The sequence below is a fragment of the Bacillus cereus group sp. N8 genome, from assembly GCF_016483685.1.
Lineage (GTDB): Bacteria > Bacillota > Bacilli > Bacillales > Bacillaceae_G > Bacillus_A > Bacillus_A proteolyticus.
The window spans coordinates 1-55,660 of the sequence record NZ_JAEHBK010000020.1; the positions used below are offsets into that span (position 1 = coordinate 1).

Below are 55,660 nucleotides of genomic sequence, written 5' to 3' on the forward strand. Positions count from 1 at the left end.
TTGCGGAAGTAGTTCAGTGGTAGAATACAACCTTGCCAAGGTTGGGGTCGCGGGTTCGAATCCCGTCTTCCGCTCCAATTTTCAATATGACATGCCGGGGTGGCGGAACAGGCAGACGCACAGGACTTAAAATCCTGCGGTGGGTGACCACCGTGCGGGTTCGACCCCCGCCCTCGGCACCATATGCGCCCGTAGCTCAATTGGATAGAGCGTTTGACTACGGATCAAGAGGTTAGGGGTTCGACTCCTCTCGGGCGCGCTTTTATTAACGGGAAGTGGCTCAGCTTGGTAGAGCACCTGGTTTGGGACCAGGGGGTCGCAGGTTCAAATCCTGTCTTCCCGATTTTCCCAAAAACATGGGGCCTTAGCTCAGCTGGGAGAGCGCCTGCCTTGCACGCAGGAGGTCAGCGGTTCGATCCCGCTAGGCTCCACTTATTTTAATATCATTTATGGCGGTGTAGCTCAGCTGGCTAGAGCGTACGGTTCATACCCGTGAGGTCGGGGGTTCGATCCCCTCCGCCGCTACCATAAAGGACCTTTAGCTCAGCTGGTTAGAGCAGACGGCTCATAACCGTCCGGTCGTAGGTTCGAGTCCTACAAGGTCCACCATTAGAAGTTTATATCTCGGAGGTATACCCAAGTTCGGCTGAAGGGATCGGTCTTGAAAACCGACAGGCGGCGAGAGTCGCGCGGGGGTTCGAATCCCTCTACCTCCTCCATTTTTTTAAACAATATAATATCGTCGCGGGGTGGAGCAGTACGGTAGCTCGTCGGGCTCATAACCCGAAGGTCGCAGGTTCAAATCCTGTCCCCGCAACCAATGGTCCCGTGGTGTAGTGGTTAACATGCCTGCCTGTCACGCAGGAGATCGCCGGTTCGACCCCGGTCGGGACCGCCATTTTAATAAGGCTCGGTAGCTCAGTCGGTAGAGCAGAGGACTGAAAATCCTCGTGTCGGCGGTTCGATTCCGTCCCGAGCCACCATTTTTTTTATGCCGGCTTAGCTCAATTGGTAGAGCAACTGACTTGTAATCAGTAGGTTGGGGGTTCAAGTCCTCTAGCCGGCATCATTTAGGGGCATAGTTTAAAGGTAGAACTGAGGTCTCCAAAACCTCCAGTGTGGGTTCGATTCCTACTGCCCCTGTAAAGTATATGGGCCTATAGCTCAGCTGGTTAGAGCGCACGCCTGATAAGCGTGAGGTCGATGGTTCGAGTCCATTTAGGCCCACCATAATTATTCCGCAGTAGCTCAGTGGTAGAGCTATCGGCTGTTAACCGATCGGTCGTAGGTTCGAGTCCTACCTGCGGAGCCATGGCCCGTTGGTCAAGTGGTTAAGACACCGCCCTTTCACGGCGGTAACACGGGTTCGAATCCCGTACGGGTCATAAAAAAAGAGTCAGCAATGTGCTGACTCTTTTTTATTATGTGTATGCCTCTTTTTTATCACCTTATTTTCCTCAAATAAATAAAGGGATTTAGGAAAAGCTATGGTATGTATTAAAAGGAGGAGATAAAAATGACGCGAGTTAGAGACTTTATGAGTACTCATATTGTACATTGTACGCCGTTAGATAATGTATATGAGGCTGCTGTAAAAATGAAGGAAGAATCGGTTGGATTGATTCCTGTTGTTGAAAATGAACAAGTTGTTGGGCTTGTTACCGATCGAGACTTAGTTGTTCGTGGGATTGCTGAAAAACATCCTGGATCTAATAAAATTACAAATATAATGACAACAAACATTGTTTCAGTTTCTCCAGATGATTCGATTGAAAAAGCTACAGAATTAATGGCACAGTATCAAATTAGACGCTTACCAGTAGTTGAGAGTGGGCAACTTGTGGGTATGCTAGCACTAGGTGATTTAGCTATAAGAGAATCGGCTGATGATCAAGCTGGCTTTGCCTTAAGTGAGATCTCGGAGCACATGGAATAAATTATGTATAAAAATCAGATACATCATTCTAGTATATATGGATTAAACTAATATGTTAGCGTGATGTATCTGAGACATTATATAATAAATATAGCGTTAATATATTCGACAGTTTTATTAAAATTTATTATTCCTAATTTTTAATAAGAGGAAAAATGATATACTAATAGATATAAGTATTATGATAAGTTTTGAATATAACGATATTTATTGTTAATGATGTAATAATGGATTAATATTTCCTACGTAGATAAAAAGGAAAGGGGAATTATATGAGGGCTGTACAGGGCGATCCAAATTGGAATTTGGTTACAGATACATATATAGAACCAAACAATTTTGCTGAGTTATTTTCTTTGCTTGTACCTTGTCATCCAAAAGGTGGAGGGAAAGAGCGAACTATATTAGTATGGAAAGAAAAAGAGTTTTATAAAGAAGAAAATTTAGCGGCATTTATCGTATATGGAATGAATAAAGTAAAGGGCTTACCGCAGTTTCATAAAGATGAAATTCCAACTTTAGTACGTATTCTGCGTTTATGTCAAGAGATTGGTTGGTATGAAGAGGCAAATGCTTTTATGATAAGCCAGGGGCTAGATGAATTTGTCCAAACTTCATTGGAATATGAAACATGGGATCTTTTGACGCAAGCGGTTGCTTTAAACTATTTAATTATTAAATATCGTATTGGTGAATTAACAGATGGCGATGTAGAGATTTGGAATCGAGTTAAATTTAGTGAGAAATGTATAACAGATTGTAAGCATCTATTATCTCATAAAGAAGTATTGGAATTTACATTCTTTTATATGTGTAAGCGAGCTAAAATACTATCAAAAGAACAGTTAAATAGTGATATGATGAATCTAGCAATGTATTGTAATACTTTTGTGTATGATTTGTATACACACGACTTATTACGAAAGTATCGTAAGTGTACAGATTTTCTATCATATTATGGACCGAGTCAAGCAGTTTTAGCTTGTCAAAGAGCTGTGCTTTCTCAAATTTCAGACCGGTTAGATCCATTAAAGACAACGCATGTAGATGATTATTTATATGTGATGAAAGAAATGATGGAGCATATGACGATAGGGGTAATGGATCGATATGGTCATTTTATTGGAAAGTTGCTATCATATGTACCATTTTTTGAAATGATTCAAGTTCCACAGCATGCATATTATTGTGAAGAATTACTTTATATTTGTAAGGGCATTGAATACAAAGAAGAAATACTACGCAATTATATATTTATACAATTACATGATTGTTTACCATCCTTCTTTAAACTATTTCTTAAAAATAAGCGTTATGCAACGATTCATGATATTCTTTTCTATTGGTGCGACGATGAACAAAGAATGAGTTTAGAGAAAAAATATAATCTTAGTTTTATTTATGAAAAATATGCTTGTGGTTAAACCGTATTTTACATATTAAAAATTAATATAAATTAAAAAGGATCTCAAGTTTATGTGAGATCCTTTTTTTGTTAGTAAAACAAGGAGAAAGTAACTAAGATAAGAAATAACATTCCATAAAGGAGAAATTGTGCAGTATAACTTCCTTGTATACCAAAAAAAGTATTCATTTTTTCATATAAATTCAGTATATATTTCGTTGGGTTATCTTTGAAAGATTGGTATACAGTGTCTCCTCTTTCTAAGCTTCTTGTTCATGTTCATGTTTTTGGTTATGAGGAACATTAACGTATCTAGCTATGAATAATAAAACACCCATAGAGAATACAGGAAGTATGGTAGATAAATAAAAACCATTACTAATTATATTTGTTATAAGAGCACTCAAAAGAAAAATTGCATTATAAATATGGGCTATTTTTTGTTTTAACCGCATTTGTAATGCTTCCATAATGATTTCTAAGGCAACAAAAGCAATAATGATAGATAAAAATACAGTGTTCGTATTATAAATGATTAAACAACAGATTAAACCTAAAAAGGCCAGGTATTCAATAAAAAGAGGTATATTACGTGGCATACAATTTACCTAACTAAATATGGCAGTGGGTTCACTGCATTTGTTTTTTCAAGATTCCATTCCCCATTATGTAATTCAAAATGGAGATGTTGCCCGTATGAATGACCTGTATTTCCCATATGACCGACTAATTGTCCAGCTCGCACCTGATCCCCAACTTGTACGGCACGATCCTTCATATGAGCATAAACTGTTGTATATAACTTTCCATTTATTTGATGGGCGACGAACACGACATTGCCATAGCTAGCCGAATAATAAGATTTCACAACTTTACCTGCAGCAGCAGCTTGAATAGAGATGTCGCCTTGTGCTGCAATATCTATACCATAATGCATTTGTTCCCAGCGCATATCAAAAGTTGAGCTAATTCTTCCTTGAGTTGGAAATTTGAAAACAGCTGGAATTGATGAAGGTTGAGCTGTTTTAGTTTGTGATTGATTTTGATGTTGCACTATATAATGTTTTGCTACATATCCGTATCCTGTGCCAAAACGAATTTTATACCAAGTACCTACCGTTTCTACTACTTGTACTTGTGTACCATTTTGTAGCGAGCCAAGTAGAGTGCTACTTGTACTAGCCTTGCTACGTACATTTAATTTTGGTGTTGCAACAGTATAAGAAGGTGAACCTTGTACAGTTACACCTTTTACTAGAGGTGTGGATCCATTAGATACAAAGTATTTTTGTACGTACCCAATTTGACCGTTATGTAATATTTTGTACCAATCCCCTTGTTCACCTTGAATGGTAATGAATTGACCATTTGGTAATATATCTAGAATAGAAGACCCTGTATTAGGTTCAGAACGAACGTTTAATGCGTTTGCATTTACGATATATTGATTCTTTGATTGAACATTTTTTTTGAATAGAATTGCATCTTTTTTTATGTAGCCTGTTTTGTTGTTAACAGATACTTTATACCAATCTTGAGTTGTCTCAAGAATAGTAACCGGGCTATTAAATCGAATGTTTTCAATTATTGCACTGTCTGCATGGTTATTTTGATGTAGTGCAACGTTGTCAATTTTTACATATCCAGTTTTTACTTTAGATGGTTGCGTAGCAGCAGCTGTTTGTATATCGGATTCTCCCATAGAAGGAAGTAAAGAAGCAATTGCGATAGTAGTGGCTGTTAAAGCAGTAGTTTTCATATTCATGTAATAAAGACCTCCTCTAGTTGTATAGTTGTAATTTTATTATAGTATAAAGATATAATATATTGGTCGTATTCACATAAATGTAATATGAAATCAATAAAAATAATGTTAGAAGAGAGGTTCGTATATAAATATTGTATATATCATTTGTGGGATCGCATTTATATTTATTTAACACATTATTGTCTAATTAATAATTAAGAAAATTAAAACAGTTGATGATGTCTTATTACGGTGTTATACTGACAGTGATAATTTTATAGTTTGCTAGGAGAGCTGGTGTTGCCAGCTGAGAGTAGGCCGTAAGCCTTTGATCCTTTTCATTACCTGATCTAGATTATGCTAGCGTAGGGAAGCAATTCGGACACTAACAATGAGTCCCCGTTTCTTTGCGTATAGAAACGGGGCTTTTTTATTTGAAAATTTCATATTGAAACCACTAGGGGTGCTTGATGTGCTGAGAGAGGAATAATCCTTAACCCTTACAGACCTGATCTAGGTAATACTAGCGAAGGGAAGTGGACAACGAATAAATGTATAATTTTATTTGCTGTAACCACTTCTTATATAGAAGTGGTTTTTTATTTAGATACGTATATCGGAAGGGGATAGAGAAATGAAATTTTGCGATAGATTATTAGAAACTGTGCAACCTGTTTGGGAGAAAAGTCATAATCATCCGTTTGTAGTAGGTATGGGGGATGGCACGCTAGAAAAAGATAAATTTCAGTATTATATTATTCAAGATTATTTATATTTGTTAGATTATGCAAAGTTATATGCGATTGGTGTTGTAAAAGCAACGAATCCACAAGTAATGGGAAAGTTTGCTGAACAAATTGATGGAATTTTAAATGGAGAAATGACAATCCATAAACAGTATGCAAAAAGACTTGGTATTTCTGTACGAGAGATGGAATCTGCAAAACCATCTGCTAAAAATTTAGCTTATACAAATTACATGATGTCTGTATCTCAAAATGGCACACTTGCGGAATTAATAGCAGCACTTCTACCATGTATGTGGAGTTATTGGGAGATTGGAAAGCGTTTAAACGATATTCCTGGAGCAAGAGATCATGAGTTCTTTGGTGAATGGATTCAAGGATATAGTTCTGAAGAATACGGTAATCTTTGTATTTGGTTAATAGATTTATTAAATGAAATGGCAATTGGAAAGTCAGAGAAAGAGCTAGACCGATTAGAGGAAATTTTCTTATATTCCAGCCGATTTGAATATTTATTCTGGGATATGTCCTATCGTAAGGAGATGTGGGGTTTTGAGGAGCAAGAACATACTACAGTTTCATAATGTTTCTTTTCATTATGATGAGAAACCAATCATCGATGAATTAAATGCTTCTATACAAGAGAAAGAGTTTGTAAGCATTATCGGACCAAGTGGCTGCGGGAAAAGTACTTTATTTCGCCTTATTACGGGGTTAGAAGAAGCAAGTGCTGGACAAATAGAGCTGACAGAAACAAAGAGTCACCCTGTAGGATATATGCCTCAAAAAGATATGCTTTTGCCGTGGAGAACAATTATTGAAAATGCTGCGTTACCTTTAGAGTGCCAAGGTGTGCAGAAGAAAGAAGCGCAAGTAAAAGCGAAAGAACTGTTACATAAATTTGGGTTACAAGGATACGAGGCGAAATATCCGAAAGATTTATCTGGTGGTATGAGACAACGTGTATCTTTTATCCGAACTTTATTAACGGGCGGGGAGATATTATTGTTAGATGAACCGTTTAGCGCATTGGACGCTTTAACGAAGGCATCTTTGCAAGAATGGTTATTTGAACAATGGAAAGAGTGGGAAAAAACAATTTTATTTATCACTCATGATGTTGAAGAGGCGTTGTTTCTTTCTAATCGAATTTTCGTTGTAGAAAATCAACCGATAGCAACTTTAACTGAGCGAATTGTGCCGCTTGATCGTAACCGAACACGAAAGGATTTATATAGGCCTGAAGTATTGGCGCTTAAAGATGAGATCCTTAGTATGTTACAAAGGCAGGTACTTGTATGATGAACCGTTTGAAAGAATTAGTTCCTGCTCTTACACTTTCTAGTATTTTACTCATTATGTGGGAAGTGGGGGCAAGAATTGTAGATGAGATGTACATTTTACCGTCACCGTCTGCAATTGTAATGAAGATTTGGAAACTAAAAGACATATTATTTACGGTTCATTTACCGGCAACGTTATACGTCGTTGTAATAGGTGTTGCTATTTCTATCGTATTAGGTGTGGGGCTAGCAATGTTAATGAATGCGAGTACGTGGATGGAAAGAGCATTTTACCCATTATTAGTAGCTTCACAAACCATCCCGATTACAGCACTTGCGCCCCTATTTGTTTTATGGTTTGGATATACCATTTGGAGTAAGGTTGTTGTTACAGTTTTAATTACGTTTTTCCCTATTGCGGTCAATACGTATGATGGATTACGTAGTACGAAGAAAGAGTGGGAGGAGCTCTTAGTTACGTATGGTGCAACGAAAAAAGATATTTTTCTAAAGCTAAAGTTGCCATCTGCTCTTCCTTACTTTTTCTCAGCGTTAAAAATTGCAGTTCCGCTTAGTGTGATTGGGGCGGCAATTGGAGAATGGCTCGGTGCACAAGCTGGGCTTGGATATTTCAGTAAAAGAATGATGACGCAGTTAGATGGTGCGGGTGTATTTGCACCAATTGTATTGCTATCATTATTAGCTATTTTTTTCGTCATACTTATTTCTATGTTAGAAAAGAAATTCATTAGTTGGAGGAAGCATTCATGAAATTTTTAAAACGCATCTTTGTGTTTACATTATTAGTTGCAATGATTGCAGGGTGCTCGAGTAATTCAGCATCAGATAAGAGTAAAAAAGAGAAAGAAATAACAGTCATGCTTGATTGGTATCCGAATGCGGTGCATAGCTTTATTTATGCCGCAATTGAAAAAGGCTACTTTAAAGAAGAAGGAGTAAAGGTAAATATTAAATTCCCTTCTAATCCGACTGATCCATTAACGTTAGCTGCAGCAGGGAAAGTGACAGTTGGCTTGTATTATCAGCCAGATGTTGTTATGGCCAGAGCAAATGAACAAATTCCAGTGAAATCAATTGGAGCTGTCGTACGTTCACCGTTAAATCATGTCGTATCGCTGAAATCAGCAGGCATTCAATCACCGAAAGATTTAGAAGGCAAAACAGTAGGTTACTCTGGAACGCCTTTAAGTGAAGCGTATTTAAAAACGATGATAAAAGAAGATGGTGGAAATCCTGATACGGTGAAAGTAGTTGATGTCGGGTTTGATTTAGTGCCAGCATTAATTACGAAAAAAGTGGATGCTGTAACAGGGGCATACATTAACCATGAAGTACCTGTTATGCGCCATGAAGGCCATGAACCAGCGTACTTTAATCCAGCTGATTATGGAGTACCGAACTATCATGAACTTGTGTTTGTAACAGGTGATAAAACGTTGAAAAAAGATAAAGAAGCGCTGCAAGCCTTTTTACGCGGGGCGAAAAAAGGGTATGACTTTATGAAGAAAAACCCTGATGAAGCATTAAATATTTTATTAGATCATCAAGAAAAAGAAAACTTCCCACTTGTGCCAGAAGTTGAAAAAGAAAGTATGAAAATTTTATTAGAGAAGATGGAAACGAAAGATGAGCCATTCTTATCAGATTCAAAAGAGTCTTGGGAGAAACAAAATAAATGGTTGAAAGACAAAGGAATGACGAAAGAAATCGTTCCAGCCGATGAACTATTCGAAAACATTTTAAAGTAGGCGAATGAATATGAAAAATGAGCTCCATGTAATCTCAAATGGCCATATGCCATTCGAAGAGTTAGTGAATGTAGCGATGCAAATTGAGAGTGAGATTGATTATTTGCATATTCGTGAGCGTGAGAAAAGTACGAAAGAATTATATGAAGGTGTGGAAAGCCTTTTAAAAAAAGGCTTTCCAGCATCTAAACTTGTTATAAATGACCGAATTGATATTGCTATTTTATTAAATATCCCGCGTGTGCAGCTAGGATATCGAAGTACAGATGTAAGGTCAGTGAAAGAAAAGTTTTCGTATTTGCATGTTGGCTATTCCGTACATTCTTTAGAAGAAGCGATAGAGGCTTTTAAGAATGGGGCTGACTCGCTCATTTATGGTCATGTATTCCCAACAGAGTGCAAAAAAGGTGTGCCAGCGAGAGGGTTAGAAGAAATTTCGGGCATTGCAAAGAGCTTATCGATACCGATTATAGCTATTGGAGGGATTACTCCTGAAAATACAAAGGATGTTCTTGCAAGTGAAGTAAGTGGAATTGCTGTTATGTCTGGAATTGTAAGTAATAGTAACCCGTATAGCAGAGCGAAATCTTATAAGGAATCAATAAGAAAGTGGGCGGGAAAACATGTGTGAGAAGTATGATGTAGCGATTATTGGCGGTGGTGTAATTGGTAGTTCAGTTGCACATTTTCTAGCAGAAAGAGGACATAAAGTAGCAATTATAGAGAAGCAGAGAATTGCATCGGAAGCTTCGAAAGCTGCTGCTGGTTTACTTGGTGTTCAGGCAGAATGGGATGCGTATGATCCGCTATTTGAACTTGCTAGAGAAAGCCGTGCTATATTTCCACAACTTGCAGCAGTTTTACGTGAAAAGACGGGTATTGATATTGGCTATGAGGAAAAAGGGATATATCGCATCGCTCAAAATGAGGATGAGAAAGAGAGAATTCTTCACATTATGGATTGGCAGCAGAAAACAGGTGAAGATTCCTATTTTCTAACGGGAGACCATTTGCGGGAAAAAGAGCCGTTCCTATCCGAGTCAATTATAGGAGCGGTATATTATCCGAAAGATGGGCATGTTATTGCACCAGAGCTTACGAAAGCATTCGCGCATTCTGCATCAATTTCTGGTGCGGATATATATGAACAAACAGAAGTGTTTGATATCCGTATTGAAAATAATAAAGTGACTGGAATTGTGACAAGCGAAGGTGTAATCATATGCGAAAAAGTCGTTATCGCTGGAGGGTCATGGAGTACGAAATTACTACATTATTTCCATAGTGATTGGGGCACGTATCCTGTGAAGGGTGAAGTTGTTGCAGTAAGAAGCAAGAAACTGCTCTTGAAAGCTCCTATTTTCCAAGAACGGTTTTATATTACGCCGAAGCGCGGTGGGCGTTACGTAATTGGAGCAACGATGAAGCCTCATACGTTCAATAAAACTGTGCAACCCGAAAGTATTACTTCTATATTAGAGCGTGCTTATACAATATTACCGGCTTTAAAAGAAGCAGAGTGGGAAAGTACATGGGCAGGATTAAGGCCACAATCGAATCATGAAGCTCCTTATATGGGAGAGCATGAAGAAATAAAAGGTTTATATGCTTGTACGGGCCATTATAGAAACGGCATTTTATTAAGTCCTGTGTCTGGTCAATATATGGCTGATTTAATAGAAGGAAAGCAGGGGAATCACTTGCTAGATTCATTGCTTTCTAAAACGGTTTAGAAAGGGGATGGAAGTTTGAATTTGAAAATTAACGGTAACCAAATCGAAGTGCCAGCGAGTGTGAAGACAGTAGCTGAACTACTTATACATTTAGGGTTAGATAATAGAATTGTTGTTGTAGAGCGTAATAAAGATATTTTACAAAAAGATGATCATAAAGATACATCTGTTTTTGATGGAGACCAAATTGAGATTGTAACTTTCGTAGGAGGCGGTTGATTATGTTAAACATTGGACCATTTTCATTTCATTCTAGACTTTTATTAGGAACAGGGAAATTTCCTGATTTTGATGTACAGCAAAAGGTAATTGACGTTTCTGAAGCTGAAATTTTAACGTTTGCAGTACGTCGTATGGATATATTTGATGCAAAGCAACCTAATTTATTAGAGAAGCTTGATGTGAAAAAATATACGTTATTACCAAATACAGCTGGAGCAAAAAATGCTGAAGAAGCTGTTCGTATTGCAAAATTAGCAAAAGCTTCAGGGCTTTGTGACATGATCAAAGTTGAAGTTATTGGTGATGATAGAACGTTATTACCTGATCCAGTAGAAACGTTAAAGGCATCTGAAATGTTATTAGAAGAAGGGTTTATCGTACTTCCGTACACATCTGATGACGTTGTATTAGCACGTAAATTACAAGAACTAGGTGTGCATGCGATTATGCCAGGAGCATCACCGATTGGATCAGGGCTTGGTATTGTAAATCCATTGAATTTAAGCTTCATTATTGAACAAGCGACAGTACCAGTTATCGTTGATGCCGGTATTGGTAGCCCAGCTGATGCGGCATTTGCAATGGAATTAGGAGCAGATGGTGTGTTATTAAATACGGCTGTATCAGGAGCAAAAGATCCTATTAAAATGGCATACGCAATGAAATTAGGTATTGAGGCAGGACGATTAGGGTTTGAAGCAGGTCGTATTGCACGTAAACGTTGTGCAACAGCAAGTAGTCCTTTAGAAGGAATGAGCGTAGTTGAATAATCGATATTCTCGCCAAGAGCTATTTTCTCCAATTGGGGAAGAAGGGCAACAAAAGATACGAGAAAAGCATGTACTTATTATCGGTGCAGGCGCATTAGGTAGTGCAAACGCAGAGATGTTTGTAAGAGCAGGCGTTGGTCAAGTAACAATTGTTGACCGTGATTATGTCGATTGGAGTAATTTACAAAGACAACAATTGTATGCAGAGAGTGATGTAGAGAATAATCTTCCGAAGGCTGTAGCGGCAAAAAAACGTCTAGAAGAGGTTAATAGTGAAGTAAGAGTAGAAGCTCTCGTTCAAGATGTAACAGCTGAAGAGTTAGAAGAACTCGTTACAAATGTTGATGTAATTATCGATGCGACTGACAATTTCGAAACGCGTTTCATTGTGAATGATATATCACAAAAATATTCTATTCCATGGGTTTACGGGGCATGTGTAGGGAGTTATGGCCTTTCTTACACAATTCTTCCAGATAAAACGCCATGTTTATCTTGTTTATTACAATCGATTCCGCTTGGCGGAGCGACATGTGATACAGCGGGTATTATATCACCTGCTGTATCTCTTGTCGTTTCTCATCAAGTAACGGAAGCTCTTAAACTGTTAGTGGAAGACTATGAATCGCTTCGCGATGGACTTGTGTCGTTTGATGTATGGAAGAATGAATATTCATGTATGAATGTACAAAAACTTCGTAAACACAATTGTCCTTCGTGTGGTGATAATGCGCTATACCCGTATTTAAATAAAGAAAACACTTCAAAAACAGCAGTTTTATGCGGGAGAAATACAGTTCAAATTAGACCACCTCATAAAGAGGAAATGAATTTTGAACAATATAAACAGCTGCTAGAAGGCCGCGTGAATGAGTTAAATGTAAATCCATATTTACTATCTTTCTCTGTTGAAGAAAAGAGGTTAGTTGCCTTCAAAGATGGCCGTGTACTTGTACATGGAACGAAAGATATAAGCGAAGCAAAGACGATTTATCATCGCTATTTTGGATAGAAAAGGATGAGTGAGATGGAAGTGAATAAAGCTTTAACAATTGCAGGATCTGACAGCGGAGGCGGTGCTGGAATTCAGGCGGATTTAAAAACATTCCAAGAGCTTGGTGTGTACGGAATGACAGCTATTACAGCAATTACTGCTCAAAACACGCTTGGCGTTCAAGGGGTATATCCTGTTCCATTAGAAGGTATTACGGAACAGCTGAATTCAATTGGTACGGATTTAACACCAGATGCTGTGAAACTAGGAATGTTATTTAGTAGTGAAATTATTCAAACTGTGGCAGAGCAGATTAAGAAATTTGGCTGGAATAATATTGTGCTAGATCCTGTTATGATTGCAAAAGGCGGAGCATCATTATTACAGCAAGAAGCAGTACAAGCATTAAAAGAATATTTATTACCAGTAGCAACCGTTGTAACACCGAATGTTCCTGAAGCAGAAGTGTTAACTGGGATGGAGATTCATAACGTTGAAGATAGTAAGAAGGCTGCGAAAGTATTGCATGAATTAGGTGCTAAATATGTGCTTATGAAGGGCGGACATGCAGAATATCAAGGGAATGAAGTAATTGATTTACTCTTTGATGGAGAAGAGTTTATTGAATTTAGAAGTGAACGAATTCCTTCGAAACAAACGCACGGAAGCGGGTGTACATTTGCTTCCGCAGTTACAGCTGGACTTGCGAAAGGGTACTCGATTGAAGAGGCGGTTCAAGAGGCAAAACAATTTATTAGTATAGCGATTGAAGAGCCATTGAATATTGGAAGTGGTCATGGACCGACGAATCATTTTGCGTATAAATGGAGTAGAACAAGAGCATAAAGAAGTGAGTTTCGAAAACAATAAAATCCTCTATCCCTTATATTTTATAAGAGGATGGAGGGCTTGGTTTTTTTGAGATGAAAATATAAATAGCAGTAAAATGCACCATTCGAATTTACATTGTAATAAGCAACTAATGGAAGAATACATCATATAAAACACCACTGTGTTCGATAATTTTTTAATCAATATCTAAATATTTATATATTACATTTTACATTGTATAAGTGTAAATTTATAATTTAGATAATTAAGAACAAGTAATTGTCTTAATGAAATAAAAATATATTAAATGGAGGTTTATTATGAAGGTGAAAAAAATGAAGAAATTTATTGTTGGTGCGGCAGCATTAGGGATTATAGGTACTGGCGCTGTTTCAGCACAAGCAATGGGAATACAGCATATTTCTATGGGGTCGGGTGCCACTGTTTATATTCAAGGATATAACGAAGTTGGTAAGAAAGGTACTGGTGCTTATGGTACAAACAAAAATAAGGTAGTTACGGGTGTTAAAGTAACTTTAAAAGAAGGGAAATTTAATGAGTCGGCTAACAATTATTCTAAACGAGGAGGATGGACAAAGGAATTATCAAAAGTCAATAATCCATTCGAAACGGCTTATACAAACTATAGTTGGAGATACTAGTTTAGCCTTCTGCAAAATTATTCCCAACAGTATGTACACTACTGTTGGGAATCGTTTCATTTATAAAGAATAATTTTATTATTAAATAGGATAAAGAAGTGAAGGGTAATGGGGATAATGTCTAAAATAATGAAAAAATCGTGGCTACCTCTTTTTTTTACATTAATTGTATTTGGGACTATTGCTGGCGGAATTTCAATGATTTTATCTGTAGAAGAACAGATGACCAATAACATTAATAAAAATACGTATCGGATTTCTATTAACCAAAATGAAATGGAAACCAGTTTTACAAACCAAGACTTACTATCATGGTTAAATAAACAAACCGATAATTTCATACTTTATAAGAACATACCGCAAGAAGCTAGTCGATTAAGCTTTTCAAATGAAAATACTTCTATATATAGCTTGGAGAAGGGAAAAGCTTATATTAATGTTTGGAACAAAGATGATCAAGTGGTTAAAAATGGTAAAAAGTACTTTTACTTTGATGGTAGGGAGTATGAAGTAATTGGCTATATTGATACTTTTACTAATGTAGTAGCAAATCTTGAGTCGTCGTTAGAAGCAACTCAAAAAGAATTAATAAAGGGAGAGTATTTCTTGGACGCAGGAGGAAATAGTGAGTCCCTTATACAGGATTTATTAACTACTATACAAGAAACAGATAATACAATTACAATCTCTTATGAAAAGGTTAAGCAAACATGGATAAATAATCTATTAAACCAAAAATATGCGCTTTTTATATTTCTTGGAACTAGTGCGATGCTATTTGTATCAGGATTTACTATCGTGCTTTCATGGGTAGAAAAATATAAGCGTGAGATGTTTGTTAGGCGATTATCAGGTGCGGGAGAAACAGGTTTATTATTAAGAGTTTATACTAATATGCTAGTTATTCGAGTAATAGGGATCTTGATTGGAAGCTCGATAACATTTCTTATTACGGATGTTTTAAACCTATTACCGTATAATACTGTATTTCGTTTGGAATCAATTGTTGTAGGTATCATACTATTCTTTCTGATGGATATATTTTACACATTCCCGATGTTATTTATCAATCAAAGGAAGCAATTAATCAAGATAATGAGGTAGGAAGATGTCAACTCAATTAAAATATGCTCTTGAAGATATTTGGAGGAAAAAGCTTTATTTTATTTTGTTTTTTACTCAGATTATGATTATCACATTGTTAATTACGGAATGTTTTTCTTTAATGTATAAGAAGCAAGATGCGTTTAACTATTTATCTAAGGCATTTAATATTTCTAATGTTTATTATGTATCACTTGCAGAAAAAGAAAAGTATATAGGTGGCGAATATGAAGAAAGTATTATGAAAGATTTATATACATATGTCAATGAAAGTCAGAAGTATACAATTTTTTCTGATATTGAAGATTATATAGAAATAAAGAGTATTCCAAAAAATTCTCTTTCCGTTGAAATAGAGCAAGGACAAACTAAGGTTCAAGCCTATAAAAGTTTAGCTATTTCACATAGTTTTATAGATGTTTTTGATTTAGCTTTATCAAAGGGCGAGTTTTTTGCTTCCAATTGGGGGTATACGAGTAACGAGAGTATACCAGTTGTACTGGGGCATTCTTATCAAAAGTTTATGAATATCAATGATGAGTTTGTTAATATAGATAATTTGAAATATAAGGTTGTTGGTTTTTTACAAGAAGGACAAAGTTTCGTTGATATATCATCAGGCAAAGGTGTTATAGAGTTAGATGAAACGGTATTAATACCAATGGACGCTACAAAATTTGATGATATGTATGTGAATGGAAATTATGATTATGAAACCTATCTTAATAATGCAACAATAATAGCAAAGAATAAAGAGGATATAACAGAGCTTAGAAATATTACAGAAAAATCACGACTATATAATTATAACTTCAATAATATAGTTGGCGTCTCAAAGTATATGGAGATGTCTACCAAAAAATCTGTAGGTGTATTTCTGTTTATATCAATATGGGTAATTATTTTTGCTTTTTCATTAGTTATTATTAATACATTAGAATTTGTTAGAAAAAATTTAAGAGAATTTAGTATTCATATTTTTTGTGGTGGAGATAGGTCGGATATTGCATTAAGGATTTTTTTACAAATATTTATTGTTTGGGTCCTTTCTTCTATTACTTCTGTTCTAGTGTCCAATCAACCTTTCAGAATATTGGGGGTTTCGGGAGCGATCTTATTTCTTTGTTTAATAACATGTATTCCTAGCTTTATTAAACTTTTTAGTTTACAGATAAGTGACATATTAAGGAGAAAAGAATAAATGATTGAGCTGAATAATATTTCAAAAGTTTATAATAAGTCGAAGGCCAATGAAGTGAAAGTTCTTCAAAATATTGACTTGAAAATAGAAAAAAGTAGTATGTTAGCGATTATGGGTCCGTCAGGTTCAGGGAAATCTACATTATTGAATATATTTGGTTGCCTAGATATCCCGAGTATGGGTACTTATAAGTTGTATAATCAAGAATTGCAATCTTTAAATCGAAGGAAATTAGCTACTATACGAAATGAGTACTTTGGTTTTGTTGTACAAGATTTTGCACTTATTGAGGACTACACTGTTATGAAAAATGTTGAAATTCCAATTCTATATAGTAAGGACAAAACTAATAAAAAAGAAAGAGTGCTATCAATACTTGAAAGGCTTGGTATGAAGGAAAAGGCATCTGAATATGCATATAATTTATCAGGTGGACAACGGCAACGTGTGGCAATTGCACGAGCATTGATTAACAATCCAGATATTATTTTAGCTGATGAACCAACTGGAGCGTTGGATCAAAGAACAGGTCAGCAAGTTTTAGATATTTTTAAAAGTATACATCAAGAACAGAAAAAAACTATTTTAATTGTAACCCATGATGATAGGGTTGCGAAACAGTGTGATGGAATAATAAATATAGTAGATGGAAAGGTTTACTAAAAAATATTAACTGGCAAGTTTTTATAAATTTTTTTAAGGTGGAAGGGGATGATGGATAATGAAGGAAAATGGGTTATATGAACCTAAAAAAAGAATACAAGGAAGTTGGATTCTACCCTTAATAATAGTTATATTGATTCTCTTGCTACGCCACTTTATATTTACTCCTGTAGTAGTTGAGGGAAGCTCAATGATGTCAACTCTTCAGGACGGAGATAGAATGGTAGCGAGTAAAATTGGATACAAACTAAATGGTCTAGAACGATTTGATATTTCCGTATTCAAGCATAAAGATGGAGCGAATTATATAAAACGTATTATTGGCCTTCCAGGGGATTATGTTGAATATAAAAATGACCAGTTATATATAAATGGTAAAAAATATAGTGAGGCTTATTTGGAGAGTCAAAAGAAAGATTTGGCAAGGGGGGAGTTACTTACTGAAGACTTTAATATAAAAACATTGCCATCAACCCTTAGTCCTATAGTTCCAGAGGGGCATTATTTTGTATTAGGAGACAATCGCCGTGGTAGTAAAGATAGTCGCGATATTGGTTTTATACCGGCAAATAATATTATTGGAAAAGCAAACGTTGTTTATTGGCCTTTGAATGAGATGAAAATTGTTAAATAAAAAACACGGGTTAATAAACTGGACGGTAAGCTACGCTATAGGCTAACCGCTATCGTAGGATTAAAAAATAAATAAAATTAGTTTGTTTACCTATTGTGTTTCTCTTGCTACACTTGCAAAAAAATTAAAGGAAGAATATTTTTGAGTTTTTTTGCAAGTGTAGTTTAGATTGTGAGTATATAATATTCTTGAAGCTATATGCATGCTTTTTGATGTGCAATTTCTTAAACTTGGTTATAAGTTATTAAAATTTTATTAAACTTCCTCAATTTATCTATCACGCTGTGAACAAAATTTTTTTGAAATTATATATTATATCGTTATAATAAAATTCGATGTATTTAGAGGCGGATATTACCTTACATGCAGAATTGTTGTAAGTTTATATTCGCGGGATAAATTTTGAAAGAAAGAGAGAGTAAATGTTAAGTACACCTAATATGGGTGCTTATATACATTTGCTTTTTTGTATATAAAATATCATTTCTGTGAAAAAAAGAAATGATAAGAAAACAGATGAACGGGTATTAAAAATACATATTATAAGCGTTTAAATAATGAGATATTTTCTTATTCTAGGTAATTTACTTCTTTACAAGTGAAATATAGAGGCGTATATTTACTCTCATAAATCATTCATTAAATTTCCAAAAAATCCTAAAATCGCTGAATTCCAGAAATGGAGCGGGGGAACCAATTTGTGCGTCGTCACTAGGGGTGAATCTTTCAGTTTTGAAAGTAGGGCTACTCTCAAAGCCCGAATCCGACAGCTAACTTCGTAAGCGTCTTGAGAGAGGACGGTGCCATGATGGATACTTCCCTTCATCGGTCCGATTAGTATAGGGGAATATCAATCTATATTTGAGTTCTTTTATGCTAAGGAGGATGAGGTACATGGAACTAACACTTATTTGTGTTGGAGAAGAAAATAAGATAAAGAGTTTAAGAGAGCTAGTAGCATTTCAGCATGAGTTAATTATTTTTACAGCAAATGAGGAGATAGCAGCTGAAGTCAGGGGCTATGGATTTGAATCAGCTTATAGCTGTAATAAGGAGCAGGATTTTACTAGTATTTGCGAGTGTATTAAGAAGGTGATTCTGCTAGGGGATGAGCTTCAAATAGTTAGCTTTTTCGCAGAACGTATTCGCTTTTCTTTCCAAGCGCCTATTACTGTTGTTACAAGAAATAAACGATATCCAGCGAGGCTCTATGAAACGATTGGGGCTAAATTCGTGGTGTTTACAAATTGTGATAACATTTCTTTTTTATTTTTTGAATAGGGCGGAGGAGAGTGAATATGAAGGTGTTGCTACTAGGAGATATAGCGAATCGTTGGGCGGTATCGATAGAGAGAGTTGAAAAATTGATCCAGATTGATCCTCTTTTTCCAGGGCCATATATTATATTGCCATCGAAAGACGCTTTATATTTAAAAACAGATGTTATCGAATATGAGCAGCTACATGCAGAATTGTCACAAGTTTATATTCGCGGGAGAAATTTACGTGCTTTTTTACGAGGGGAATAAATAGTGAATGAAAAAAGAGTGAATGCTGAGTGCAACAAGCTATGCACTTCATGTAATTCGCTCTTTTTATTTCGTATTTAAAAGATCATTTCTGTGAAAAAGAAAGAAAAGACGAGAAAACAGATGAAAGAATATTAATAATACCTAATGTAAGCGTTTAAATAGATGGATATTTTCTTATTTTCAGTAATTTAACCCTTTACAAGTTAAATTTAGAGGAGTATATTTACTCTCATAAATCATTCATGAAATTTCCAAAAAAAACCTAAAATCGCTGAGTTCCAGAAATGGAGCGGGGGAACCAATTTTGTGCATCGTCACTTGGGGTGAATCTTTCAATTTTGAAAGTAGGGCTACTCTTTAGGCCCGAATCCGACAGCTAACCTCGTAAGCGTTTAGAGAGGAGGTTTACTTTGTGTTGTTCATTTCGAACACTAAGTAGAGCTTAGTGTTCTTTTTTCGATAAAGATATGGTAAATTTTAACAAAAAAGTGAGGGGTAATTATGTTAGATGTTGTAATGATCGGAATTTTTGTTGTATTAGTAGCATCGATGGCAAGTCTTGCAAGTTGGTCAGATAAAGTTGTGAAAGAAGGGAAGCAATCATGATGATTGCCTTATCGGTTATTGTTGCAGCGATTACGGTGTACTTAGTGTACGCATTATTAAATCCAGAAAAGTTTTAATTAGGGGGAATCATTCATTATGATTTGGGTTGCAGTTGTTATTACAATGCTCTTGTTTATTTTAGTAGCAAAGCCAACGGGGATTTATTTAGAAAAAGCTTTTCAAGGTAGCAAAACGCTAGATAAAGTATTCGGGCCTTTTGAAAAACTTATTTTTAAAATTACGGGTGTAAAAGAATACAATCAAACGTGGAAACAGTATGCATTATCATTAGTGTTACTTAATGGATTTATGATTGTGGTCGTATATTTCATTTTCAGATTACAAGGTGTGCTGCCGCTAAATCCAGCGCATATTGAGGGAATGGAGCCTACGCTTGCTTTTAATACAGCAATTAGTTTTATGGCTGATACAAATTTACAGCATTATAGCGGTGAAAATGGTTTGTCTTATTTATCACAATTAATTGGGATTACATTTTTAATGTTTGCGGCACCAGCAACGACATTAGCGCTCGTTATGGCTTTCATAAGAGGACTTGCTGGAAAAGAACTCGGTAACTTTTTCGTAGATTTTACGAGAGCATTAACGAGAGTGTTTCTTCCTATCGCATTTATAGCAGCGTTAGTCTTCGTCGCACTTGGCGTACCGCAAACGTTAGACGGGGCAGTTACAGCACAAACGATTGATGGGGCAAAACAAAGTATTTTACGTGGTCCAGTTGCATCATTCGTTTCCATTAAGGAACTTGGAAATAACGGCGGAGGATTTTTCGGGGCAAACTCTACACATCCTTTCGAAAATCCAGGACAAATGAGTAATATTTTGCAAATGATGCTTATGATGTTATTGCCAACAGCACTTCCATTTACGTATGGAAGAATGGTAGGAAATAAAAAACAAGGCCGCATCCTTTTCGTGTCACTATTTATGGTGTTTTTACTAGGATTTATAACGATTACGACATCTGAATTACATGGAAATCCAGCGTTAAATGGAATGGGTATCGAACATGTACAAGGAAGTACAGAAGGAAAAGAAGTCCGATTTGGAACAGTATTTTCTTCCCTTTATGCGACAGTAACGACAGCTGCTGAAACTGGGGCTGTTAATACAATGCATGATACGTTAACACCAATTGGTGGTCTAGTTCCACTCGTAAATATGATGTTAAATACAGTATACGGCGGCGTTGGAGCAGGTTTTGTAAACATTATTATGTATGCCATTATTGCAGTCTTTATATCTGGGTTAATGGTTGGACGGACACCAGAGTTTTTAGGTAAGAAAATTGAAGGTAAGGAAATGAAATTGATTGCGGTAACGATTTTATTTCATCCATTGCTTATTTTAGGATTTTCAGCATTAGCTCTTTCAACAAGCTTAGGAACGGATGCAATCTCTCATTCCGGTTTCCACGGTTTAACGCAAGTTGTATATGAATACACATCGTCAGCTGCGAATAACGGATCTGGATTTGAAGGCTTAGCAGATAATACACCGTTTTGGAATATTACGACTGGTTTAGTTATGTTTTTAGGACGCTATTTTAGTTTAATTACGATGCTAGCTGTGGCAGCTTCATTGAAAGAGAAGACGGTAGTACCAGAAACAGTCGGAACGTTCCGTACGGATAATGGTTTATTTGGAGGAATCTTTATTGGAACGATTGTAATTGTTGGTGCATTAACATTTTTCCCGATGTTAGTACTTGGCCCAATTGCAGAATTTCTTACATTGAAGTAATGGAGGGTAAATGATGAGACCGGTAGTAGTAAAAGAAAAACAAGTGAACGAGTCACAAATACATGTTGTAGAAGATGAGGTTAGAAAAGCGAAAACGATGGATCGTGATATTGTGAAACATGCGATGAAACAATCCTTTGCGAAATTGAATCCGAAAGTAATGATAAAGAATCCCATTATGTTCGTTGTGGAAATTGGATTTATCATTACGTTCATTTTATCTTTTCTCCCAAGTCGTTCTAGTAGTGTACCAGGATGGTTTAATATAACAGTTTCTCTCATTCTATTATTTACAGTTTTATTTGCTAACTTTGCAGAAGCGCTAGCTGAAGGTCGTGGTAAAGCGCAAGCCGATTCTTTAAAACAATCGAAGAAAGATGTGTTTGCAAATGTTGTAAAAGAAAATGGAGATATTGTTCAAGTTTCAGCAACTGATCTGAGAAAAGGTGACGTTGTTATTGTAAAACAAGGAGAAATGATTCCAAATGATGGTGAAGTAATTAAAGGTTTAGCGTCTGTCGATGAATCTGCAATTACAGGGGAATCAGCTCCTGTAATAAAAGAGGCGGGTGGCGATTTTTGTTCAGTAACAGGCGGTACGATGGTCGTAAGTGATGAGATTACAATTGTAATTACGAGTAACCCTGGCGAATCATTTATTGATAAAATGATTTCTTTAGTAGAAGGAGCTGCTCGTCAAAAGACGCCGAATGAGATTGCTTTAAATACAGTATTAACGAGTTTAACGCTTATTTTCTTAATCGTTGTTGTAACGTTGCCGATTTTTACAAATTATTTAGGGTTTCAAATTGATACAGCTGTACTTGTAGCATTGTTAGTTTGTTTAATTCCAACGACAATTGGTGGATTATTATCAGCGATTGGTATTGCTGGGATGGACCGCGTGACAAAGTTCAATGTGTTAGCGATGTCGGGTAAAGCAGTAGAAGCTGCGGGCGATATTAATACAATTATTTTAGATAAAACAGGTACGATTACTTTTGGGAACCGGATGGCACATACACTGCTTCCTGTAGGAAATGAAACGATTGAGCAAGTAGGGAAATGGGCTGCAATTAGCTCAGTTTTAGACGAAACACCAGAAGGTCGATCTGTTATAGAATATGTACAAACGAAATCTATATCATATAATAGAGAACTTGCCGAACAAGGTGAATTTGTTCCGTTTAAAGCAGAAACGAGAATGAGTGGTGTGGATTTAAAAGACGGAACGAAAGTGAGAAAAGGTGCTGTAGGTAGCGTGATTGAATGGGTTAGGTCGCAAGGCGGAACGATTCCGAAAGATGTGAATCAAAAAGCAGATTTTATTTCAAAAGAGGGTGGGACACCACTTGTAGTTGCAGTAGATAATCGTATTTATGGTTTAATCTATTTAAAGGATACAGTAAAGCCTGGTATGCGTGAACGTTTTGAACAGTTGCGCCAAATGGGGATTAAAACGGTTATGTGTACTGGTGATAATCCATTAACAGCAGCAACAATTGCAAAAGAAGCAGGGGTAGATGAATTCGTTGCCGAGTGTAAACCAGAAGATAAAATTGCAGTTATTAAGGCAGAGCAAGATAAAGGGAAACTTGTAGCGATGACGGGTGATGGTACAAATGATGCTCCGGCATTAGCGCAGGCTGACGTTGGATTAGCGATGAATAGTGGTACGACAGCTGCGAAAGAAGCAGCGAATATGATTGATTTAGATTCGAACCCGACAAAAATTATTGAGGTTGTAGGAATTGGTAAGCAATTGTTAATGACTCGTGGTGCGTTAACGACGTTTAGTATTGCGAATGACATCGCGAAATATTTCGCGATCATTCCAGCGATGTTTACACTTGCGATTCCGCAAATGGAAGCATTAAACATTATGAAATTAACATCACCGCTTTCAGCAATCTTATCAGCATTAATATTTAATGCAGTTATTATTCCGTTACTCATTCCGCTAGCTATGAAAGGTATCGCATATAAACCGATGAGTTCGAATGCACTACTTAGCCGAAACTTACTCATTTATGGGCTTGGCGGAGTTATCGTTCCGTTCATTGGAATTAAAGTAATTGATATGATTGTCGGCTTGTTCATATAAGGAAGAGGGGAAAAAAAGATGGCGAAAAAACAAAGTATACTTTCACCAATTATTCGTATTACTTTTACATTTCTAGTCTTGTGCGGCCTCGTATACCCACTGATTGTAACTGGTATAGCGCAAGCGGTAATGAAGGATAATGCAGATGGAAGTCTTATATATAATGATAAAGATGAAGTAGTTGGTTCAAAATTAATCGGTCAAAATTTCACAGACCCACGTTATTTTCATGGACGTGTCTCTAGTATAGAATATAAAGCAGAAGCATCTGGTTCAAATAACTATGCACCGTCTAATCCAGATTTAGAGAAACGAGTAGAGAAAAGTATTGCAGACTGGAAGGAAAAAAATCCAACTGTTCCAGTTACAGAAGTACCGATAGATTTAGTGACGAATTCAGGTTCAGGGCTTGATCCTGACATTAGTCCGAAGGCGGCTTCCGTACAGGTAGATCGCATCTCGAAATTAACGAATATTCCGAAAGAAAAGCTAGATCAATTGATTAAGGATCAAACGGAAGGCGCTGCACTCGGCTTGTTTGGAGAAGATCGCGTGAACGTCTTAAAGTTAAATTTAGAATTACAGAAATTAATGAAATAGTAACAGTGCTACCTCAATCTAACGGATTGAGGTAGCGTTGTTTCGAAAGAAAGGTTGTGAGTGTTTTGTATGCGGATGACTATAAACCGACGTTTCAAAGGCGAACGCCAGAAGAGTATTTAGAATATATTCGTCAGCAAAATCGCGGGAAGTTAAAGCTATACGTAGGGGCGGCTCCAGGAGTAGGGAAAAGCTATAAAATGCTATTTGATGCAAGAGAGATGAAAAAAGACGGTATTGATATTGTAATTGGTTTAATTGAAACACATGGGAGAATTGAGACGGAAGAAGCAATTGCTGATTTAGAAAAAGTTCCGTTAAAAGAAATAGACTATAAAGGAAAAGTATTTTATGAGCTTAATGTGGAAGGAATTATAAAACGTGCACCGCAAGTAGTTGTAGTGGATGAACTTGCGCATAGTAATATTCCTGGGTCGAAAAATAAGAAACGTTACATGGATGTGCAGGAATTGTTAGATGCCGGTATATCTGTATTATCAGCATTTAATATTCAACATTTAGAAAGTGTTCATGACATTGTAGCTCAAATTACGAATGTAAAAGTACGAGAACGAATTCCGGATTTTATTTTGCAAAAAGCAAATGAAATTCAGCTTGTTGATGCAACGCCAGAAGTATTAAGGAAGAGATTAATAGATGGAAAGATATATAAAGAAGAAAAAATAGAGCAAAGCTTACAAAATTTCTTTACGCTTAATAATTTAGGGGCACTACGGGAATTATCGCTTCGCGAAGTTGCAGATGATATGGATGAGAAAATTAGTCAAACAGTTATAGAACCCATTGGCGTGAAAGAAAAAATTCTCGTTTGTGTACAATACAGTTCAACAGCAGAGAAATTAATACGGAGAGGTTGGCGCATGGCTGATCGGTTAAACGCTGAATTGTATGTCTTAAACGTAGAAAGAGAAAATATAGATTCTATTTCAGCAGGGAAAAAGCAAACAATTGAAGAGTGGAAATCGCTAACGAATCAATTTGATGCGAGCTTTGTATTAGAAGAAGCGAAAGGAAGAAAACCCGCTGATGTTATTATTGAAGTCGCGAACAGACTACAAGTGACACAAGTTTTACTCGGGCAATCGGCGAGAACACGGTGGGAAGAAATACGAAAAGGTTCTATTGTAAATGAAATTATGAGAGAAACGAAGTATATTGATATTCATATTGTTGCTGATCAAAGAGCTTAAAATAGAGACCTCCTTTCGGGAAGTCTCTAAGGTGTTGTGTATGAGTATACTACTTCTACTCATTAGGTAGCATAGTAAAAAAATTCAAATCCGTCAGGGTTTATTTGATAGCCTACTTTTATAACATCTATAAACGATAATAAAACACTACATGAAAAGACCATATTTTGTATAAAAATATGTCTTAAGTTGATGGGCATGGGATGGAACCTTATCCTTGTTTAGACCGGATATCCGCCTGTTGGCGGTGGCCAAGCACTAAATAATCTGCGAATCAGCACAATTTCTCCTAAATGGTAGGAGTTGTGAGATGCAATATTGCGTAGAACACCGCCAGGGGTTTCACCAGGCCATTCCTCCAATGTCTGGTCTAATTGAACAGTTTGGGCAATCGTACATGCCTGCTCAATCCCTTGAAGAAAATACTGAATACTCTGTTGTCACTCTTCCTCACTGGCAGGCCATTCTTCTTCAGGCCAGCTCTCTTTTACATGGGCAGGCAATGCAGGCTTCTTCCCCTGAGCGGATAATAAGAGAAAATCTTGCCAGTAGGTCATGTGTTTCACTAATTGATAAATAGAATAAGGTAGTTCCTCTCTGCGCTTTCCCGCAAGCGCCACGTCTATATCCGACAAAGCATTCTTGATGGGAAGATGTCCTCGTTCTCCTCTTAACGATTTTACTAATGCCTGGCTAAACGCTTTATTTGATTGCTCCATAATAACTGACTCCCATCCTGTTTTATTTGCTAATTTGCTGATTTTATGGTCGGTCTTTTTTATATGCACTAAATATATTAGAGAAGCTTTACGACTATTAAGAGAAAGTAAAATAAGGCAAAAATAACAAGAATCACTGACTTCTTAATGTACAGGAAATCGTTGATTTTTATTTGAATTGTACCTTAATGTACAATTGTAGTAACAGATAAATCAAAGGTTTGAATGACAACATCCAGGTCTGCGTTAAGGTCAGTCACTTTTGATTTTAGCTTGTCCAATCCCTCCTGAATTTTATCCAATTGATATTATTGTGAATGAACTATGAGTTGATTATAATGATTAGAGTGAACTCTAAGTCAAGAAAAAAATAATAAAAGGATAGTTATTCTATTATGAGGGAGTTCGCGAAGCAAAAATAGCGCTACTATACTAAGGTCATTCATGTGTGATAATACATTAATTAAATATATGTATATACATAGTTTCTCAGAGTGATGTGATGTCAGGTATGAGCTGTGTAACAACTAGAGGTGATTGAAGAATATTTACCTTTACATATAAGACAGAAGAATATGTTGTTCACAAAACTTCACTTGGGATCGGAAAGTTATTACGAAAGGGCTATGTAATCGCAGATTGGAATATTCGTCTTGAGGAAGATATGTATTACATCGAGATGAATGTATATTATGATGATTATATAGAGGGTCAATACTTACTGTTAGGCGTATTTCATGCGGTTTTGTATGGGTGATAAAGTGAAACTTTAATTAGTGGGGGTTTTGTTCATCCCCCACTGATTAGCAGACCTAACTTCTTCGCTTCAGCTGAATTTTGAGGTGGAAGTCTTACTGCCCGCAAATAGTGGGATAAATAAGAAGTACCGGTATTCTTCATGGGAAGGATGCCGGTATTTTTTATGTGGTTCTGGTGTTACTCCTAGGAAAAGAAAAAATCCCTCCATTTCAAGCCTTTTGAATATAGTTTCTGAAAGAACTCATATATAATAGAAAAAGATACTTAACATAGTGAATAATTAAAGAGTCAATATATAGAGAAAGAGGAGAGAGTAACATGCTTGAAAATACGGGTTTAGTATTGGAAGGCGGCGGTATGCGCGGTGTATATACTGGCGGGATATTAGAATACTTTATGGAACAAGATTTATATTTTCCATATGTAATCGGTGTATCAGCTGGTGCTTGCCATGCAGCGTCGTATCTTTCCAGACAAAGGAATAGAAATAAGACAGTAAATATTGATTATGCATCACATCCGCAATATTTATCGTATAAAAACTTATGGAAAAAGCGTCAATTATTTGATATGGATTTCATCTTTCATGAAATTCCAGAAAAACATGTCCCATTTGATTTTGACACATACTTTAATAGTCCAGAGCGTTTCCTTGTAGGAACAACAGATTGTGAAACAGGACAACCCGTTTATTTTGAAAAAGAGGGAACGAATGATGATGCGTTAAATTTATTGCAAGCGTCTAGTTCATTGCCTTTCATTGCACCAGCAGTAAATTACCGTGGTAAGCAACTGTTAGATGGCGGGATTTCAGATCCGATTCCAGTTCGTAAAGCACAGGGAGATGGGTTTGAAAAATCAGTCGTTATTTTGACGAGAAATCATGGTTATGCGAAGAAAAAATCAAAATTTGGTTGGGTTGCAGCGAAAGCTTATAAAAAATATCCGAACCTTGTTAATGCGATGCTGAATCGTTATGAAGTGTATAATGAAACACTTCACTACATTGAAAAAGAAGAGCAAGCGGGTAATTTATTCGTCATTAGACCAGAAGTGCCTCTTCAAGTAGATCGTATGGAAAAAGATAAGGCAAAATTGCAAAGTTTATATGAGCAAGGCTATGAAGATGCAAAGAGAAAATTTGCAGATTTACAGGCGTTCTTGCAAAAATAATAATTAGGCTGTGGAGAAGAAGTTCTCCGCAGCCTTTTTTATTTACGCTTCTTTTTAATAAACGAAAAGGCTAAAGCTGTAATCAAAATACTGCCTTTAATAATATCCTGTGCATAATAAGGAACGTTCATCATTGTGAGGCCATTTAATATAATTCCGATTAATACCGAGCCGAGGAATGTTCCGACTATATTTGGTTTCTTGGCACCGAACATTGCATAACCGATATAGGCAGCTGCAACTGCATCCATTAATAATGGGGCACCAGCTGCAACTTGCCCTGTTCCAACGCGGCTACATAGAATAATCCCGCCGACAGAGGCGAGTAAACCGCTAATCATATAAGCGTATACACGGTAACGATCAGTAGGGATACCGGCTAGTCTAGCAGCTTCTCGATTCCCACCCGTCATATAAAAGAAACGACCGTACGTTGTTTTTTCTAAAAATAGATGTGCAATTAAAACGACGATAAGCATGATAATGACAGGGACTGGAATTCCTAAAATGGAACCTTGACCGATAAATAAAAAAGATGGAATAAAATGTCCTGTGGCACCCGACATTCCTTCATATATTGAAGATCCTTTTGAAAATGTTAAGTGTAGTCCATTCACGATATACATGATACTTAGTGTAGCTAGTAAATCTGGTAGTTTAATTCGGATAACGAGTAGTGCATTTAATAATCCAACTAATAACCCGCACAGAATAGGAACAAGGAGTGTGACTAATAGTTCTTGTCGATATAAAACGAGACAAGAAGCGGCGGCAATTGTTGCTAAACTAGCGGTAGAGCCGACTGATAAATCAAACCCATCTACAATTAATGTAAAGGTAACGCCGATTGCTAGTAATGTCACAATGGAAATAGATCGTAAAATATCACTAATATTGTTGTATGTTAAAAAAGAATCATTGACGATAGAGAAAAAAATTGTAACACCTATAATAATAGCAACTGTACTAAATTGATAAAAAAGATGAGTAGGTAAATATAGTTTCTTAGTTTTAGTTTTATGAACGAGATTCAATGGAAAAGCTCCCTTCAGATAAATGTAAAAGCTGTTCAGGAGATAGGTCATTCGGCAAGTACTCACCTACAAATTCTCCGTTTGCCAGTATAAGAATGCGATCAGCGATATGTAGTGCTTCATCTTGTTCTCCTGTGAAATAAATTACGGAACTCCCGTTTTCTGTAATGTTGCGAATGAATTGAAAAATATCTTGTTTCGCAGCTATGTCTACACCTTTAGTTGGCTCGTCCAAAAGAAATAGATTAGGTTTGAATCCATTCCATTTTGCAATTGAGACTTTTTGTTGATTTCCACCGCTAAGTGAATGAATAAAGGCTTTTGGGTCATTGGGTGAAATGCTGAAAGAAGAAATTGCCGTAGTAGCATTATTTAATTCGGTTTGTTTTCGTCTCCAACCTGATTGGTGTAAATTAGTGTGACTTATAATATCTTCCGAAAGAAATACACCTTGTTTTCTTCTTTCTTCTGGTACAAGTGCGATTTTCGCTTTAATCGCATCTCGCGGTGTTTTAATTGTTATGTTGTGATCATCTATTTCTGCGTGATAAGTATGACGAGCACCAAATAAAGTTTCAGCAAGTGTTGTTTTTCCACTTCCAATTAATCCGTATATCACAACAGTTTCTCCTTTTCGTATTGTAAGAGAAAGGGGAGAATGATCTTCGTGTAATTGAAGCTCTTGTACTTTAAATATTTCCTCGCTCCCGATTTTTGGTGCTGTATTAATAGGGAGTGTAAGTTGTTTTCCAGTCATTGCTTCAACAATTTGTTGATCTGTAATCGTTGTAATGGCTTGAGAAAGGGCAACTTTACCGTTATGTAGTACAGTTACATCATCCGCGAAATTTCGAATCTCTGATAAACGATGAGAAACTAGGAGGATGCCAATTCCTTTTGATGTTAAGTCTTTTAATAGTTTCCCAAAGGATTCAACTTCTTTTGGTCCAAGAGAAGAAGTAGGCTCATCTAATAAAAGATAATTTGTATTGTTAGATAGGGCTCTTGCGATAAGAAGTAATTGTTTTTCATGTAATGAGCAGTTTGAAACATCTTCTGAAACATTTAAATCTACTTGTACAATTTGCAAATGTTGTTTAGCGAGTGCAACTAATTTTGACCTTGAAAATAGTACTTTATTTTGCATTGCTAAATGATCAATTAGTACATTTTCTAATACAGATAATCCGGGAATAAGTCCGTGATCTACTTCTTGTGTTACGAAAGAAATACCGTGCTTTTTTGCATCGCGTGGTGAAGTGAAGGAAACAGACTGATTATCAATTTTTATATCGCCAGCAACTGGTTGAATTTCACCAGTTGCTATTTTTAGTAAAGTACTTTTTCCCGCACCATTCATTCCTAGTAAAGCGTGCACTTTTCCTTTTTGAATATGAATAGAAACATCTTCTAAAACAGGTGTAGCTACATGATAAGAATGTGTAATGTTTTGAAGAGAGAATGTCATCATTTTTTCTCCTTCTCTAATTTTTTCATCCAAGGAGAATATGCATCTTTTGAGTCTCCCCAACCGTTTATATGTTTTGATAATTGATCCATTGTTATATTTTCTTTTGGTAAACTACTTTTCTTTACTAAATAAGGTTCTAGTGAATAAATATCTGGCGTTTGTTCACCGGCAATTTTTTTGTATAAGAATCGCACTTGAACTTTACCTACTTCAGCTGGATCAGTTGCAGCTGTAGCAGCCCAAGGTGAGTTTTCTTTTTGCATGAGTTGTAAATCTTCATTACTTAAGTCAATGCCATATACTTTTATATCTGTACGACCAGCTTGTTCAAGTGCTTTAACAGCTCCTTTAGCGAACTCATCCCATGAAGCGAAAATAGCTTGTAAATCTCCTTTTTTCGGATATTTTTTTAGTAAGGCTTCTACTTGTGTTTGTGTATCAAGCGGTGTGTTATTACTTGCAGTACCGAATCGCGCAATTTCTTTTATATTTGGATAACGTTTATAAAAGGCATCAATGATAACATTGCGACGTTCCATTGGAGCAAATCCGCCAACCCATACGACTGCGATATTTCCTTGTCCATTCAAATCTTCCGCTAACGTTTTTAATGATTTCCATGCAAGACTATAGTCATCTTGATCAATAATTGTCACACCTGGCAAGCGTAGATCGTTATCAAACGCAACTACGGGAATATTCGCCTGTAATGCTTTTTCTACTCCAGGTTTTAGTGCTTCAGAGCGGCCGTGATCAATTAAAATACCATCCACTTTTGAATTAATAGCAGTATCTAAATTTGCCGCCATTTTTGCTAAATCGTTATCAGAGTTGTAGACTTGTACACTGCCGCCAAATAGCTCGACTTGTTTTTTGACGCCCTCAATATATTGAGAGGAAAAAGTTCCGATGGACATTTGCATAATTAATGCGATTTTTAATGGCTTCTTCATTTGGCTTGGAACTTCTGTTTGTAAGTGGTTTTCTACCGTTGTAGTCGCCTTTTTCACAGTTTCTTGCTTTTGTGAAGAGATAGCATCTTGTTCATTTGTACACGCTGTTAATGTAAATAAGAGAAAAATAAGTACGATGGAACATAATTTTTTCATGAAAAAATCCCTCCTAAACTAAGAAGAGAGAGGAGGGAGTGAAAATAAAAAACGTCTTTTCATATAGAAAAGACGTCTTATCATATTACTCTTATCTTTCAACACAATGTGTTGTAAGAATTAGCACCGTGCCCATAAATGGGTCGGTTGCCGGGCTTCGTAGGGCTCATCCCTCCACCTGCTCTTGATAAGACATCGAATATTTAACTATTTTGAATTATTTCACAAATAAATGGTGTTGTCAAACAGTATTTATAAAAAAAATCCCTCAGGAAGAGGGATTTTAATGTGGTAAGAAAACTAATTGATAAGCGAACAAGATTCCGAATAAATACACAAGTGGGTGAACAGCACGGAATTGTCCTTTTGCCATTTTCATAAGTGGGTATGAAATAAATCCAAGTGCAATACCTGTTGAAATACTTGATGTAAGTGGCATGCTTAAGATTACTAAAAATGCTGGGAATGCTTCATCGAACGTATCCCAATCGATGTGGCGAACTGAACCCATCATAAGACTACCAACGATAATTAATGATGGTGCTGTAATAGCTGAAACGCCAGAAACAGCGCTCACTAACGGCCCGAAGAATGCTGCTAATGCAAACAGAACAGCTACTGTAACAGTTGTTAAACCAGTACGGCCACCAGCTGCAACACCAGCAGATGATTCAATGTAAGCTGTTGATGGTGTTGTTCCGAACATAGCTCCAATTGTTGCTGAGAATGAGTCAGATAGAAGAGCTCGTCCTGCTTTTGGAAGCTTTCCGTCTTTCATAAATCCGCCTTGTTGTGCTACACCAAGTAATGTTCCTGTTGTATCAAATAGTGTAACGAGGAAGAATGAGAACACAACGCCGTATAATCCGTAGTTAATTACATCAGATACAGCAGTAATTGGATTTGAAACGATAATTCCTTCTGGTAATCCAGGCATTGATGTAACGCCATTTGAGAACGTTAATTGCCCTGTGAAATAAGCGATAATACCAGTTAGTAACATTCCGATAAACAGTGCCCCGTTTATATTTAAAGACATAAGGATAATTGTAATTCCAAGGCCAGCTAATGCTAGTAGAACTGGGGCAGAGTGAAGATCGCCAAGCCCAACTAAGTTGGCATCATTTTTTGTAACAATTCCTGTTAAGCGCAAACCGATAAAAGCAATAAAAAGACCAATACCAGCAGTAAGTGCATGTTTTAAGTTTTCAGGAATTACTTCCATTAATTTCGTACGGAAAGATGTGAATGATAACAAAATTAAAATCATACCTGCTACGAATACAGCAGAGAATGCAATTGCGAAAGTCATGCCTTCATGAGCTTTTACAACAGAGTAAGAGAAGTAAGCATTTAATCCCATACCTGGTGCAATTGCGATTGGTAAGTTTGTAAAGATTGCCATAAATAATGTTCCGACAACAGCGGCGATAATAGTAGCTGTAAATGCTTGTTCAAATGGAACGCCTGCATCCCCAAGGATGACAGGGTTTACGACAATGATATATGCCATTGTTAAAAAGGTAATAATACCTGCCATAATTTCAGTTTTAATAGAAGTTTTATGTTTTGAAAGGTTAAACATATAAACATCCTTTCTTTTTACGAATAATTTTCACAACAGTTATATATAATATTCGTTTTTTATCTATTTTGCAATAGTTTTGCATAAAAACTTTAGAACAATTCATATTTTATGTCTTAAATTCGAATATTAACCTTATCAATGAGTGTGAATTGCGGTTTTTTAATGTGTAAGTAGTTTTTATCATTGTGCACATTATAAGGGAAAAGGAGTTGAAGAAAGTTATGCCGCAGCAAAAAAACTTTTTAACAATGCCAGCGCAACATCAAAATAAACAGCCTGGTATTGAATCGTTAATGAATCCTCTTCCAAAGTTTGAAGATCCAAATTATAAAGGAAGTGAAAAGTTAAAAGGAAAGAATGTGTTAATTACGGGGGGAGATAGCGGGATTGGACGAGCTGTGTCCATCGCCTTTGCAAAAGAGGGAGCAAATATTGCGATTGCTTATTTAGATGAGGATGAGGATGCAAATGAGACGAAAAAACTTGTTGGAAAAGAAGGTGTGAAATGTGTATTACTGCCGGGGGATTTGAGTAGTGAACAACATTGTAAAGATATTGTGGAAGAGACCGTCCGGCAGCTGGGCAGTTTAAATGTTCTTGTGAATAACGTCGCACAGCAATATCCGCAACAAGGACTAGAGTATATTACAGCAGAACAGCTAGAAACGACATTCCGTATTAATATTTTCTCTTATTTTCATGTTGCAAAAGCAGCGCTATCCCATTTAAAGCAGGGGGATGTAATTATAAATACAGCATCTATCGTTGCGTATGAAGGAAATGAAACATTGATTGATTATTCTGCAACGAAAGGAGCAATTGTCGCGTTTACAAGGTCGCTATCTCAGTCCCTTGTACAAAAAGGAATTCGTGTAAATGGTGTTGCACCAGGTCCAATTTGGACACCGCTTATTCCATCAAGTTTTGATGAGAAAAAAGTATCACAGTTCGGGAGCAATGTTCCTATGCAAAGGCCTGGTCAGCCGTATGAATTAGCGCCTGCGTATGTATATTTGGCGTCTAATGATTCGGCATATGTAACAGGGCAGATGATACATGTAAATGGGGGCGTTATTGTAAATGGATAGTTTTCATTTATAAGAGCAAAGTAAAGCTAATTGCATTTATCCCGCTATTCGTGGGCAGTAAGACTCCACCTCAAAATTTGGCTGGAGCAAAGAAGTTAGATGGGAGACCTGCTGCCCGTAAACGCCCGATTGGTGCGGGCTGATACTCAGTTGGGGGATGAACAGAACCCCCAACTGAGTAAAGTTTCACTTTATTATGATGTTAGTGCTAGGGAGGATTTAGATGAAGAAAGTATGGTTAATCATAATCCTATTTTTCTGCCTACCAGCTAGCGTTTTTGCTAATACAGATCATTTAATATTAGTTAACCTTAAAACGAATCAGCTGTCTTTTTTTGAAGAGGGAAACTATACGAGAACATTTCCGATAACGACAGGAAGAGATAGCACCCCGACGCCTGAAGGTAATTTTTGTATTATAACTAAGTATAAAAATAAAGAATACCATCGAAAAAAAATACCAGGGGGTGCGCCGAATAATCCTCTCGGTACGAGGTGGCTCGGTCTAGATAAAAAGGAATATGCGATTCATGGAACAAATCGGGAATGGACGATTGGGAGCAGGGAGTCGAATGGTTGTATTCGCATGCATGACCGGGACATACAATGGTTATATGAACGGGTACAATTACAGACGAAAGTAATTATTTCTCGTTTTTATACGAGTCCTGAATATGAGGCGTATAAGCTTGGTTATCGTGTTGTGAGTTGGAATGGTCGTAAAGTAGAAGAAGAACAAATTGGAACACTTACGCTAGTAGACCGTGTAAATATATATTGGCAAGAACCAAATGGGCAATTGACGAAAGTAAAAACGGTATTGCCAAATGAAAAATATGTAGTGTACTCCAAACGAAAAGATGGAATATATTACATAGGAAGTAATTTGTATATTGTTGATGAAACGGGAGAAAAAATTCGTTATGAGCAATTACCTTATTCGATCTTAAGTAATATATATAAAAGAAAATATGATGTTCCGTAATAGCTACCGTGTATAGGCGGTAGCTTATTTGTGATGAAGTGAAACTTAATGGGGGAATTGCTATTCTTTGCTGATTATAAACTTATACTAATTGGGATCCATGTAAATAGCGGGATAAAAAAATTGAAACAGCAACTATTATGTTTTGCTGAATATAATACAGTACAGATTGGGGGGCGGTCACATTATGAAAAGTGAATTTGCATTTAAAATTTTCTTAATCACGACTTGTTTATTTATCGTGTATTTATATGCGTTACTCGTCTTCTCCTTTTATGTTCCATATATTGATTTAATATTGTTCGTTGGATTTATTTGGGCATTTGTTAAAGCAAGGGAAGGGGAGAAGAGTGTATATCGACGCATTACTTTATGCGGGACGGTCCTTCTCGTTATTTTGTACTTTTTTATGATGCATGATTTTTGGAGGGGAATGTAAAAAAGCATACGACTAATCGTATGCTTTTACGTTTAATATTTCGGTTTAAATGTATGACAACAAGTTTCTACACTTGTTGTTACAGAACTTTCAAGCGTCTCGTTTGTTAAAGCTGCGCTTGTATACGAATCATTTGTATTCTGACCAGCCTCTTGTGCATCCGGTTGAACAACGATTGCACTTGCTTGACAAAAGTTACCTTGTCCCCAAAATGAGCAATTGGAAACAGAGCATTTTACTTCTGGCATAAAACCCCCTCCTTATACATTAGTGTGGGATTTTACGTCCATTTCATGTATAGAAGGAGTTTCCTTTTCTCGTTATTTTTTCGTTTGCTCAAGCCATTCTTTTAATTTGTCTTTCGGTTGTTCCCCGCTAATACGGCTTACTTCTTTGCCATCTTTAAAGTGAATGATTGTTGGAGTTCCTTTAATTTTATATTCATCCCAAGGAGCATCTAGTTTCTCAATGTTCATAACTTTCATATCAACGTTCAAGTCTTTAGCCATTGGTACTACGATAGGAGATAGCTTTTGACAATGAACGCAAGATGTTTGATAAAAGTATACTGTTTCTTCTTTTTTCTCTTTTAAATTCTTTTGGAGATCTGAAAGAGAGATTTTATTTGTATAGTAGTCAGGGCCATTTGCCTTACTATCAGTAGCATTATCAATTTTCTGGCTAGTAGCGTTTTTTTCTTCCATTTGTGTTACAGCGAAAATTGCTGCGAACAAGGCGATAATAATACCACCAAATATAAGCATTTTTTTCATTCTTTCATCTCCTTATTTGTTTTTGATTACGATGAAGCTACAAACAGCGATTGTGATAAAGCCGATAAGTGCTAAAAACGGGATTGTCACAAAGCCAAACCAGTTTATGTATTCTCCCGTACAAGGTACGCGTCCGCAAGCTGCTCCAGCAGCTGAAAATGCTGCGACTTTTTGAATTGCATAGTGATATAAAGAAATACAAGCACCAATACTTGCAATTGGTAAGGAATAACTTGCAATGCGATAATCTTTTTTTACTACAGCAATGCCGAGCCATAAAACGAATGGATACATAAAGATACGTTGATACCAACAAAGTACACAAGGCTCAAATTTCATGATTTCGGAAAAGTATAGGCTACCAAGTGTAGCAATAAAAGAAGCTCCCCATGCAGCAAATAAAGCATACTCTTGCTTTTTTTCTCGTCCCATATTTTATACCTCTCTTATAATAGTTACATACTAAATTATAGTATGAAGTGGTAGGGAAAAGAAAGAAAAAATATGTTTATCAATAAAAGTTTTATAAGAGAAAACTTTTATTGATATAAACATTTTAAAAAGCGCTACTCTCTTGAAGAGAATAGCGCTATATTTTACATTTGAATTTGCTCTACTTCTTCTACATGTGACTTTTGGGATGCATGGTCAATATATTGAAATAGGAGCTGCAATTGTTTATCAACTTCTGGTAGTTCTTTACTGTATTGATAAGCGTGTAAGAAATGCTCAATACGCTTAGAAAATAATTGATCGCTCGTTTGAACCATGAGAACGAGTAATTTATCCCAATTACAGCAATACGTGTAATAGAGAGCTTTATCATAGTCGTTATATGTTTGCACTGTGTACCCTCCTTACTGAGGAGTTATATATAGTGTGTGATAAGCGAGGAGAAATACACTTGAAAGAATTTGTTAAGAAAAAAAGTGAATGAAAAGAGAAAAACGAGGGATTTCCTCGTTTTTATGCTTTTGGCATTGGCGTAGGTGTTGGCTTGCCATAGCCTTCTTTGTATTTATTGTCGATATAGTTACGAATTTCGAGCGTTGATTTTCCTTTTTGTTTCATGGAAGCCGATTCAACCGCGATTTCTAGGCAGTTGACACAAGTCGTTGCGTGAGAATCCCAAACAACTTCGCCATTCTTCTTAATTTCACGAATAAAGCAGTTTTTATTATTTTTATGTCCTACGCTCTCACCGCAACCGCAGTAACATGGAATCCAATCTAATAGCTCTGCATTTTGTCCAGCGACAGTGTAGATAACTTTCATTTGCGGATCAAGCTTGTCTAGGAAGGTAGGGAGTGTGTCGACTCCTTTTGTTTTTTCTTGAATGTCAGCTTGCTGCGTGTGCGTGGCATGATCATGTTCTTCTTTTGATTCAGATGATTTTTTTTCATTTGTACTAGTAGATCCGCATCCAGCAAGAATTAAACTCAGTACTGCAAGTAAAGAAAATACATATTTCTTCATACGCTTGTCCCCTTTACACATGTATTAATCAAATTGTATCAAATATCATGGTGCGTTGGGTGAAGATTCTTTCGACTTATTTTTGAAGCGCCATCGTAGTGAATGGAATAGAAATAAGATTGGGATATAAGCGTATACAATATATAATCCAACTTGAGAGAGTACTGTATTTAATGTATTGATGCTTTCACGGTTTGTGAAAAATAAGGATGAAATAAATATAGCTGCGATAAAAAGTGGCAATGTAATTTTAAACGGTATGTGAAAGGAAGTTTTACTAATGCGACAAGAAGACCAAATGGTTAAACAAAGATTAGGTAAAATAATAAGAAACCAGAGAAAAATAATAATGTACTCAAATCTTTGGATAAAAGGAACTTTAATGATTTTTAGCATCGTTAATGTTGGCCAAATTGTATGATGGAGTTGTCCTTGGCTATAGTACATAAGGGACACGATTGCTAGTATTACGTATAAAATAGTTGTAAAAGCAATACCACCGTGTGCCCATTTATGTAGCGACTTTCCTTTTTTAATGAGTGGATAAAAGATAAGAATTGCTTCAAATCCAAGAAATTCTAATGCAGATGATTTTGCTGAATATAGAATGTCTACAGGTGAATGGGTAAGAATCGGTAAAATGTTACGGACATGTGCATATTTCATAGGGAACACTAAGAAAAGTAGTACGAAAATCGGTATTACGACGCCCCAAAAACAAATGCCTGTTACAGAGCGGAATCCACCTTTTATTACGTAATACGTCACGAGTAAAAATAAGAACGTTAATTTCCATGGCTTAATTGTAGGAAAGACCCATACTTGAATGACTTCAATATATGTACGAAGCACAGTAAGACAAAATAAGAGAAGATATGCAGCAAAGCACATAGACAAAAAAGTTCCAAGCCATTTTCCGAAACATGTTGTATGAATGGCCATTAAATCATTATCTTTATCTAACATTTTTAACATACAAAATAGCACGATATGAGTTACAATGCCCGCAACAATAAGAGAAATCCAAGAATCATAACCGGCATATTGCGCAATAATGCGTTGATATCCTAATACACCTACTCCAATTTGAAGAGAGTGTAATAAAAGAAATGTGAAATAAGGGGAAACAGTCATTGTTTTATTTTGTTCAGCCATTGTAACACCTCACTATTCTCCGATACCAGATTGCACGACATTGATTTGGACATGAACAGCAACGTCTACATTAGGGTACATGTCTTGAATTTGTTTTATCGTCCATTTTCGTGAATGACTACGAATTTCTTCTCGTATACCTATTGGATCCACTTCTTTTTCTTGGAATTGTTTTATTAATTCGTTTAAATGTTTTTCAATTGTTTTTTCTACATGTTTTTTTACGTAAGTTACATTTTCGCTCTTTGATAAATCAAGCCAGTCAGGGGCATTTTTTATAAGTCCATTTAAATTCAGTCGAATGTGGACTTTTGGAATGTCACCGGCGCCGGAAAGGGAACAAACACTATTTCCAGATAAGTTTTGGGTTGCAATTAGCCCTTTATGGTTACCTTGACGTATTGGAACTTCGTAACGCCCATTTTTAGTTGGATTAATGAGTAATTTGAATAAAAAAGATCCTTTTTTATCTGTATACATAACCACTTTATCCTTTTTTAAAAAAGCGAGTCCTTTAATGGAGGCAGACTTGTCTTCATCCACTTTAATATAAGGAAGAAATGGATCGCATCCTGATGAATAATAGTTATATAAAAAAATATTTAAAGCAGTTCGTGGAATTGTTTCATTTTCTATATTTTGCTCCAATAAATCAGATAAATATAGTGATCCATTTGCTTTAATATGTTTGAGCAGATGTTCGGTTGAACCATCTACAAGTGCTAGTTGTACATCTCGACCAATATTGGGATCACGTTGTAGGTTGTTAATAATGTCACCAATACCTAGTTCACCAAATGATTTTCCGAATAGGGCAACACGCATTTGTCCCACGGCGATAGTGTGTGGTGATTTGGCATTTTGAAGTGAAGCAATTGTTTCGATAGTGCCGGCAGTAGTTGACTGAGTTTCTGGTTTTGATTGAACCCCTTTTGAGTAATCGGGATATAAAATCGTCCCGCGAAATTTTTTATCTTTCGTTATATCGAATCCACCTACATGAATAATTCGCTGTGTGTCTACTATATTCGGTTGTGTACATCCGGATTGGAAAATTAAAACGATAATAGCAAAGCATAATAAAATATTTTTCATTTTTCCTCATCCTCACCATCACGTTTTTCTTTCGCTTGGTTCGGGTCATAGCGCCATTTCTTTTTAGGCCTTAGAAAAGAGGCACGTCCTGCGGTCTGGCTAAATGGAAGGCGAAATAGACCTTCTGCCGTTCCTAAACCGCGAAATGGGTATAAAGGTAATAAATAAGGTGATCCAAGTGATTTTAAGCGAATTAAATGAGCTAATATGAATACGAATCCGACAATGAGACCTAGGCCGCCAAATGCTCCAGCCAAAATGATGAGAGGGAATCGTAATATCCGGATGGTAGAAGACATTTTTACTGTTGGTGTTGTAAAAGAAGCAAGCGCAGACAACGCAACCGCAATTAATAAAATAGTGCTCGTTAAAGCAGCCTCAACAGAGGCTTGTCCAATTACAATCCCGCCAACAATACCAATCGTTTGGCCGACTTTGGTCGGTAAGCGTGCTCCAGCTTCGCGCAGTAATTCAATTGTAATTTCTAAAAAAAGTGCTTCTAACATAGGTGGGAACGGTACGTTAGCTCTAGAATAAATAATAGGACCAAGTAGATCAGCTGGAATCATTTGATAGTGATACGTTAATACAGCTGTATAAATAGCTGAAGAGAATAGAGAGAATGCTGCTCCGAAAAAACGAACCATTCTAAGAAATGAGCCTGCTATCCATGGTAAATAATAATCTTCTGGAGAGACGAAGAAATCAAGCAACGTCGCCGGTCCGGCTAATGCATATGGTGAACCGTCTGTTAAAATGACAACCCCTCCATTAAGTAACGCATAAACGGAGCGATCTAAACGCTCTGTAGGTAGTAAAACAGGGAAGGGTGAGTTGCTGTTATCGCTAATAAACTGCTCAATCATAGTTGCATCAAAAGGAACATCATAGTCAATGTCTTGTAGGCGCTGCATTGCAGTATTGATGTGCTGTTCATTTGTAATGCCTTCGATGTAAGCAACTACGACTTTTGTTTTTGATATAGAGCCAACGACAACTTCTTTGAAAACTAATTGCTCCGTTACAATATTTCGGCGAAGTAAGTGTATATTTGTATCGATATTCTCAACGAACCCGACTTTTGGACCGATAACACTATATTCATTCTCTGTATCGTTATATAACCGTGTACCTAAAACCGAACTTTCAGCACGAATAAGTGCATATTCTGCTGAATGAGCATCAATTTTTAGTTGTAGTAGTACATACCCGCTTAATAGTTTTTCGCGGATATCATCAATAGAAGGGCTAGTGATAATTTCCTCAAGTGTGACGATATTTGCTATATCACTTATATTTTCAATGTGATCTAATTCTTTTTTTATAGGTGTTAAAATGAATCGATTAATGAGGAGTGATTCGGCTGTAGATTTATAATAAAACAAACACAATGTTCCATCGTCTACTACGTTATAAGACACGAAATCACTGGATTCTTTCATAGTGTGGATAAACTCTGGAATAGAACAGAGTGCTTTTTTCTTCTTTTTAGATGATAAACGGAACATTTTCTCCCCCCTTACATACATCATTTACTTGTGTTAGTTTTTGGGAAAGACGGGAATTTATACTTGAAAATTGAAAGTTCATAAAGTGAAACTTTAATCAGTGGGGGGGTGTTCATCCCCACTGATTATTAGCCCTCACCAATCGGGCGTTTACGGGCAGCAGGGCTCCCACCTAACTTCTTTGCTCCATCCGAATTTTGAGGTGGGAGTTTTACTGCCTACAAATAGCGGGATAAAGAAAAGGAAGAGTATTGAATATCTCTTCCTTTTTGGCATGTTAATTTGTTTTCTTTTCTTTAATAGATTTCACTAATTTAATCATTTCTGCTCGTATATCTTCTTTTTTTACATTTAATTTTTCTGCAATTTGTTTAATATCCATGCCATCTTTTTTCATTTTTAGTACATCATCGAGAGGGGTATTACTTTTTTGAGCGATAATTGTTAACACCGCGAGATGACGCAAGCCGATGTTATACTCTTTCATTTTTTGTTTTAGCTGATCAGGTGTAGATTTGTGCATGTTTGCTAGCTCTTGTAGCAATGCTTTTTTCGTTTCTTTATTCATATGATGTTTTTTTAACTTACTTGGATCTACACCGAAATGCTCGGCTGTTTTCTCCCAAGATTTATTTTGCTTATAGTAAGCTAAAACGTCCTTAATTTCTTTTTTGCTTATTCTTGCAATATGAGCAGCTTTCCAAATTTCATGTTTGTTATAGCCGAGTTTTTCGAGCGACTGCATTTCTTCTTCTGAAATAGGCTTATGATGGTGCATTGTTACTTCTTTTGGCGTGGCAGCGAAAGCGGGGAAGACTGTTGCCCCGCATAATAATGCTGCCATAGTCATACTTACTGCGATTTTTTTGTACATGTAAACTCCTCCTAGATGGATAATGTGGAAAACTTTACACATATCATTTCCATAAAATGTGAAAAACTTGTGAACAAGCTAAGTTTTTTTATTCATAGTAGAAAAGAAGTTTTTAGATGTTTTCCAACATAAAACATTGATTAATAGTGAAAAACTAGGTTATAATCGAAATTGAAAATCAATATCAATAAAGAACTTATACATATAGATGAAAAATAAGGGAGAGAAAAATATGACTACATATACTTCCATCGCAAATGTGATTAAAGAAAGACGCTCTGTTCGTACATTTACAGATAAAGCAGTAGAAAAAGAGCTATTAATTGAACTATTAAACGACGCAACATGGGCACCGAATCATAAAAACCGTGAACCATGGAATTGTAAACTATACATGGGAGAAGGGCGTAAGCAATTAGTAGACGCAGTATTAAACTCTTTCTCAGAAGAAGAAAGAGCGAAACGTGGCAAAATTTTATCAGATCGTTTCTTAAGCACACCTGCGCAAATCGTTGTATATATGAATGAAGATCCGCGTCAAATTCAACGTGATGAAGATTACGCTGCAACATGCGCATTTATGCAAAACTTCCAACTGCTTGCTTGGGAACGCGGTTTAGGCTGTGTTTGGAAATCAGGTGGATTAAACTACAATCCATTATTTATAGAAGGAATCGGTTTAACAAGAGGCCAACGTATCGTTGGAATTCTTCATATTGGTTATTTCGATAAAGCACCAGACGGAAAAGCGCGTACACCGATTACGGAGAAGATGGAGATTATTGAAGGTTAATAGATGAGACATTCTCGTTTTTGCGAGGATGTCTTTTTATTATGCAATCAATCCTCATGAAAGCTTGTTCCTCATCATACACTTTCTTAAGGGAAAGTGTAAGGAGGGAAAATAATGAGAGCAAGTGATGATAAAGCACTGCAATATGCGATTGCGGAAATTACGGAAATTGCGACTGGATTTGGGCTTGATTTTTATCCAATGCGTTACGAAATATGTCCAGCGGAAATTATTTATACATTTGGTGCATATGGGATGCCGACGAGGTTTTCACATTGGAGTTTTGGAAAGCAATTTTTCAGAATGAAATTACAATATGATTTGGGACTAAGTAAAATTTACGAACTCGTTATTAACTCTGATCCATGTTACGCCTTTTTATTAGATACGAACTCTTTAATTCAAAATAAACTAATCGTGGCGCACGTTTTAGCACACTGTGATTTCTTCAAAAATAATGTTCGTTTTTCAAATACGAAGCGAGATATGGTAGAGAGCATGGCGGCAACAGCGGATCGTGTGAAAGCATATGAGCATAAGTATGGAAAGGCAGAAGTAGAGACATTTTTAGATGCCGTACTTGCTATTCAAGAACATATTGATCCATCACTTATGCGTCCAAAATTGGCATGGAGTATTGATGATTTAGAGGAAGAAGTAGACAAGAAAAAGGCATCACAATACGATGATTTATGGAATTTAGATGATCGAAATAAAACGAGGGAACGATCCAATATACGCAAAAAGAAGAAGATTCCACCACAGCCAGAGAAAGATTTGCTCCTCTTTATTGAAGAATATAGCCGTGAGCTAGAAGATTGGCAGCGCGACATATTAACGATGATGCGTGAAGAAATGCTATACTTCTGGCCACAGCTTGAAACTAAAATCATGAATGAAGGCTGGGCTTCCTACTGGCATCAACGTATACTTCGTGAAATGGACTTAACATCTTCTGAAGCAATCGAATTCGCAAAGCTTAATGCAGGTGTCGTACAGCCATCAAAAACAAGCATTAACCCATACTACCTTGGTATTAAAATGTTCGAGGATATTGAAGAACGCTACAACAATCCGACAGAAGAAATGAAAAGGCGTGGTGTGAAGCCTGGTTCTGGTCGTGACAAAATCTTTGAAGTACGCGAAATTGAATGGGACGTATCGTTCCTAAGAAATTACTTAAATAAAGAACTCGTCATGAGAGAAGATATGTACTTATTCCAGCGCCAAGGAAAAGAATATAAAGTAATAGATAAAGAGTGGGAACATGTGCGTGATCAACTTGTAAATATGCGTACAAATGGAGGTTTCCCGTACTTAGTAGTAGAAGATGGAGATTACTTAAAGAACGGAGAATTGTACATTAAACATAGTTATGAAGGAATTGAGCTAGATTTAAAATACTTAGAAAAGGTATTACCGTACCTTCATCAGTTATGGGGAAGAACGGTGCATATGGAGTCCATTGTGGAGAGTAAGGGCGTTGTGTTTTCTTATGATGGGAAGATGGTGCATCGGAAGTATGTGTGAGAAAAAGAACGGACATAAATTGCTATGTCCGTTCTTTTTTATTAAATATGCTATTCTTGAAGAAAGGGAGTTACATAGAGAAATGGAGCGATTCAAATGAGCAAAGTAGGGGTATGTAAAGTAGATATTACACCGCCTTTAGGTATTGATTTTATTGGATATCATAGAGATACAGGAATTAATAATATTGAAGAGCGTATTTACGGGACTGTTTTTGTATTTGAAAAAGATGAAATGAAAACGGTGTTTATAAGTATTGATAATATCGGGATGTTAGTAGAAGATACGACGGTGATTCGTGAACGGGTTGCCAGTGAGCTCCATCTGCCATTTGAGCGAATAACGGTTGTTTATACTCATACGCATTCCGGTCCAGAAACGGTCGGTGATGATCCGCTAGTACAGTCGTATAAAACGATTTTAGTAAATAATGTAGTGCACGGTGCTGTTACTGCAAATAAAAATTTGAAGCTATGTGAAGTTGGCTGGGGTGTTACGACAGGTGATATGGGAGTAAACCGAAGAGAGAGAACATCTGATGGAAAAGCGAAGATGGGAACGAATATAGAGGGTGTTGTAGATAAACGAATTGGTATGTTAGCAATAAGAGATGCTGAAATGAAGGAGCTATCTGGGATTGTAGTATTTTGTACTGCGCATCCGAATGTTTTAAAAGGTGATAGTGATGTATTATCAGCGGATTATCCTGGAATGACGAGAGAGATTCTTGAGAAGATAGTAAACTGTCCTGTTATTATTGTTCAAGGTGCAGCTGGAAACGTGAACGCGAAGTATCGTGGTTCAAAGGAAGCGTTAAAACAAATGGCTTACACGCTTAGTGGACATGTATTAACGATGTTGCCAACAGTTACTTATAGCCCGATTGTAAATTTAAGAACAATTTCGAGTACGATGCAAATGAAGTTGAAGGATATTCCTGAAATTGATGAGATACGAAGCATGGCTCAATTAGCTGAGAGACAGTGGGGTGTGAATACGGATGAATGGCTTACGATTGTTTTAGAGAAATATAAGCAAGGTATTCGGCAGTTAAGTGTTGATTTAGAAGTTCAACTGTTTCAAATTAATGATGGGATGTTCTCTGGCATACCGATGGAACCTTTTTCGGAAACTGTGTTAGAAGTGAAAGAGAGTCTTCAAAATGAACTAGCTTTCTTTGGTGGATATATGAACGGATATATTGGGTATTTACCGACAAAGGAAGAGTTTGCATATGGTGGATATGAAGTGGAATTAAGTCCTGTAGTGTATGGACCAGGTACAAACTTGTTGATGCCGCCAGAGGAGAATACGGCAAAGCTGATCGTGCAGAGAGTTACGGAATTATATAATGTATAATATATGGATATCCCATATATTTAAAATAAAATTTAAAGGAATCAATGATTTTAATAAAGCTGTAAAAAACGAATCCATTTTGAAAAAGAATAATCAAAGTGGATTCGTTTTTTATATGGAGTTTTTGTTTACCAAACAGGTCGTATGCTCGATGATAATTTTCCTGTATTTTCTTTAGTAACGAATGTTGTTAAATCTTCTTTAAGCATTTGCATTCGATCTACACCTATATTTTCAATCCATCGCTGTTCTATTTCAGCTACTATTTCTTCTTTCGCTTTCATTACTGATAAACCACGTTCGGTTAGTACAATGATTTTACCTCTTTTATCAGTAGGGTGCTTTTCGCGCGTGACATAACCACTGTTCTCAAGAGAATCTACCATTTTACTTATGGCTTGTTTTGAAACCCCTAAATATTCAGCTAGTTCTATACCGGTTGCTCCATTAGGAAGGATGCGTTTGAACATAAAACCATGCGCTGGCCTAATATCTTCAAATCCCAATTCACTTAATTTGTCATGTAGTTCAGTAATTAATGTGCTGAAAGATAGTGATAAAAGTGATGTAAGATCTAGTTCGTTAAGTGTTTGATGAGTCATGTATATAACCTCCTTACTTATAGTCAATTAAATTGACTATAAGTAGAATCTATTGTACTATACAGGATATAGTCAATCGAATTGACTATATGATAGTAATAGAACAAATAATGATTTATCTAAATAAAATCAATGAATTATGGAGGTTTCACATGGTTAATATCGTTAAAATTAGAGGGAGTGTATTTGCACCGTATGCTTTGCTGAAACCTATTAAGGATCCTGCAACGGGAAGAGTTTTTGAATATGCCGGAGATGCACGTGAATTTACACCATACGCTGTGAACACAAAGCGTTCAAGATTAGAACAAGAAGTGAATATTGATTTTTATAAAAGAGAAATTTTTGCATATGCAGATGCTTGTATCGTCACTGTGAAAATTACAAATCCAGATGGCTCAATTGAGTATCAAAAGGGAAAAACAAGTACAGAAAACATTGTGTGTACTAATATTGTATGGAGTGAGGATGAAGTTTCATTTGAAATGAGAGCAAGTGCAAGTAATCCGTTAAATGCGGCAGCACCGGCAGCTGATTATTTTTTGACTATACGAGTTAATGAAAGTGGTACTGTGCATGTTGAAGGTTTACATGACGGTTTCCCTTGCTATGAATTTTATAAACAAATAGACTTTGGTTCATTTGAATTAATATATACACATGATTTCAGAGAAACGGATGATACCCCAGCGGCATTAGCTGGAGAAATGGAATATAGTTTTAAAACGACAATCTAGATATAAATATAGCGCTATTTTTCAGAAGGAAGTAGCAAACGTAAAAGAGAAAGCTATTGATTATGGGAGCGACATTGTGGTCTGTTTTATTCAATATTATGCAGTATCTAAAATAAAATTATAGAGGTGTTTCTTATGACTAATATCGTTAAAATTAGAGCCAGTGTATTTATTCCAATGTCTTGGACTGAAGCTAAGAAGGATATGGAAACAGGAAAAGTAATCCAATTCGAAGGTGATTCACGTGAATTTACACCGTATGCGGTAAACGCTATGCGCTCTAGAGTTGAGCAAGAGGTAGTAGTGGATTTTCATAAAGAAGAAGTGTTTTCATATGCGCAAACGGGTATTACGACAGAGAAGGTTACAAATCCAGATGGTTCTGTGCATAAAAAAACAGGAAAAGCGAGTACAGAAAATATTGTGTGTACTCATATTGTATGGAATTCTGACGGTGTGCAATTCAAAATGAGTGCAAGCGCTAGTAACCCATTAAATGTATATGCACCTCCTGTGGATTATTTATTAAATGTATGTGTTAAAAAGGATGGTAGTATCGATATTCAAGGAGAACATGATGGATTCCCTTGTTTCGAATTTTATAAGCAAGTAGATTTTGGTTTATTTGAACAAATTTATAAACATGATTTTAGAGAAACTGGTGATACAGCTGCAGCGTTAGGTGGCGACATGGATTATAGTTTTACAAAGAGATTATAGGAAGTATGACAATGGAACGATAGGTTACTTCATTCGTAAATGAAATTCAGCCGTCAAAAATAAGTATGAACTCATACTATGCTACCTTTAGGCATTGATTTAATCATACAGAAAGGAACTTGGAGATATCTAGGTTCTTTTTTATTTGTTTCGAATTTGTGAAAGAAAGATATATTTATTGAAATTAAATTTTTTATATTCTATCATATACCCATACAGGTATAGATTTTTGTGTGATAGATGAGTAAATTAAATAATAAACAACATGGAGGTTTGAAATATGTCTAGAAAAATTGTTGTAGTAGGTGGAGTTGCGGGCGGGGCATCAGTAGCTGCAAGGCTTCGTCGTTTAAGTGAAGAGGATGAAATTATTATGGTTGAACGCGGTGAATATATTTCATTTGCAAATTGTGGATTACCATACTATATTGGCGGTGTAATTACAGAAAGACAAAAACTATTAGTGCAGACAGTTGAAAAGATGTCAAAGCGCTTTAATTTAGATATACGTGTATTGAGTGAAGTAGTAAAAATTAATAAAGAAGAGAAAACAATTACTATAAAGAATGTAACTACAAATGAAACATATAACGAGGAATATGATGTTTTAATCCTTTCACCAGGGGCGAAACCAATTGTTCCACCTATTCCGGGTATTGAAGAAACGAAGGCGTTGTTTACGTTACGAAATGTACCTGATACAGATCGTATTAAAGCGTACATTGATGAGAAGAAACCGCATCATGCGACGGTTATTGGTGGCGGATTTATTGGAGTGGAAATGGTTGAAAACTTAAGAGAACGAGGAATTGATGTTACTCTCGTAGAGATGGCCAATCAAGTGATGCCACCGATTGATTATGAAATGGCTGCATATGTACACGAGCATATGAAGAATCACAATGTTGAGCTTGTTTTTGAAGATGGTGTAGATGCATTGGAAGCGGACGGGACTGTTGTACGTTTAAAAAGTGGTTCAAACATACAGACAGATATGATTATTTTAGCAATTGGTGTACAACCAGAAAGTAGTTTAGCGAAGGATGCAGGATTAGCACTAGGAGTTAGAGGAACGATAAAAGTAAATGAGAAATTTCAAACATCGGACCAACATATATATGCAATTGGTGATGCGATTGAAGTAAAAGATTTTGTTACAGAAACAGAAACAATGATTCCTTTAGCGTGGCCGGCTAATCGTCAAGGTCGCATGTTAGCAGATATTATTCATGGTCATACGGATTCTTTATATAAAGGTACGATGGGAACTTCTATAGCTAAAGTTTTTGATCTAACAGTTGCTTCGACTGGAGTAAATGAGAAAATATTAAAACGATTAAATATACCCTATGAGGTAGTACATGTACAAGCGAATTCGCATGCTGGATACTATCCGAATGCTACGCCAGTGCTAATAAAATTAATTTTTAATAAAGAGAGTGGAAAAATTTATGGAGCACAGGCTTTAGGACGTGACGGGGTAGATAAGCGTATCGATGTTATTGCAACGGCAATGAAGGCGAATTTAACTGTAATTGATTTACCGGATTTAGAATTATCATATGCCCCGCCCTATTCTTCCGCAAAAGATCCAGTAAACATGGTAGGGTATGCGGCAAGCAATATAGTAGATGGTTTTGTGGACACGGTACAATGGCATGAAATAGATCGTATTGTTGAAAATGGTGGATATCTTATGGATGTTCGAGAGCCTAATGAATTAAAGCAAGGAATGATTAAAGGTTCTATTAATATTCCATTAGATGAATTACGTGATCGCTTGGATGAAGTACCATTAGATAAAGAAATATATATTACTTGTCAACTTGGTATGAGGGGATATGTTGCAGCACGTATGTTAATGGAAAAAGGATATAAGGTAAAGAATGTAGATGGTGGCTTTAAACTATACGGAACAGTATTACCAGACCGGATTGTATATTGATATTTGTTCATCTTTCACTTCAAAATTTGGTGGAGGATGAACCCCATGGATTAAGGTTTCACTTTTCGTTTTGCGAACATGTAAGATGAAAAATAAAAATAGGGGTTTACAAGATACCCTATAGGGTATAATATATTGTCATAAGATATAAATAGTGACATAATGGTAATGAGGTGATTATAGAATGGAATATAATCAAGATATGAAAAATAGATTAAAACGTATTGAAGGTCAAGTTCGTGGTGTGCTTCGCATGATGGAAGAGGGAAAAGATTGCCGAGATGTTATTACACAGTTAACTGCATCCCGTTCTGCACTTGATCGTACAATTGGACTCGTTGTTGGAACAAATTTAGAGCAATGTTTACGTGAGCAGTTTGAAAGTGGCAATGGTTCAAATGAAGAGTTAATTAAAGAAGCTGTTCAATTGCTTGTAAAAAGCCGATAATCTGTCAAACGTATGTGTTGACAGATTTTCAAAAACGTTTTAATATACCCATACTGGTATATGTATATAAAATGTGGAGGAATCGATAATGAGTATAAAAGTAGATATGAGTTTAGATTGTAAAGGTTTGGCTTGTCCGATGCCGATTGTGAAGACGAAGAAGGCAATGGAAGGATTGATATCGGGGCAAGTGATTGAAATTGAGGCAACAGATAAAGGATCTACGATAGATATACAAAGTTGGGCGAGTAAAGTAGGGCATCAATATATCGGGACGAAACACGAAGGTGACATATTGATGCATTATGTGAGGAAAGCACACGAGCATGAAGTGAATGAAGTTGTGAGATATCCTCATACAATTACGAATACGGAATTACAGTCTATATTGTCTCGTGAGGAAGAGTGTATCGTATTAGATGTTCGCGAAGCAGCGGAGTTTGCTTTTGGTCATATTCCATTAGCCATTTCGGTGCCGTTAGGCGAATTAGACAGTGCAGCGTTAGATCAGACGAAGCAAATATATGTTATTTGCCGAACAGGTAACCGCAGTGATGTAGCTTGCCAAATGTTGAAAGAAAAAGGCTATTCAAACATGAAAAATGTCATTCCAGGTATGCTAGAGTGGCAAGGGAATATAGAGAATTAAAATTTTTTAAATATTAATATACCTATGGGGGTAATTGGATGGACGTTAAGATGTTACAAGCAAAAGATGTTGCAGAGAAAGTTTTATTCGGAGAGTTGTTTATTTTAGATGTTCGTAATGAGACGGATTATGAAGAATGGAAAATTGAAGGGAAACAAATTTCTTCTATAAATAAACCGTATTTTGATTTATTAGATGGTGTAGAACATATTGCAAGTGAATTGCCGAGGGAGAAAGAAATTTTAGTCGTATGTGCGAAAGAAGGCTCTTCTCAGTTTGTTGCAGAGCAATTGTTGGATGCTGGTTTCAATAATGTTTATTATTTAGCTGGCGGTATGAAAGCTTGGAGTGAATATGTGAAGCCATTAAAAGTAGGAGATGTACAGGGCGGGGGAAGTATATATCAATTTAATCGCCTTGGAAAAGGGTGTTTATCTTATATGGTCATTTCAAACGGTGAAGCGGCAGTTATTGATGCGGTGAGAACAATTGAAGCATACGAAGATTTTGCAAAAGAGCACGGGGTTACTATTACTAACGTAATGGATACACATCTACATGCAGATCATATTTCTGGTGGGCGTAAGTTAGCTGGAAAAGTAGGCGGTACGTATTGGTTACCTCCAAAAGATGCGGAGGAAGTCGTTTTCTCTTACGAACCGCTTGTAGAAAGTACTGTTATTACGGTGGGGGGTACCCTAATTCATATTGATGCGCTATACTCACCAGGGCATACGATTGGAAGTATATCATTTATTATTGATGAGACGTATTTATTATCAGGCGATATTTTATTTGTAGATTCAATCGGGCGTCCAGATCTTGCTGGGAAGGCGGAAGACTGGGTAGGGGATTTACGAAATACTTTATATAAACGTTATAAGGAATTATCTCAAGATTTAATTGTTTTACCGGCTCATTATTCAAAAATAAGTGAAATGGACGACAGAGGCATTGTGAGTGCGTATTTACAAGATTTATTTAAGGAGAATGTAGGGTTAAATATTGTTGATGAGGTAGAGTTTCGTAAAACTGTGACAGAGAACTTACCGCCTCAGCCGAATGCTTATGAAGAAATTCGTCAAACGAATATGGGTAAGATTTATCCGAGTGTGGAAGAAGAGCGTGAAATGGAGATTGGCCCAAATCGTTGTGCAGTTCATGATTCATTATAAAATAACAAACTGGAGGAATAGATGATGAATGTAAAACAAGTATTAGATGCGAAAGGTTTAGCATGTCCAATGCCGATTGTAAGAACGAAAAGAGCGATGGATACTTTACAATCTGGAGAAGTGTTAGAAGTACATGTAACGGATAAAGGGTCAATTAAGGATATTCCAGCGTGGGCAAACAAAACTGGTCATGACATCGTAAAGCATGCAGAAGAAAGCGATGTACTGAAGTTTTGGATTAAGAAGGCGTAGAAAGAAATAATTTTATAAATGTAGAGGGGGAGTTATATGAACACAATATTAAGTACGCTTTTCATTGTACTTGCTGCATCGTTTATTATTTCACGTTTTTTACCGGTGAAAGGTGTTCAAAATATAAATGGAAAAGAATTAAAGAGTATAGTGGGGAAAAAGGGGAAACAATTCATCGATGTTCGTACAGTAGGTGAATATAGAGGAAATCATATGAAAGGATTTCAGAATATCCCGCTAAATGAGTTAGTTAGTAAGGCAAATCAATTAGATAAACATAAGGAAGTAATCGTTATTTGTCAGAGCGGGATGAGAAGTAAGCAAGCAGCAAAAGTATTAAAGAAATTAGGATTTCAGCGCATTATAAATGTTTCAGGTGGTATGAACGCTTTGTAAGGAAAGGAATATCAAGATGAAAGAAATAACAGCAAGAGAAGTAGAGGAAAGATTGTTACGAAATGAAGAGATGGATATAATCGATGTTCGTGAAGTGGAAGAAGTGATGGAAGGGGAAATTCCAGGAGTGCTTCATATTAGGTTAGGCTTACTAGAGTTTCGAATGCATGAGTTGGATAAAAATAAAGAATATATTATTGTTTGTCGCTCCGGTGGTAGAAGTGCAAGAGCAGTTCAGTTTTTAGAGAGTTACGGTTTTCGAGCGATAAATATGGTAGGTGGTATGTTAGCTTGGAAGGGGAAAGTAGTATTAGGTGTAGATAGATAATTTGAGTCTTTTTACAACTTTCAAAATACCCCCACAGGTAATTAGGAGGAGGACAACATGGAACAACAGAAGAAAACGACGATTGTTTTATTTAGTGGAGATTATGATAAAGCGATGGCAGCTTATATTATTGCAAATGGTGCAGCGGCGTACGATCAAGAGGTGACTATTTTTCATACTTTTTGGGGATTAAATGCCTTAAGGAAAGATGAACATGTGGAAGTAAAGAAAACTCTCATAGAAAAAGTTTTTGGAAAAATGATGCCACGCGGTGCTGATAAAATGGGATTATCTAAAATGAATTTTGCTGGTATGGGACCAAAGATGATAAAAGGTATTATGAAAAAACATAACGCCATGCCTTTGCCGGATTTAATTGATTTGGCGAAAGAACAGGGTATTAAACTTGTAGCTTGTCAAATGACAGTAGATTTATTAGGGTTAAAAGAGGAAGAGATTATGGAAGGGGTAGAATTTGCTGGGGTAGGAGCATATTTAGCAGATGCTTCGGATGGGAATGTAAATTTATTTATTTAAATTACCTTCTTTTTAGAAGGCGAGGGGTACAATATGAGTTTAACAGTACTACTATTTATTATTGGGTTTATAGGGTCATTTATATCAGGGATGGTTGGAATTGGCGGTGCAATCATTAATTATCCGATGATCTTATACATTCCAGTATTGCTAGGATTTACTGGCTATACGTCACATGAAGTGAGTGGTATTACAGCGATTCAGGTGTTCTTTGCAACTTTTGCAGGCGCGTGGGCGTACAGGAAAAGTAATGATATGGATAAAACTTTAGTTGTGTATATGGGAGCTAGTATATTAATAGGAAGCTTTGTAGGTAGCTTTAGCGCGAATTTATTAAATGAGCATGCTGTAAACATTGTTTACACATTACTAGCTACTATTGCGGCTATTATGATGTTTGTGCCGAAGAAAAATAATAGCAGAGCAGTTAATTATAATAAATGGTTAGCAAGTATGTTAGCGTTTATTGTAGGAAGTGTTTCCGGCATTATTGGGGCTGGTGGTGCATTTCTTTTAGTCCCGATTATGCTAGTTGTTTTAAAACTACCAATACGTACGACAATAGCAACATCTATCGCTATTACATTTATTTCCTCGGTAGGGATTACGACGGGGAAAGTGATTACTGGACAAATAGTTGTTATTCCAGCCCTTATCGTTGCGATAGCAAGTTTATTTGCCGCTCCTCTTGGGGTGAGAGTAGGGAAGAGAGTGAATCAAAAAGTTTTACAATATGTATTGTCTATTTTAATTGTAGGCACCGCCATAAAGATGTGGATCGATATGATATGAATAAAAAAGGATGGTGCTGCTTGCAGCCCATCCTTTTACTTATGCCCAAATAACTTTCATTAAGTTTTTATATTCGTCATTTGCTAACTTATATAGCATTCTCGTATGTTCAAAGACAAGTGCTGGATTAAAGTTTGGTTCTGAGAATGCAAGAGATGTTGAAATATCAATTGCATTTTGCTTATTTAGCGTGAATTTTGCAAATCGGTAAGATGTATTTAATTCATTGATGACGTGTAAAATGTCATTTGTTGAATCAGGTACGTGAGCAACATTGAAGCAGTATATATCCACAGTAGGATTTTCGTTGTCGAAAGCAGCGATAAGTTGAATTTTTGCGCCAGCTTCAGTTTCTAGTCCTACTGAGAAATGTACAGAACCATCATTTTCATCTATATTTTCTTCCATATATATATCGTTTGATTTTAAGTACTCTTTAAAATCTGAAATGTTATGTTTTACTGCAGCTTTCATGTGTGTGAGCCCCCTGATATTTGGAATAGATTACTATTATTTATTATAATTTAAAAATATTAAAAAAGATAGTTGGAAAGTTCTGATTTTTCATTTTAAAAGCATTAAAAAGAAGCAGTTCTCTACCTTCATAGAGCACTGCTTCACTTTATTCATTGTT

61 protein-coding genes, 16 tRNA genes, 2 pseudogenes and 5 riboswitches (1 of these 84 cut by a window edge) are annotated in these 55,660 nt (G+C 36.3%); of the genes and pseudogenes, 60 read left to right on the forward strand and 19 right to left on the reverse strand.

The genetic code is table 11. The features are described 5' to 3' along the window. The first annotated feature begins 2 nt into the window (after nt 1–2). From JDS80_RS22285 to JDS80_RS22370, 18 genes are all read left to right on the forward strand, one after another. A tRNA-Gly gene (locus JDS80_RS22285) sits at nt 3–77 on the forward strand. A 16-nt stretch (nt 78–93) separates the two neighbouring features. Beyond that, a tRNA-Leu gene (locus JDS80_RS22290) sits at nt 94–182 on the forward strand. A gap of 3 nt (nt 183–185) precedes the next feature. Then, a tRNA-Arg gene (locus JDS80_RS22295) sits at nt 186–259 on the forward strand. Between the two features lie 10 nt (nt 260–269). Continuing rightward, nucleotides 270–343, forward strand: a tRNA-Pro gene (locus tag JDS80_RS22300). Between the two features lie 15 nt (nt 344–358). Further along, nucleotides 359–431: transfer RNA gene (locus tag JDS80_RS22305), tRNA-Ala, on the forward strand. Nucleotides 432–451: 20 nt separating this feature from the next. Continuing rightward, nucleotides 452–528, forward strand: a tRNA-Met gene (locus JDS80_RS22310). Nucleotides 529–532: 4 nt separating this feature from the next. Further along, nucleotides 533–609, forward strand: a tRNA-Ile gene (locus tag JDS80_RS22315). 17 nt (nt 610–626) lie between these two features. Beyond that, nucleotides 627–719 (forward strand) — tRNA-Ser (locus JDS80_RS22320). A 24-nt stretch (nt 720–743) separates the two neighbouring features. After that, a tRNA-Met gene (locus JDS80_RS22325) sits at nt 744–820 on the forward strand. A 2-nt stretch (nt 821–822) separates the two neighbouring features. Then, nucleotides 823–898, forward strand: a tRNA-Asp gene (locus tag JDS80_RS22330). A gap of 9 nt (nt 899–907) precedes the next feature. Beyond that, nucleotides 908–983: transfer RNA gene (locus JDS80_RS22335), tRNA-Phe, on the forward strand. Nucleotides 984–993: 10 nt separating this feature from the next. Continuing rightward, nucleotides 994–1,066: transfer RNA gene (locus JDS80_RS22340), tRNA-Thr, on the forward strand. A gap of 6 nt (nt 1,067–1,072) precedes the next feature. Beyond that, nucleotides 1,073–1,143 (forward strand) — tRNA-Trp (locus JDS80_RS22345). Between the two features lie 10 nt (nt 1,144–1,153). Then, nucleotides 1,154–1,230 (forward strand) — tRNA-Ile (locus JDS80_RS22350). A 7-nt stretch (nt 1,231–1,237) separates the two neighbouring features. After that, nucleotides 1,238–1,312 (forward strand) — tRNA-Asn (locus JDS80_RS22355). A gap of 1 nt (nt 1,313) precedes the next feature. Further along, nucleotides 1,314–1,385: transfer RNA gene (locus JDS80_RS22360), tRNA-Glu, on the forward strand. 131 nt (nt 1,386–1,516) lie between these two features. Next, nucleotides 1,517–1,936 carry a CBS domain-containing protein gene (locus JDS80_RS22365; protein WP_071747759.1) on the forward strand — a complete coding sequence of 140 codons (420 nt, stop codon included), beginning with the start codon at nt 1,517–1,519 and terminating at the stop codon, nt 1,934–1,936. A 272-nt stretch (nt 1,937–2,208) separates the two neighbouring features. Then, on the forward strand, nt 2,209–3,360 hold the full coding sequence (locus tag JDS80_RS22370) for a DUF3965 domain-containing protein (protein WP_071747760.1): 1,152 nt from the start codon (nt 2,209–2,211) through the stop codon (nt 3,358–3,360). 241 nt (nt 3,361–3,601) lie between these two features. Here JDS80_RS22370 and JDS80_RS22375 read toward each other — a convergent pair whose 3' ends face one another. Continuing rightward, the gene (locus JDS80_RS22375) at nt 3,602–3,940 is read right to left on the reverse strand and encodes a hypothetical protein (protein WP_199639993.1); all 339 of its coding nucleotides are present in this window, start codon (nt 3,938–3,940) and stop codon (nt 3,602–3,604) included. Nucleotides 3,941–3,945: 5 nt separating this feature from the next. Then, entirely contained in the window at nt 3,946–5,106 is a 1,161-nt protein-coding gene (locus tag JDS80_RS22380) for an SH3 domain-containing protein (RefSeq protein ID WP_199639994.1), read from the reverse strand. Between the two features lie 259 nt (nt 5,107–5,365). Continuing rightward, a riboswitch (TPP riboswitch) is annotated at nt 5,366–5,477 on the forward strand. 60 nt (nt 5,478–5,537) lie between these two features. Beyond that, nucleotides 5,538–5,640: riboswitch (TPP riboswitch) on the forward strand. Between the two features lie 82 nt (nt 5,641–5,722). On the opposite strand from JDS80_RS22380, the gene tenA reads away from it, so the two are divergent. The 23 genes from tenA to kdpDN all read left to right on the forward strand — a co-directional run bounded on the left by tenA (nt 5,723) and on the right by kdpDN (nt 25,517). Beyond that, nucleotides 5,723–6,418 (forward strand): thiaminase II, encoded by a 696-nt coding sequence (tenA, locus tag JDS80_RS22385; protein ID WP_071747763.1) that lies wholly within the window; start codon nt 5,723–5,725, stop codon nt 6,416–6,418. Then, a complete protein-coding gene (locus tag JDS80_RS22390) occupies nt 6,387–7,136 on the forward strand; it encodes an ABC transporter ATP-binding protein (protein WP_071771205.1) in 750 nt (249 codons plus the stop codon). The genes tenA and JDS80_RS22390 overlap by 32 nt, the downstream gene beginning before the upstream one ends. Next, complete coding sequence (locus JDS80_RS22395) at nt 7,136–7,888, forward strand: ABC transporter permease (protein ID WP_199640030.1); 753 nt, start codon at nt 7,136–7,138, stop codon at nt 7,886–7,888. Before JDS80_RS22390 ends, JDS80_RS22395 begins: the two co-directional genes overlap by 1 nt. Then, nucleotides 7,885–8,886, forward strand: a complete 1,002-nt coding sequence (locus JDS80_RS22400; RefSeq protein ID WP_002201728.1) for an ABC transporter substrate-binding protein — start codon at nt 7,885–7,887, stop codon at nt 8,884–8,886. Before JDS80_RS22395 ends, JDS80_RS22400 begins: the two co-directional genes overlap by 4 nt. A gap of 10 nt (nt 8,887–8,896) precedes the next feature. After that, complete coding sequence (gene tenI, locus JDS80_RS22405) at nt 8,897–9,517, forward strand: thiazole tautomerase TenI (protein ID WP_199639995.1); 621 nt, start codon at nt 8,897–8,899, stop codon at nt 9,515–9,517. Continuing rightward, complete coding sequence (thiO, locus tag JDS80_RS22410; protein WP_199639996.1) at nt 9,510–10,619, forward strand: glycine oxidase ThiO; 1,110 nt, start codon at nt 9,510–9,512, stop codon at nt 10,617–10,619. The genes tenI and thiO overlap by 8 nt, the downstream gene beginning before the upstream one ends. A gap of 15 nt (nt 10,620–10,634) precedes the next feature. Continuing rightward, complete coding sequence (gene thiS / locus JDS80_RS22415) at nt 10,635–10,838, forward strand: sulfur carrier protein ThiS (protein ID WP_199639997.1); 204 nt, start codon at nt 10,635–10,637, stop codon at nt 10,836–10,838. Nucleotides 10,839–10,840: 2 nt separating this feature from the next. Further along, complete coding sequence (thiG, locus tag JDS80_RS22420; RefSeq protein ID WP_199639998.1) at nt 10,841–11,611, forward strand: thiazole synthase; 771 nt, start codon at nt 10,841–10,843, stop codon at nt 11,609–11,611. Continuing rightward, complete coding sequence (thiF, locus tag JDS80_RS22425) at nt 11,604–12,623, forward strand: thiazole biosynthesis adenylyltransferase ThiF (protein ID WP_071747769.1); 1,020 nt, start codon at nt 11,604–11,606, stop codon at nt 12,621–12,623. Before thiG ends, thiF begins: the two co-directional genes overlap by 8 nt. A 15-nt stretch (nt 12,624–12,638) precedes the next feature. Continuing rightward, entirely contained in the window at nt 12,639–13,451 is an 813-nt protein-coding gene (gene thiD / locus JDS80_RS22430; protein ID WP_199639999.1) for a bifunctional hydroxymethylpyrimidine kinase/phosphomethylpyrimidine kinase, read from the forward strand. Between the two features lie 305 nt (nt 13,452–13,756). Continuing rightward, nucleotides 13,757–14,098 carry a hypothetical protein gene (locus JDS80_RS22435; RefSeq protein ID WP_199640000.1) on the forward strand — a complete coding sequence of 114 codons (342 nt, stop codon included), beginning with the start codon at nt 13,757–13,759 and terminating at the stop codon, nt 14,096–14,098. Between the two features lie 117 nt (nt 14,099–14,215). Further along, nucleotides 14,216–15,202 carry an ABC transporter permease gene (locus JDS80_RS22440; RefSeq protein WP_199640001.1) on the forward strand — a complete coding sequence of 329 codons (987 nt, stop codon included), beginning with the start codon at nt 14,216–14,218 and terminating at the stop codon, nt 15,200–15,202. Between the two features lie 4 nt (nt 15,203–15,206). Next, on the forward strand, nt 15,207–16,403 hold the full coding sequence (locus JDS80_RS22445; RefSeq protein WP_199640002.1) for an ABC transporter permease: 1,197 nt from the start codon (nt 15,207–15,209) through the stop codon (nt 16,401–16,403). Continuing rightward, on the forward strand, nt 16,404–17,066 hold the full coding sequence (locus JDS80_RS22450; protein ID WP_199640003.1) for an ABC transporter ATP-binding protein: 663 nt from the start codon (nt 16,404–16,406) through the stop codon (nt 17,064–17,066). Between the two features lie 58 nt (nt 17,067–17,124). Further along, nucleotides 17,125–17,700 (forward strand): signal peptidase I, encoded by a 576-nt coding sequence (gene lepB, locus JDS80_RS22455; protein WP_199640004.1) that lies wholly within the window; start codon nt 17,125–17,127, stop codon nt 17,698–17,700. Nucleotides 17,701–18,354: 654 nt separating this feature from the next. After that, nucleotides 18,355–18,501: riboswitch (cyclic di-AMP (ydaO/yuaA leader) on the forward strand. A 93-nt stretch (nt 18,502–18,594) separates the two neighbouring features. Next, complete coding sequence (locus JDS80_RS22460) at nt 18,595–18,981, forward strand: hypothetical protein (protein ID WP_199640005.1); 387 nt, start codon at nt 18,595–18,597, stop codon at nt 18,979–18,981. A 17-nt stretch (nt 18,982–18,998) separates the two neighbouring features. Further along, complete coding sequence (locus JDS80_RS22465; RefSeq protein WP_199640006.1) at nt 18,999–19,229, forward strand: hypothetical protein; 231 nt, start codon at nt 18,999–19,001, stop codon at nt 19,227–19,229. Between the two features lie 262 nt (nt 19,230–19,491). Next, a riboswitch (cyclic di-AMP (ydaO/yuaA leader) is annotated at nt 19,492–19,637 on the forward strand. A 96-nt stretch (nt 19,638–19,733) separates the two neighbouring features. After that, the gene (locus tag JDS80_RS22470; protein WP_000887889.1) at nt 19,734–19,838 is read left to right on the forward strand and encodes a SipW-dependent-type signal peptide-containing protein; all 105 of its coding nucleotides are present in this window, start codon (nt 19,734–19,736) and stop codon (nt 19,836–19,838) included. Next, entirely contained in the window at nt 19,835–19,915 is an 81-nt protein-coding gene (gene kdpF / locus JDS80_RS22475) for a K(+)-transporting ATPase subunit F (RefSeq protein WP_000972378.1), read from the forward strand. The genes JDS80_RS22470 and kdpF overlap by 4 nt, the downstream gene beginning before the upstream one ends. Before the next feature lie 19 nt (nt 19,916–19,934). Next, nucleotides 19,935–21,602, forward strand: a complete 1,668-nt coding sequence (kdpA, locus tag JDS80_RS22480; protein ID WP_071771198.1) for a potassium-transporting ATPase subunit KdpA — start codon at nt 19,935–19,937, stop codon at nt 21,600–21,602. Between the two features lie 13 nt (nt 21,603–21,615). Then, nucleotides 21,616–23,706, forward strand: a complete 2,091-nt coding sequence (gene kdpB / locus JDS80_RS22485; protein ID WP_199640007.1) for a potassium-transporting ATPase subunit KdpB — start codon at nt 21,616–21,618, stop codon at nt 23,704–23,706. An 18-nt stretch (nt 23,707–23,724) separates the two neighbouring features. After that, complete coding sequence (kdpC, locus tag JDS80_RS22490; protein WP_071747776.1) at nt 23,725–24,306, forward strand: K(+)-transporting ATPase subunit C; 582 nt, start codon at nt 23,725–23,727, stop codon at nt 24,304–24,306. Nucleotides 24,307–24,362: 56 nt separating this feature from the next. Then, nucleotides 24,363–25,517 (forward strand): KdpD-like non-kinase potassium sensor, encoded by a 1,155-nt coding sequence (gene kdpDN / locus JDS80_RS22495; RefSeq protein WP_199640008.1) that lies wholly within the window; start codon nt 24,363–24,365, stop codon nt 25,515–25,517. 221 nt (nt 25,518–25,738) lie between these two features. On the opposite strand, the pseudogene JDS80_RS22500 reads toward kdpDN, so the two are convergent. Next, nucleotides 25,739–26,236, reverse strand: a pseudogene (locus tag JDS80_RS22500) (DinB family protein). Between the two features lie 544 nt (nt 26,237–26,780). Here JDS80_RS22500 and JDS80_RS22505 point away from each other — a divergent pair. Both JDS80_RS22505 and JDS80_RS22510 read left to right on the forward strand, forming a co-directional pair. Beyond that, nucleotides 26,781–26,993: pseudogene (locus JDS80_RS22505) on the forward strand (tubby C-terminal domain-like protein); the annotation flags it as partial. Nucleotides 26,994–27,313: 320 nt separating this feature from the next. Then, complete coding sequence (locus JDS80_RS22510) at nt 27,314–28,168, forward strand: patatin-like phospholipase family protein (RefSeq protein ID WP_071747779.1); 855 nt, start codon at nt 27,314–27,316, stop codon at nt 28,166–28,168. Nucleotides 28,169–28,206: 38 nt separating this feature from the next. On the opposite strand, the gene JDS80_RS22515 is transcribed toward JDS80_RS22510, so the two are convergent. The 4 genes from JDS80_RS22515 to JDS80_RS22530 all read right to left on the reverse strand — a co-directional run bounded on the left by JDS80_RS22515 (nt 28,207) and on the right by JDS80_RS22530 (nt 33,367). Then, the gene (locus JDS80_RS22515) at nt 28,207–29,202 is read right to left on the reverse strand and encodes an ABC transporter permease (RefSeq protein WP_199640009.1); all 996 of its coding nucleotides are present in this window, start codon (nt 29,200–29,202) and stop codon (nt 28,207–28,209) included. Then, nucleotides 29,186–30,673: a sugar ABC transporter ATP-binding protein gene (locus JDS80_RS22520; RefSeq protein WP_199640010.1), complete on the reverse strand. Its 1,488-nt coding sequence runs from the start codon at nt 30,671–30,673 to the stop codon at nt 29,186–29,188. The genes JDS80_RS22515 and JDS80_RS22520 overlap by 17 nt, the downstream gene beginning before the upstream one ends. Next, nucleotides 30,670–31,782, reverse strand: a complete 1,113-nt coding sequence (locus JDS80_RS22525; protein ID WP_199640011.1) for a sugar ABC transporter substrate-binding protein — start codon at nt 31,780–31,782, stop codon at nt 30,670–30,672. Before JDS80_RS22525 ends, JDS80_RS22520 begins: the two co-directional genes overlap by 4 nt. A gap of 88 nt (nt 31,783–31,870) precedes the next feature. Beyond that, nucleotides 31,871–31,976, reverse strand: a riboswitch (SAM riboswitch). Nucleotides 31,977–32,065: 89 nt separating this feature from the next. Beyond that, the gene (locus JDS80_RS22530) at nt 32,066–33,367 is read right to left on the reverse strand and encodes an NCS2 family permease (RefSeq protein WP_071747782.1); all 1,302 of its coding nucleotides are present in this window, start codon (nt 33,365–33,367) and stop codon (nt 32,066–32,068) included. 224 nt (nt 33,368–33,591) lie between these two features. Here JDS80_RS22530 and JDS80_RS22535 point away from each other — a divergent pair, with 224 nt between their 5' ends. The 3 genes from JDS80_RS22535 (at nt 33,592) to JDS80_RS22545 (ending at nt 35,882) form a co-directional block, all read left to right on the forward strand. Beyond that, nucleotides 33,592–34,458 (forward strand): SDR family oxidoreductase, encoded by an 867-nt coding sequence (locus JDS80_RS22535; RefSeq protein WP_199640031.1) that lies wholly within the window; start codon nt 33,592–33,594, stop codon nt 34,456–34,458. Nucleotides 34,459–34,681: 223 nt separating this feature from the next. Continuing rightward, nucleotides 34,682–35,443, forward strand: a complete 762-nt coding sequence (locus JDS80_RS22540) for a L,D-transpeptidase (RefSeq protein WP_071771192.1) — start codon at nt 34,682–34,684, stop codon at nt 35,441–35,443. A 187-nt stretch (nt 35,444–35,630) separates the two neighbouring features. After that, the gene (locus tag JDS80_RS22545) at nt 35,631–35,882 is read left to right on the forward strand and encodes a hypothetical protein (RefSeq protein WP_000834189.1); all 252 of its coding nucleotides are present in this window, start codon (nt 35,631–35,633) and stop codon (nt 35,880–35,882) included. Nucleotides 35,883–35,914: 32 nt separating this feature from the next. Here JDS80_RS22545 and JDS80_RS22550 read toward each other — a convergent pair whose 3' ends face one another. The 9 genes from JDS80_RS22550 to JDS80_RS22590 all read right to left on the reverse strand — a co-directional run bounded on the left by JDS80_RS22550 (nt 35,915) and on the right by JDS80_RS22590 (nt 42,763). Then, the gene (locus tag JDS80_RS22550; protein WP_071747785.1) at nt 35,915–36,130 is read right to left on the reverse strand and encodes a DUF1540 domain-containing protein; all 216 of its coding nucleotides are present in this window, start codon (nt 36,128–36,130) and stop codon (nt 35,915–35,917) included. A gap of 72 nt (nt 36,131–36,202) precedes the next feature. Then, on the reverse strand, nt 36,203–36,655 hold the full coding sequence (locus tag JDS80_RS22555; protein ID WP_199640012.1) for a thioredoxin family protein: 453 nt from the start codon (nt 36,653–36,655) through the stop codon (nt 36,203–36,205). Between the two features lie 12 nt (nt 36,656–36,667). Further along, nucleotides 36,668–37,087: a disulfide formation protein C gene (locus tag JDS80_RS22560; protein ID WP_071747787.1), complete on the reverse strand. Its 420-nt coding sequence runs from the start codon at nt 37,085–37,087 to the stop codon at nt 36,668–36,670. 164 nt (nt 37,088–37,251) lie between these two features. Continuing rightward, entirely contained in the window at nt 37,252–37,500 is a 249-nt protein-coding gene (locus JDS80_RS22565; protein WP_199640013.1) for a YhdB family protein, read from the reverse strand. 121 nt (nt 37,501–37,621) lie between these two features. Continuing rightward, nucleotides 37,622–38,131 (reverse strand): PCYCGC domain-containing protein, encoded by a 510-nt coding sequence (locus tag JDS80_RS22570; RefSeq protein ID WP_199640014.1) that lies wholly within the window; start codon nt 38,129–38,131, stop codon nt 37,622–37,624. A 45-nt stretch (nt 38,132–38,176) separates the two neighbouring features. Next, entirely contained in the window at nt 38,177–39,286 is a 1,110-nt protein-coding gene (locus tag JDS80_RS22575) for a GerAB/ArcD/ProY family transporter (RefSeq protein WP_199640015.1), read from the reverse strand. A 12-nt stretch (nt 39,287–39,298) separates the two neighbouring features. Beyond that, nucleotides 39,299–40,381: a spore germination protein GerYC gene (gene gerYC, locus JDS80_RS22580; RefSeq protein WP_199640016.1), complete on the reverse strand. Its 1,083-nt coding sequence runs from the start codon at nt 40,379–40,381 to the stop codon at nt 39,299–39,301. Further along, complete coding sequence (locus JDS80_RS22585; RefSeq protein WP_098889249.1) at nt 40,378–41,889, reverse strand: spore germination protein; 1,512 nt, start codon at nt 41,887–41,889, stop codon at nt 40,378–40,380. The genes gerYC and JDS80_RS22585 overlap by 4 nt, the downstream gene beginning before the upstream one ends. Nucleotides 41,890–42,166: 277 nt before the next feature. Beyond that, nucleotides 42,167–42,763 (reverse strand): hypothetical protein, encoded by a 597-nt coding sequence (locus JDS80_RS22590; RefSeq protein ID WP_071771185.1) that lies wholly within the window; start codon nt 42,761–42,763, stop codon nt 42,167–42,169. Nucleotides 42,764–42,995: 232 nt separating this feature from the next. On the opposite strand from JDS80_RS22590, the gene JDS80_RS22595 reads away from it, so the two are divergent. From JDS80_RS22595 to JDS80_RS22605, 3 genes are all read left to right on the forward strand, one after another. Next, on the forward strand, nt 42,996–43,556 hold the full coding sequence (locus tag JDS80_RS22595) for a nitroreductase family protein (protein ID WP_199640017.1): 561 nt from the start codon (nt 42,996–42,998) through the stop codon (nt 43,554–43,556). Between the two features lie 114 nt (nt 43,557–43,670). Next, nucleotides 43,671–45,086: a stage V sporulation protein SpoVR gene (spoVR, locus tag JDS80_RS22600; RefSeq protein ID WP_199640018.1), complete on the forward strand. Its 1,416-nt coding sequence runs from the start codon at nt 43,671–43,673 to the stop codon at nt 45,084–45,086. A 96-nt stretch (nt 45,087–45,182) separates the two neighbouring features. Further along, nucleotides 45,183–46,445: a neutral/alkaline non-lysosomal ceramidase N-terminal domain-containing protein gene (locus JDS80_RS22605; RefSeq protein WP_199640019.1), complete on the forward strand. Its 1,263-nt coding sequence runs from the start codon at nt 45,183–45,185 to the stop codon at nt 46,443–46,445. Between the two features lie 128 nt (nt 46,446–46,573). Here the strand turns inward: JDS80_RS22605 and JDS80_RS22610 are convergent, their stop codons facing one another. Next, nucleotides 46,574–47,047 carry a MarR family winged helix-turn-helix transcriptional regulator gene (locus JDS80_RS22610; protein ID WP_098889253.1) on the reverse strand — a complete coding sequence of 158 codons (474 nt, stop codon included), beginning with the start codon at nt 47,045–47,047 and terminating at the stop codon, nt 46,574–46,576. Nucleotides 47,048–47,199: 152 nt separating this feature from the next. Between JDS80_RS22610 and JDS80_RS22615 the strand changes: the two genes are divergently transcribed. From JDS80_RS22615 to JDS80_RS22665, 11 genes are all read left to right on the forward strand, one after another. Continuing rightward, nucleotides 47,200–47,784, forward strand: a complete 585-nt coding sequence (locus JDS80_RS22615) for a DUF3238 domain-containing protein (protein ID WP_098889254.1) — start codon at nt 47,200–47,202, stop codon at nt 47,782–47,784. A 135-nt stretch (nt 47,785–47,919) separates the two neighbouring features. After that, the gene (locus tag JDS80_RS22620) at nt 47,920–48,504 is read left to right on the forward strand and encodes a DUF3238 domain-containing protein (RefSeq protein ID WP_098889255.1); all 585 of its coding nucleotides are present in this window, start codon (nt 47,920–47,922) and stop codon (nt 48,502–48,504) included. A 280-nt stretch (nt 48,505–48,784) separates the two neighbouring features. Beyond that, nucleotides 48,785–50,449 (forward strand): CoA-disulfide reductase, encoded by a 1,665-nt coding sequence (gene cdr / locus JDS80_RS22625; protein WP_199640020.1) that lies wholly within the window; start codon nt 48,785–48,787, stop codon nt 50,447–50,449. A gap of 184 nt (nt 50,450–50,633) precedes the next feature. Continuing rightward, the gene (locus tag JDS80_RS22630; RefSeq protein ID WP_002063885.1) at nt 50,634–50,897 is read left to right on the forward strand and encodes a metal-sensitive transcriptional regulator; all 264 of its coding nucleotides are present in this window, start codon (nt 50,634–50,636) and stop codon (nt 50,895–50,897) included. A gap of 73 nt (nt 50,898–50,970) precedes the next feature. Next, nucleotides 50,971–51,546, forward strand: a complete 576-nt coding sequence (locus tag JDS80_RS22635; RefSeq protein WP_199640021.1) for a sulfurtransferase TusA family protein — start codon at nt 50,971–50,973, stop codon at nt 51,544–51,546. A gap of 38 nt (nt 51,547–51,584) precedes the next feature. Then, nucleotides 51,585–52,721 carry an MBL fold metallo-hydrolase gene (locus JDS80_RS22640; protein ID WP_199640022.1) on the forward strand — a complete coding sequence of 379 codons (1,137 nt, stop codon included), beginning with the start codon at nt 51,585–51,587 and terminating at the stop codon, nt 52,719–52,721. Nucleotides 52,722–52,742: 21 nt separating this feature from the next. After that, nucleotides 52,743–52,973, forward strand: a complete 231-nt coding sequence (locus tag JDS80_RS22645; protein ID WP_071747801.1) for a sulfurtransferase TusA family protein — start codon at nt 52,743–52,745, stop codon at nt 52,971–52,973. Nucleotides 52,974–53,009: 36 nt separating this feature from the next. Beyond that, nucleotides 53,010–53,369, forward strand: coding sequence for a rhodanese-like domain-containing protein (locus tag JDS80_RS22650; protein WP_142347492.1), 360 nt, complete (start codon nt 53,010–53,012; stop codon nt 53,367–53,369). Between the two features lie 16 nt (nt 53,370–53,385). After that, entirely contained in the window at nt 53,386–53,697 is a 312-nt protein-coding gene (locus JDS80_RS22655) for a rhodanese-like domain-containing protein (RefSeq protein WP_098889258.1), read from the forward strand. A gap of 57 nt (nt 53,698–53,754) precedes the next feature. Next, nucleotides 53,755–54,234 (forward strand): DsrE/DsrF/DrsH-like family protein, encoded by a 480-nt coding sequence (locus JDS80_RS22660; protein ID WP_071771170.1) that lies wholly within the window; start codon nt 53,755–53,757, stop codon nt 54,232–54,234. Between the two features lie 33 nt (nt 54,235–54,267). Then, nucleotides 54,268–55,026 (forward strand): sulfite exporter TauE/SafE family protein, encoded by a 759-nt coding sequence (locus JDS80_RS22665; protein WP_071747804.1) that lies wholly within the window; start codon nt 54,268–54,270, stop codon nt 55,024–55,026. A gap of 39 nt (nt 55,027–55,065) precedes the next feature. Here the strand turns inward: JDS80_RS22665 and JDS80_RS22670 are convergent, their stop codons facing one another. Further along, nucleotides 55,066–55,500, reverse strand: a complete 435-nt coding sequence (locus tag JDS80_RS22670) for a YbjN domain-containing protein (RefSeq protein WP_071747805.1) — start codon at nt 55,498–55,500, stop codon at nt 55,066–55,068. A 148-nt stretch (nt 55,501–55,648) separates the two neighbouring features. Next, nucleotides 55,649–55,660: the final stretch of an LCP family glycopolymer transferase gene (locus JDS80_RS22675; RefSeq protein ID WP_142347493.1), read on the reverse strand. The gene runs 1,275 nt beyond the window's last position; only the last 12 of its 1,287 coding nucleotides appear in the window; its start codon lies beyond the right edge, outside the window — the gene reads right to left on this strand; the stop codon is at nt 55,649–55,651.

What these genes read in the sequence shown, in the direction of transcription:
- JDS80_RS22375 (WP_199639993.1), bottom strand. Translation starts at nt 3,940, where the DNA reads ATGCCACGTAATATACCTCTTTTTATTGAATACCTGGCCTTTTTAGGT.
- tenI (WP_199639995.1), top strand. Translation starts at nt 8,897, where the DNA reads ATGAAAAATGAGCTCCATGTAATCTCAAATGGCCATATGCCATTCGAA.
- kdpF (WP_000972378.1), top strand. Translation starts at nt 19,835, where the DNA reads ATGATGATTGCCTTATCGGTTATTGTTGCAGCGATTACGGTGTACTTA.
- JDS80_RS22640 (WP_199640022.1), top strand. Translation starts at nt 51,585, where the DNA reads ATGGACGTTAAGATGTTACAAGCAAAAGATGTTGCAGAGAAAGTTTTA.
- JDS80_RS22530 (WP_071747782.1), bottom strand. Translation starts at nt 33,367, where the DNA reads ATGTTTAACCTTTCAAAACATAAAACTTCTATTAAAACTGAAATTATG.
- kdpA (WP_071771198.1), top strand. Translation starts at nt 19,935, where the DNA reads ATGATTTGGGTTGCAGTTGTTATTACAATGCTCTTGTTTATTTTAGTA.
- cdr (WP_199640020.1), top strand. Translation starts at nt 48,785, where the DNA reads ATGTCTAGAAAAATTGTTGTAGTAGGTGGAGTTGCGGGCGGGGCATCA.
- JDS80_RS22665 (WP_071747804.1), top strand. Translation starts at nt 54,268, where the DNA reads ATGAGTTTAACAGTACTACTATTTATTATTGGGTTTATAGGGTCATTT.
- JDS80_RS22460 (WP_199640005.1), top strand. Translation starts at nt 18,595, where the DNA reads ATGGAACTAACACTTATTTGTGTTGGAGAAGAAAATAAGATAAAGAGT.
- JDS80_RS22435 (WP_199640000.1), top strand. Translation starts at nt 13,757, where the DNA reads ATGAAGGTGAAAAAAATGAAGAAATTTATTGTTGGTGCGGCAGCATTA.
- JDS80_RS22630 (WP_002063885.1), top strand. Translation starts at nt 50,634, where the DNA reads ATGGAATATAATCAAGATATGAAAAATAGATTAAAACGTATTGAAGGT.
- JDS80_RS22555 (WP_199640012.1), bottom strand. Translation starts at nt 36,655, where the DNA reads ATGAAAAAAATGCTTATATTTGGTGGTATTATTATCGCCTTGTTCGCA.
- gerYC (WP_199640016.1), bottom strand. Translation starts at nt 40,381, where the DNA reads ATGAAAAATATTTTATTATGCTTTGCTATTATCGTTTTAATTTTCCAA.
- JDS80_RS22585 (WP_098889249.1), bottom strand. Translation starts at nt 41,889, where the DNA reads ATGTTCCGTTTATCATCTAAAAAGAAGAAAAAAGCACTCTGTTCTATT.
- JDS80_RS22645 (WP_071747801.1), top strand. Translation starts at nt 52,743, where the DNA reads ATGATGAATGTAAAACAAGTATTAGATGCGAAAGGTTTAGCATGTCCA.
- JDS80_RS22380 (WP_199639994.1), bottom strand. Translation starts at nt 5,106, where the DNA reads ATGAATATGAAAACTACTGCTTTAACAGCCACTACTATCGCAATTGCT.
- JDS80_RS22365 (WP_071747759.1), top strand. Translation starts at nt 1,517, where the DNA reads ATGACGCGAGTTAGAGACTTTATGAGTACTCATATTGTACATTGTACG.
- JDS80_RS22570 (WP_199640014.1), bottom strand. Translation starts at nt 38,131, where the DNA reads ATGAAGAAATATGTATTTTCTTTACTTGCAGTACTGAGTTTAATTCTT.
- tenA (WP_071747763.1), top strand. Translation starts at nt 5,723, where the DNA reads ATGAAATTTTGCGATAGATTATTAGAAACTGTGCAACCTGTTTGGGAG.
- JDS80_RS22370 (WP_071747760.1), top strand. Translation starts at nt 2,209, where the DNA reads ATGAGGGCTGTACAGGGCGATCCAAATTGGAATTTGGTTACAGATACA.
- JDS80_RS22650 (WP_142347492.1), top strand. Translation starts at nt 53,010, where the DNA reads ATGAACACAATATTAAGTACGCTTTTCATTGTACTTGCTGCATCGTTT.
- JDS80_RS22615 (WP_098889254.1), top strand. Translation starts at nt 47,200, where the DNA reads ATGGTTAATATCGTTAAAATTAGAGGGAGTGTATTTGCACCGTATGCT.
- JDS80_RS22535 (WP_199640031.1), top strand. Translation starts at nt 33,592, where the DNA reads ATGCCGCAGCAAAAAAACTTTTTAACAATGCCAGCGCAACATCAAAAT.
- JDS80_RS22590 (WP_071771185.1), bottom strand. Translation starts at nt 42,763, where the DNA reads ATGTACAAAAAAATCGCAGTAAGTATGACTATGGCAGCATTATTATGC.
- JDS80_RS22595 (WP_199640017.1), top strand. Translation starts at nt 42,996, where the DNA reads ATGACTACATATACTTCCATCGCAAATGTGATTAAAGAAAGACGCTCT.
- JDS80_RS22605 (WP_199640019.1), top strand. Translation starts at nt 45,183, where the DNA reads ATGAGCAAAGTAGGGGTATGTAAAGTAGATATTACACCGCCTTTAGGT.
- thiO (WP_199639996.1), top strand. Translation starts at nt 9,510, where the DNA reads ATGTGTGAGAAGTATGATGTAGCGATTATTGGCGGTGGTGTAATTGGT.
- JDS80_RS22470 (WP_000887889.1), top strand. Translation starts at nt 19,734, where the DNA reads ATGTTAGATGTTGTAATGATCGGAATTTTTGTTGTATTAGTAGCATCG.
- JDS80_RS22395 (WP_199640030.1), top strand. Translation starts at nt 7,136, where the DNA reads ATGAACCGTTTGAAAGAATTAGTTCCTGCTCTTACACTTTCTAGTATT.
- JDS80_RS22450 (WP_199640003.1), top strand. Translation starts at nt 16,404, where the DNA reads ATGATTGAGCTGAATAATATTTCAAAAGTTTATAATAAGTCGAAGGCC.
- JDS80_RS22520 (WP_199640010.1), bottom strand. Translation starts at nt 30,673, where the DNA reads ATGATGACATTCTCTCTTCAAAACATTACACATTCTTATCATGTAGCT.
- JDS80_RS22660 (WP_071771170.1), top strand. Translation starts at nt 53,755, where the DNA reads ATGGAACAACAGAAGAAAACGACGATTGTTTTATTTAGTGGAGATTAT.
- JDS80_RS22510 (WP_071747779.1), top strand. Translation starts at nt 27,314, where the DNA reads ATGCTTGAAAATACGGGTTTAGTATTGGAAGGCGGCGGTATGCGCGGT.
- JDS80_RS22525 (WP_199640011.1), bottom strand. Translation starts at nt 31,782, where the DNA reads ATGAAAAAATTATGTTCCATCGTACTTATTTTTCTCTTATTTACATTA.
- kdpB (WP_199640007.1), top strand. Translation starts at nt 21,616, where the DNA reads ATGAGACCGGTAGTAGTAAAAGAAAAACAAGTGAACGAGTCACAAATA.
- JDS80_RS22620 (WP_098889255.1), top strand. Translation starts at nt 47,920, where the DNA reads ATGACTAATATCGTTAAAATTAGAGCCAGTGTATTTATTCCAATGTCT.
- JDS80_RS22540 (WP_071771192.1), top strand. Translation starts at nt 34,682, where the DNA reads ATGAAGAAAGTATGGTTAATCATAATCCTATTTTTCTGCCTACCAGCT.
- JDS80_RS22575 (WP_199640015.1), bottom strand. Translation starts at nt 39,286, where the DNA reads ATGGCTGAACAAAATAAAACAATGACTGTTTCCCCTTATTTCACATTT.
- JDS80_RS22545 (WP_000834189.1), top strand. Translation starts at nt 35,631, where the DNA reads ATGAAAAGTGAATTTGCATTTAAAATTTTCTTAATCACGACTTGTTTA.
- spoVR (WP_199640018.1), top strand. Translation starts at nt 43,671, where the DNA reads ATGAGAGCAAGTGATGATAAAGCACTGCAATATGCGATTGCGGAAATT.
- JDS80_RS22400 (WP_002201728.1), top strand. Translation starts at nt 7,885, where the DNA reads ATGAAATTTTTAAAACGCATCTTTGTGTTTACATTATTAGTTGCAATG.
- JDS80_RS22440 (WP_199640001.1), top strand. Translation starts at nt 14,216, where the DNA reads ATGTCTAAAATAATGAAAAAATCGTGGCTACCTCTTTTTTTTACATTA.
- kdpC (WP_071747776.1), top strand. Translation starts at nt 23,725, where the DNA reads ATGGCGAAAAAACAAAGTATACTTTCACCAATTATTCGTATTACTTTT.
- JDS80_RS22610 (WP_098889253.1), bottom strand. Translation starts at nt 47,047, where the DNA reads ATGACTCATCAAACACTTAACGAACTAGATCTTACATCACTTTTATCA.
- JDS80_RS22445 (WP_199640002.1), top strand. Translation starts at nt 15,207, where the DNA reads ATGTCAACTCAATTAAAATATGCTCTTGAAGATATTTGGAGGAAAAAG.
- JDS80_RS22550 (WP_071747785.1), bottom strand. Translation starts at nt 36,130, where the DNA reads ATGCCAGAAGTAAAATGCTCTGTTTCCAATTGCTCATTTTGGGGACAA.
- thiD (WP_199639999.1), top strand. Translation starts at nt 12,639, where the DNA reads ATGGAAGTGAATAAAGCTTTAACAATTGCAGGATCTGACAGCGGAGGC.
- JDS80_RS22655 (WP_098889258.1), top strand. Translation starts at nt 53,386, where the DNA reads ATGAAAGAAATAACAGCAAGAGAAGTAGAGGAAAGATTGTTACGAAAT.
- JDS80_RS22560 (WP_071747787.1), bottom strand. Translation starts at nt 37,087, where the DNA reads ATGGGACGAGAAAAAAAGCAAGAGTATGCTTTATTTGCTGCATGGGGA.
- thiG (WP_199639998.1), top strand. Translation starts at nt 10,841, where the DNA reads ATGTTAAACATTGGACCATTTTCATTTCATTCTAGACTTTTATTAGGA.
- JDS80_RS22465 (WP_199640006.1), top strand. Translation starts at nt 18,999, where the DNA reads ATGAAGGTGTTGCTACTAGGAGATATAGCGAATCGTTGGGCGGTATCG.
- lepB (WP_199640004.1), top strand. Translation starts at nt 17,125, where the DNA reads ATGAAGGAAAATGGGTTATATGAACCTAAAAAAAGAATACAAGGAAGT.
- JDS80_RS22670 (WP_071747805.1), bottom strand. Translation starts at nt 55,500, where the DNA reads ATGAAAGCTGCAGTAAAACATAACATTTCAGATTTTAAAGAGTACTTA.